At 62.2% G+C, this 55,633-nt stretch carries 59 protein-coding genes (2 of these 59 cut by a window edge); 36 read left to right on the forward strand and 23 right to left on the reverse strand.

The features are described from left to right. The 26 genes from CLV89_RS09275 to CLV89_RS09400 form a co-directional block, all read left to right on the forward strand. On the forward strand, positions 1-1,463 hold the 3' portion of the coding sequence (locus tag CLV89_RS09275) for a carboxyl transferase domain-containing protein (RefSeq protein WP_106163371.1). It extends 142 nt beyond the left edge of the window; 1,463 of the gene's 1,605 nt are visible here — the last part of the coding sequence; its start codon lies beyond the left edge, outside the window; its stop codon occupies positions 1,461-1,463. Positions 1,464-1,472: 9 nt separating this feature from the next. Continuing rightward, entirely contained in the window at positions 1,473-3,434 is a 1,962-nt protein-coding gene (locus CLV89_RS09280) for an acetyl/propionyl/methylcrotonyl-CoA carboxylase subunit alpha (protein ID WP_106163372.1), read from the forward strand. Positions 3,435-3,469: 35 nt separating this feature from the next. Then, complete coding sequence (locus CLV89_RS09285) at positions 3,470-4,336, forward strand: hydroxymethylglutaryl-CoA lyase (RefSeq protein WP_106163373.1); 867 nt, start codon at positions 3,470-3,472, stop codon at positions 4,334-4,336. 33 nt (positions 4,337-4,369) lie between these two features. After that, entirely contained in the window at positions 4,370-5,155 is a 786-nt protein-coding gene (locus CLV89_RS09290; protein ID WP_106163374.1) for a crotonase/enoyl-CoA hydratase family protein, read from the forward strand. Positions 5,156-5,395: 240 nt separating this feature from the next. After that, positions 5,396-5,761, forward strand: coding sequence for an NADH-quinone oxidoreductase subunit A (locus tag CLV89_RS09295; protein WP_106163375.1), 366 nt, complete (start codon positions 5,396-5,398; stop codon positions 5,759-5,761). Beyond that, a complete protein-coding gene (locus CLV89_RS09300; protein WP_106163376.1) occupies positions 5,752-6,285 on the forward strand; it encodes a NuoB/complex I 20 kDa subunit family protein in 534 nt (177 codons plus the stop codon). Before CLV89_RS09295 ends, CLV89_RS09300 begins: the two co-directional genes overlap by 10 nt. A gap of 15 nt (positions 6,286-6,300) precedes the next feature. Beyond that, positions 6,301-6,906, forward strand: coding sequence for an NADH-quinone oxidoreductase subunit C (locus tag CLV89_RS09305; RefSeq protein ID WP_106163377.1), 606 nt, complete (start codon positions 6,301-6,303; stop codon positions 6,904-6,906). Beyond that, positions 6,906-8,120 carry an NADH-quinone oxidoreductase subunit D gene (locus CLV89_RS09310; RefSeq protein WP_106163378.1) on the forward strand — a complete coding sequence of 405 codons (1,215 nt, stop codon included), beginning with the start codon at positions 6,906-6,908 and terminating at the stop codon, positions 8,118-8,120. Before CLV89_RS09305 ends, CLV89_RS09310 begins: the two co-directional genes overlap by 1 nt. Positions 8,121-8,202: 82 nt before the next feature. Beyond that, positions 8,203-9,423 carry an NADH-quinone oxidoreductase subunit E gene (locus CLV89_RS09315; RefSeq protein WP_106163379.1) on the forward strand — a complete coding sequence of 407 codons (1,221 nt, stop codon included), beginning with the start codon at positions 8,203-8,205 and terminating at the stop codon, positions 9,421-9,423. A 53-nt stretch (positions 9,424-9,476) separates the two neighbouring features. Further along, the gene (locus CLV89_RS09320) at positions 9,477-9,707 is read left to right on the forward strand and encodes a DUF5337 domain-containing protein (RefSeq protein ID WP_106163380.1); all 231 of its coding nucleotides are present in this window, start codon (positions 9,477-9,479) and stop codon (positions 9,705-9,707) included. Positions 9,708-9,713: 6 nt separating this feature from the next. After that, the gene (gene nuoF / locus CLV89_RS09325; RefSeq protein WP_106163381.1) at positions 9,714-11,012 is read left to right on the forward strand and encodes an NADH-quinone oxidoreductase subunit NuoF; all 1,299 of its coding nucleotides are present in this window, start codon (positions 9,714-9,716) and stop codon (positions 11,010-11,012) included. 15 nt (positions 11,013-11,027) lie between these two features. Then, the gene (locus CLV89_RS09330) at positions 11,028-11,384 is read left to right on the forward strand and encodes a hypothetical protein (RefSeq protein WP_106163382.1); all 357 of its coding nucleotides are present in this window, start codon (positions 11,028-11,030) and stop codon (positions 11,382-11,384) included. Between the two features lie 98 nt (positions 11,385-11,482). Further along, complete coding sequence (locus CLV89_RS09335) at positions 11,483-11,932, forward strand: DUF5333 domain-containing protein (protein WP_207796906.1); 450 nt, start codon at positions 11,483-11,485, stop codon at positions 11,930-11,932. 3 nt (positions 11,933-11,935) lie between these two features. Continuing rightward, entirely contained in the window at positions 11,936-13,954 is a 2,019-nt protein-coding gene (nuoG, locus tag CLV89_RS09340) for an NADH-quinone oxidoreductase subunit NuoG (protein ID WP_106163383.1), read from the forward strand. Then, positions 13,951-14,343 carry a hypothetical protein gene (locus CLV89_RS09345; protein WP_106163384.1) on the forward strand — a complete coding sequence of 131 codons (393 nt, stop codon included), beginning with the start codon at positions 13,951-13,953 and terminating at the stop codon, positions 14,341-14,343. The genes nuoG and CLV89_RS09345 overlap by 4 nt, the downstream gene beginning before the upstream one ends. 6 nt (positions 14,344-14,349) lie before the next feature. Next, complete coding sequence (gene nuoH / locus CLV89_RS09350; protein ID WP_106163385.1) at positions 14,350-15,387, forward strand: NADH-quinone oxidoreductase subunit NuoH; 1,038 nt, start codon at positions 14,350-14,352, stop codon at positions 15,385-15,387. A gap of 1 nt (position 15,388) precedes the next feature. Next, positions 15,389-15,883: an NADH-quinone oxidoreductase subunit NuoI gene (gene nuoI, locus CLV89_RS09355; protein WP_106163386.1), complete on the forward strand. Its 495-nt coding sequence runs from the start codon at positions 15,389-15,391 to the stop codon at positions 15,881-15,883. Further along, positions 15,880-16,290: a carboxymuconolactone decarboxylase family protein gene (locus tag CLV89_RS09360; RefSeq protein WP_106163387.1), complete on the forward strand. Its 411-nt coding sequence runs from the start codon at positions 15,880-15,882 to the stop codon at positions 16,288-16,290. The genes nuoI and CLV89_RS09360 overlap by 4 nt, the downstream gene beginning before the upstream one ends. Continuing rightward, entirely contained in the window at positions 16,287-16,889 is a 603-nt protein-coding gene (locus tag CLV89_RS09365) for an NADH-quinone oxidoreductase subunit J (protein ID WP_106163388.1), read from the forward strand. Before CLV89_RS09360 ends, CLV89_RS09365 begins: the two co-directional genes overlap by 4 nt. Positions 16,890-16,892: 3 nt before the next feature. Next, positions 16,893-17,198: an NADH-quinone oxidoreductase subunit NuoK gene (gene nuoK, locus CLV89_RS09370; protein WP_005624625.1), complete on the forward strand. Its 306-nt coding sequence runs from the start codon at positions 16,893-16,895 to the stop codon at positions 17,196-17,198. 5 nt (positions 17,199-17,203) lie between these two features. Continuing rightward, complete coding sequence (gene nuoL / locus CLV89_RS09375) at positions 17,204-19,312, forward strand: NADH-quinone oxidoreductase subunit L (protein ID WP_106163389.1); 2,109 nt, start codon at positions 17,204-17,206, stop codon at positions 19,310-19,312. Continuing rightward, the gene (locus tag CLV89_RS09380; RefSeq protein WP_106163390.1) at positions 19,312-20,877 is read left to right on the forward strand and encodes an NADH-quinone oxidoreductase subunit M; all 1,566 of its coding nucleotides are present in this window, start codon (positions 19,312-19,314) and stop codon (positions 20,875-20,877) included. Before nuoL ends, CLV89_RS09380 begins: the two co-directional genes overlap by 1 nt. 12 nt (positions 20,878-20,889) lie before the next feature. Continuing rightward, complete coding sequence (gene nuoN / locus CLV89_RS09385) at positions 20,890-22,326, forward strand: NADH-quinone oxidoreductase subunit NuoN (RefSeq protein ID WP_106163391.1); 1,437 nt, start codon at positions 20,890-20,892, stop codon at positions 22,324-22,326. 88 nt (positions 22,327-22,414) lie between these two features. After that, positions 22,415-23,164: a biotin--[acetyl-CoA-carboxylase] ligase gene (locus tag CLV89_RS09390; protein WP_106163392.1), complete on the forward strand. Its 750-nt coding sequence runs from the start codon at positions 22,415-22,417 to the stop codon at positions 23,162-23,164. A gap of 14 nt (positions 23,165-23,178) precedes the next feature. Beyond that, positions 23,179-23,961, forward strand: a complete 783-nt coding sequence (locus CLV89_RS09395; RefSeq protein WP_106163393.1) for a type III pantothenate kinase — start codon at positions 23,179-23,181, stop codon at positions 23,959-23,961. Further along, entirely contained in the window at positions 23,958-25,628 is a 1,671-nt protein-coding gene (locus CLV89_RS09400) for a ribonuclease J (protein ID WP_106163394.1), read from the forward strand. The genes CLV89_RS09395 and CLV89_RS09400 overlap by 4 nt, the downstream gene beginning before the upstream one ends. A 178-nt stretch (positions 25,629-25,806) precedes the next feature. Here CLV89_RS09400 and CLV89_RS22605 read toward each other — a convergent pair whose 3' ends face one another. The 4 genes from CLV89_RS22605 to CLV89_RS09415 all read right to left on the reverse strand — a co-directional run bounded on the left by CLV89_RS22605 (position 25,807) and on the right by CLV89_RS09415 (position 30,491). Continuing rightward, on the reverse strand, positions 25,807-25,980 hold the full coding sequence (locus CLV89_RS22605; RefSeq protein ID WP_165798113.1) for an RSP_7527 family protein: 174 nt from the start codon (positions 25,978-25,980) through the stop codon (positions 25,807-25,809). A gap of 178 nt (positions 25,981-26,158) precedes the next feature. Next, positions 26,159-27,670 (reverse strand): DEAD/DEAH box helicase, encoded by a 1,512-nt coding sequence (locus tag CLV89_RS09405; protein WP_106163395.1) that lies wholly within the window; start codon positions 27,668-27,670, stop codon positions 26,159-26,161. Between the two features lie 193 nt (positions 27,671-27,863). Then, the gene (locus CLV89_RS09410; RefSeq protein ID WP_106163396.1) at positions 27,864-28,817 is read right to left on the reverse strand and encodes a glycosyltransferase family 2 protein; all 954 of its coding nucleotides are present in this window, start codon (positions 28,815-28,817) and stop codon (positions 27,864-27,866) included. 66 nt (positions 28,818-28,883) lie between these two features. Continuing rightward, positions 28,884-30,491, reverse strand: a complete 1,608-nt coding sequence (locus CLV89_RS09415) for a peptide chain release factor 3 (RefSeq protein WP_106163397.1) — start codon at positions 30,489-30,491, stop codon at positions 28,884-28,886. A gap of 187 nt (positions 30,492-30,678) precedes the next feature. Here CLV89_RS09415 and CLV89_RS09420 point away from each other — a divergent pair, with 187 nt between their 5' ends. After that, positions 30,679-30,972, forward strand: coding sequence for an ElaB/YgaM/YqjD family protein (locus CLV89_RS09420; RefSeq protein ID WP_106163398.1), 294 nt, complete (start codon positions 30,679-30,681; stop codon positions 30,970-30,972). Positions 30,973-30,976: 4 nt separating this feature from the next. Then, positions 30,977-31,360, forward strand: coding sequence for a hypothetical protein (locus CLV89_RS09425; protein ID WP_106163399.1), 384 nt, complete (start codon positions 30,977-30,979; stop codon positions 31,358-31,360). A 48-nt stretch (positions 31,361-31,408) separates the two neighbouring features. Here CLV89_RS09425 and CLV89_RS09430 read toward each other — a convergent pair whose 3' ends face one another. After that, positions 31,409-32,419: a Hint domain-containing protein gene (locus CLV89_RS09430; RefSeq protein WP_106163400.1), complete on the reverse strand. Its 1,011-nt coding sequence runs from the start codon at positions 32,417-32,419 to the stop codon at positions 31,409-31,411. 214 nt (positions 32,420-32,633) lie between these two features. Here CLV89_RS09430 and CLV89_RS09435 point away from each other — a divergent pair, with 214 nt between their 5' ends. From CLV89_RS09435 to CLV89_RS09450, 4 genes are all read left to right on the forward strand, one after another. Further along, complete coding sequence (locus tag CLV89_RS09435) at positions 32,634-33,413, forward strand: SDR family oxidoreductase (protein ID WP_106163401.1); 780 nt, start codon at positions 32,634-32,636, stop codon at positions 33,411-33,413. A gap of 4 nt (positions 33,414-33,417) precedes the next feature. Then, on the forward strand, positions 33,418-34,536 hold the full coding sequence (locus CLV89_RS09440; RefSeq protein ID WP_106163402.1) for a hypothetical protein: 1,119 nt from the start codon (positions 33,418-33,420) through the stop codon (positions 34,534-34,536). An 81-nt stretch (positions 34,537-34,617) separates the two neighbouring features. Continuing rightward, positions 34,618-35,733, forward strand: coding sequence for an ABC transporter ATP-binding protein (locus CLV89_RS09445; RefSeq protein WP_106163481.1), 1,116 nt, complete (start codon positions 34,618-34,620; stop codon positions 35,731-35,733). Between the two features lie 42 nt (positions 35,734-35,775). Next, positions 35,776-36,627, forward strand: a complete 852-nt coding sequence (locus tag CLV89_RS09450) for a GNAT family N-acetyltransferase (RefSeq protein WP_106163482.1) — start codon at positions 35,776-35,778, stop codon at positions 36,625-36,627. 45 nt (positions 36,628-36,672) lie between these two features. Here the strand turns inward: CLV89_RS09450 and CLV89_RS09455 are convergent, their stop codons facing one another. From CLV89_RS09455 to CLV89_RS09465, 3 genes are all read right to left on the reverse strand, one after another. Then, positions 36,673-37,362 (reverse strand): helix-turn-helix transcriptional regulator, encoded by a 690-nt coding sequence (locus CLV89_RS09455; protein WP_106163403.1) that lies wholly within the window; start codon positions 37,360-37,362, stop codon positions 36,673-36,675. Positions 37,363-37,441: 79 nt separating this feature from the next. Then, entirely contained in the window at positions 37,442-37,861 is a 420-nt protein-coding gene (locus tag CLV89_RS09460; protein WP_106163404.1) for an ACT domain-containing protein, read from the reverse strand. A 159-nt stretch (positions 37,862-38,020) separates the two neighbouring features. Continuing rightward, entirely contained in the window at positions 38,021-38,332 is a 312-nt protein-coding gene (locus CLV89_RS09465) for a hypothetical protein (protein ID WP_106163405.1), read from the reverse strand. A 245-nt stretch (positions 38,333-38,577) separates the two neighbouring features. Between CLV89_RS09465 and CLV89_RS09470 the strand changes: the two genes are divergently transcribed. The 4 genes from CLV89_RS09470 (at position 38,578) to CLV89_RS09485 (ending at position 41,191) form a co-directional block, all read left to right on the forward strand. Beyond that, positions 38,578-38,796 carry a twin-arginine translocase TatA/TatE family subunit gene (locus CLV89_RS09470; RefSeq protein ID WP_106163406.1) on the forward strand — a complete coding sequence of 73 codons (219 nt, stop codon included), beginning with the start codon at positions 38,578-38,580 and terminating at the stop codon, positions 38,794-38,796. Between the two features lie 6 nt (positions 38,797-38,802). Then, entirely contained in the window at positions 38,803-39,300 is a 498-nt protein-coding gene (tatB, locus tag CLV89_RS09475) for a Sec-independent protein translocase protein TatB (RefSeq protein WP_106163407.1), read from the forward strand. Further along, a complete protein-coding gene (gene tatC / locus CLV89_RS09480) occupies positions 39,297-40,187 on the forward strand; it encodes a twin-arginine translocase subunit TatC (RefSeq protein ID WP_106163408.1) in 891 nt (296 codons plus the stop codon). The genes tatB and tatC overlap by 4 nt, the downstream gene beginning before the upstream one ends. Before the next feature lie 149 nt (positions 40,188-40,336). Further along, positions 40,337-41,191, forward strand: a complete 855-nt coding sequence (locus CLV89_RS09485; protein ID WP_423837295.1) for an ATP-binding protein — start codon at positions 40,337-40,339, stop codon at positions 41,189-41,191. 382 nt (positions 41,192-41,573) lie between these two features. Here CLV89_RS09485 and CLV89_RS09490 read toward each other — a convergent pair whose 3' ends face one another. From CLV89_RS09490 to alr, 15 genes are all read right to left on the reverse strand, one after another. After that, positions 41,574-42,800, reverse strand: coding sequence for a M23 family metallopeptidase (locus CLV89_RS09490; RefSeq protein WP_106163409.1), 1,227 nt, complete (start codon positions 42,798-42,800; stop codon positions 41,574-41,576). Positions 42,801-42,928: 128 nt separating this feature from the next. Beyond that, the gene (locus tag CLV89_RS09495; RefSeq protein WP_106163410.1) at positions 42,929-43,576 is read right to left on the reverse strand and encodes a protein-L-isoaspartate(D-aspartate) O-methyltransferase; all 648 of its coding nucleotides are present in this window, start codon (positions 43,574-43,576) and stop codon (positions 42,929-42,931) included. Beyond that, positions 43,573-44,355 (reverse strand): 5'/3'-nucleotidase SurE, encoded by a 783-nt coding sequence (gene surE, locus CLV89_RS09500; RefSeq protein WP_106163411.1) that lies wholly within the window; start codon positions 44,353-44,355, stop codon positions 43,573-43,575. Before surE ends, CLV89_RS09495 begins: the two co-directional genes overlap by 4 nt. Positions 44,356-44,605: 250 nt before the next feature. Beyond that, a complete protein-coding gene (locus CLV89_RS09505; protein WP_106163412.1) occupies positions 44,606-45,253 on the reverse strand; it encodes an SDR family NAD(P)-dependent oxidoreductase in 648 nt (215 codons plus the stop codon). A gap of 80 nt (positions 45,254-45,333) precedes the next feature. Further along, the gene (locus tag CLV89_RS09510; protein ID WP_106163413.1) at positions 45,334-45,591 is read right to left on the reverse strand and encodes a hypothetical protein; all 258 of its coding nucleotides are present in this window, start codon (positions 45,589-45,591) and stop codon (positions 45,334-45,336) included. 193 nt (positions 45,592-45,784) lie between these two features. Further along, entirely contained in the window at positions 45,785-46,348 is a 564-nt protein-coding gene (locus CLV89_RS09515) for a DUF2199 domain-containing protein (protein WP_106163484.1), read from the reverse strand. Between the two features lie 175 nt (positions 46,349-46,523). Then, complete coding sequence (gene purF / locus CLV89_RS09520; RefSeq protein ID WP_106163414.1) at positions 46,524-48,044, reverse strand: amidophosphoribosyltransferase; 1,521 nt, start codon at positions 48,042-48,044, stop codon at positions 46,524-46,526. A 444-nt stretch (positions 48,045-48,488) separates the two neighbouring features. After that, a complete protein-coding gene (locus CLV89_RS09525; RefSeq protein ID WP_106163415.1) occupies positions 48,489-49,214 on the reverse strand; it encodes a Hint domain-containing protein in 726 nt (241 codons plus the stop codon). Between the two features lie 388 nt (positions 49,215-49,602). Further along, entirely contained in the window at positions 49,603-50,157 is a 555-nt protein-coding gene (locus tag CLV89_RS09530) for a CvpA family protein (protein WP_106163416.1), read from the reverse strand. A gap of 43 nt (positions 50,158-50,200) precedes the next feature. Further along, positions 50,201-51,565, reverse strand: a complete 1,365-nt coding sequence (gene radA, locus CLV89_RS09535; RefSeq protein ID WP_106163417.1) for a DNA repair protein RadA — start codon at positions 51,563-51,565, stop codon at positions 50,201-50,203. A gap of 362 nt (positions 51,566-51,927) precedes the next feature. Continuing rightward, positions 51,928-52,416 (reverse strand): paraquat-inducible protein A, encoded by a 489-nt coding sequence (locus CLV89_RS09545; RefSeq protein ID WP_106163419.1) that lies wholly within the window; start codon positions 52,414-52,416, stop codon positions 51,928-51,930. Beyond that, on the reverse strand, positions 52,413-53,135 hold the full coding sequence (locus CLV89_RS09550; protein ID WP_133166712.1) for a hypothetical protein: 723 nt from the start codon (positions 53,133-53,135) through the stop codon (positions 52,413-52,415). The genes CLV89_RS09545 and CLV89_RS09550 overlap by 4 nt, the downstream gene beginning before the upstream one ends. A 36-nt stretch (positions 53,136-53,171) precedes the next feature. Beyond that, positions 53,172-53,918: an ABC transporter ATP-binding protein gene (locus CLV89_RS09555; protein ID WP_106163421.1), complete on the reverse strand. Its 747-nt coding sequence runs from the start codon at positions 53,916-53,918 to the stop codon at positions 53,172-53,174. Positions 53,919-53,926: 8 nt separating this feature from the next. Next, positions 53,927-54,709: an MlaE family ABC transporter permease gene (locus CLV89_RS09560; RefSeq protein ID WP_106163422.1), complete on the reverse strand. Its 783-nt coding sequence runs from the start codon at positions 54,707-54,709 to the stop codon at positions 53,927-53,929. Further along, positions 54,706-55,633, reverse strand: partial view of an alanine racemase gene (gene alr, locus CLV89_RS09565; RefSeq protein WP_106163423.1) — the 3' portion only. 110 nt of this gene lie beyond the right edge of the window; only the last 928 of its 1,038 coding nucleotides appear in the window; its start codon lies off the right edge, out of view; it ends in the stop codon at positions 54,706-54,708. The genes CLV89_RS09560 and alr overlap by 4 nt, the downstream gene beginning before the upstream one ends.

A 55,633-nucleotide genomic window follows, 5' to 3' on the forward strand; every position in this document is an offset into this window, starting at 1 on the left:
AGTCGCGGGGCAAGATGCTGCCGCGCCGCCGGGTGGCGAACCTGCTTGATCCCGGCTCGCCCTTCCTTGAGGTCGGCGCGACGGCCGCCCATGGCATGTATGATGGCGCAGCCCCGGCGGCAGGCGTCATAGCGGGGATCGGACGCGTCCACGGCCAGGAGGTCATGGTGGTCTGCAATGACGCCACCGTGAAGGGCGGCACCTATTTCCCGATGACGGTGAAAAAACACCTGCGCGCCCAAGAGATTGCCGAGGAAAACAACCTGCCTTGCGTCTATCTTGTGGACAGTGGCGGCGCCAACCTGCCGCAGCAGGATGAGGTCTTTCCCGACCGCGACCACTTTGGGCGCATCTTCTACAATCAGGCGCGGATGTCGGCCAAGGGCATCCCGCAGATCGCTGTGGTCATGGGGTCCTGTACCGCGGGTGGTGCTTACGTTCCGGCGATGTCCGACGTCACCATCATCGTCAAGGAACAGGGCACCATCTTCCTTGCGGGCCCGCCGCTGGTGAAGGCCGCTACGGGCGAGGTCGTCTCTGCCGAGGATCTGGGCGGCGGGGATGTGCACACACGTCTTTCGGGCGTGGCGGATTACCTGGCTGAGGATGACGCCCATGCGCTGGCTTTGGCACGGCGTGCGGTCAGCCATCTGAACCGAACCAAACCCCAAGGCGTGAACTGGCAGAGCCCGGAAGAGCCCGCCTACGACCCCGAGGAAATCCTTGGCGTGGTGCCCGGCGATCTGCGCACCCCCTATGACATCCGCGAGGTGATCGCGCGGCTGGTCGATGGCTCCCGCTTTGACGAGTTCAAACCTCGTTTTGGCGAAACGCTGGTGACCGGCTTTGCCCACCTCAAGGGCTGCCCCATCGGCATCATCGCCAACAATGGCGTGCTGTTTTCCGAGGCGGCGCAAAAGGGCGCGCATTTCGTCGAACTCTGCAGCCAGCGCAAGATCCCGCTGGTCTTCCTGCAAAACATCACTGGTTTCATGGTGGGCCGCAGGTATGAGAACGAAGGCATCGCCCGTCACGGCGCCAAGATGGTGACCGCGGTGGCCAGTACCAATGTGCCCAAGATCACCATGCTGGTGGGCGGCTCCTTTGGCGCGGGCAACTACGGCATGGCAGGGCGGGCCTATTCGCCCCGGTTCCTTTGGACATGGCCCAACTCGCGCATCTCCGTGATGGGCGGCGAGCAGGCGGCGGGCGTTCTGGCGACTGTGAAACGCGATGCCATCGAACGCCAGGGCGGCACATGGTCCGCCGAGGAAGAGGCGCAGTTCAAGCAGCCCACCATCGACATGTTCGCGGAACAGAGCCACCCGCTCTATGCCTCTGCCCGGCTCTGGGACGATGGCATAATCGATCCGCGCAAATCTCGCGATGTGCTGTCGCTCTCGCTCAGCGCCGCCCTGAATGCCCCAATTGAAGACACGCGCTTTGGCGTGTTCCGGATGTGAGGACGAGCAATGTTTGATAAGATTCTGATCGCAAACCGGGGCGAAATTGCCTGCCGTGTTATGGAAACTGCCCGCGCCTTGGGTGTGAAAACCGTGGCAGTTTATTCGGACGCGGACCGCGAAGCGAAGCATGTGGCCATGGCCGACGAGGCCTCCCACATTGGCTATGGACCGGCCCCCGCCGACAGCTATCTGCTGGGCGATGAGATCATCGCCACTGCCGTATCTGACGGCGCGCAGGCGATCCATCCCGGCTATGGGTTCTTGTCGGAAAATCCCGACTTCGTCGACGCGGTCGAGGCGGCGGGCCTTGTGTTCATCGGCCCTTCGGCGGATGCGATCCGCAAGATGGGTCTGAAAGATGCCGCCAAGGCGCTGATGGAGGAGGCAGGTGTGCCCGTCGTGCCGGGCTATCACGGCAAGAACCAGGACCCCGAGCATCTTGCGGGCGCGGCAGAGACCATCGGTTATCCGGTGCTGATCAAGGCGGTCGCAGGCGGTGGCGGCAAGGGCATGCGGTTGGTCGAGACCCCCGCTGATTTTGCCGAGGCGCTGAAGAGCGCGCAGAGCGAGGCAACCACCGCGTTCGGCAACCCGGATGTCTTGATTGAGAAATACATCCAGCAACCGCGCCATATCGAGGTGCAGGTCTTTGGCGACGGCACCAAGGCGGTGCATCTGTTTGAGCGCGACTGTTCGCTTCAGCGTCGCCACCAGAAGGTGATCGAGGAAGCCCCAGCCCCCGGCATGACCGAAGACATGCGCGAAGCCATGGGGCAGGCGGCGGTGCGCGCGGCAGAGGCGATCGGCTACAAGGGTGCGGGCACGGTGGAATTCATCGTCGATGGTTCAGACGGGCTGCGCACCGATAGGTTCTGGTTCATGGAGATGAACACCCGCTTGCAGGTGGAGCACCCTGTGACCGAGGCCATCACCGGCGTTGATCTGGTGGAATGGCAGCTGCGCGTGGCAGCAGGGGAGGCTTTGCCAAAGCAACAGCACGAGCTGAGCATCACCGGCCACGCCTTTGAGGCACGCCTTTATGCCGAGGACGTGCCAAAGGGATTTCTGCCCGCGACCGGCGCGCTCACGCATCTGAAATTCCCCGACAACTGCCGCGCCGACAGCGGCGTGCGTGCGGGCGACACCATCAGCCCCTGGTATGATCCGATGATTGCCAAGGTGATCGTATCTGGGCCGACCCGCGCGGTAGCGCTCTCGCGCCTGTCGCAGGCGCTGGAGCAAACGCAGGTGGCGGGCACGGTGACCAACCTGGCCTTTCTGGGCGCGCTGGCCGCGCATGAAGGCTTCGCCGCTGGCGAGGTGGACACGGGCCTGATCGCACGGGATCTGGATCAATTGGTAAGGGCGCCAGAGGTCAAGTTCGAACACAAGGCCGCCGCAGGGATGCAGGCGCTTGGTCTGATTGATCCCAATTGGGACGCGGGATTTGCTCTCTGGTACGATTACTCCGACCTGCGCCGCTCGGTTTCCCTCAGCTATCAGGGCGAGGTCTTTGAGGCGCTGGTCATAGTGGACGGGCCGGACGATCAGATTTGGGAGTTCCCGGGCCGCCCCGAGGTTCAGATCTGCGCCTGCAAAATCGCGGGCCACTGGGTCCTCAGTAGCGACCGCCTGCCGTCCATGGCGCAGTCGGGAAACACCATCACTGTGTTCGATGGCTACGGGCATCAGTTCGAGGTCATTGATCCCCTGGACCGCGCTTCGGTTGCCGGAGGCGACATGAACGTGATCGAAGCCCCCATGCCGGGCCTTGTGAAGGCGGTTCTTGTCGAAACAGGTCAGACGGTGAAAGAAGGCGACCGTCTCGCCGTCCTCGAAGCGATGAAGATGGAGCACTCTCTGCTCGCCGCTCGCGACGGTATTGTTGCGGAAGTTCTTGCGAAATCAGGCGATCAGGTGGAGGCTGGAGCAGCGCTGGTCCGACTGGAGGAGGCAGACGACGCCTGAGCCGGACCAGGCCCCAAACCGGAGGACTAAATGCCATGAAAGACCGCGTCGAAATCTTCGAGGTGGGCCCGCGCGACGGGCTGCAGAACGAAACCCGCGACATCTCTGTCGCGGACAAGGTGGCGCTGGTCGACTGCCTCAGCCGTGCCGGGTTTTCCCGCATCGAGGTGGCGAGCTTCGTCTCTCCGAAATGGGTGCCGCAGATGGCCGGCAGCGCCGAGGTGCTGGCCGGGATTACCAAGGCAAAGGGCGTGCGCTACGCTGCGTTGACCCCGAATATGCGCGGCTACGAGGATGCGCTGGCCGCCCGGGTTGATGAGATCGCGATCTTTGCCTCTGCCTCGGAAGGCTTCTCCAAGGCCAATATCAATGCCTCCATCGCCGAGAGCATCGACCGGTTTGCACCCATTCTGGAGGCCGCGCGTCATATCGACCTACCGGTGCGGGGCTATGTCTCCTGCGTGACCGACTGCCCCTATGATGGCGCCACCGCGCCGGAAAAGGTGGCCGAGGTGGCCGACAGGCTGTTTTCCATGGGCTGCTATGAGATCTCGCTGGGCGACACCATTGGCAAGGCCACCCCGGACAGCATCGCTCGGATGCTGATCGCGGTGAAGGACGTGGTGCCGGTGACCCGACTGGCCGGGCACTACCATGATACCGGGGGGCGGGCAGTGGACAATATCGACGCCTCGCTGGCGCTCGGCGTGCGCGTGTTCGACGCCGCCGTCGGTGGTCTGGGCGGCTGCCCCTATGCGCCCGGTGCGGCCGGAAATGTCGCCACCGAACTGGTGCACGACCACCTGACCCGGCTGGGCTATGACACCGGGCTCGACAGTGATGTGCTGCAGGAGGCCGCCGCCATGGCGCGCGCCCTGCGACCCGTTGCCGCCGACGCCTGACACTCACTCCGCAACACATAAGGACCCATAGGCATGTATGACACGCTGGAGCTAAGCTGCGACGACCGCGGCGTGGCGACTTTGACCCTGAACCGTCCCGACAAACACAATGCCATGTCCGGCCAGATGCTGCAGGAATTGCAGGCGGCGGCGCGCGCACTTGCGGCGGACAGGGATGTGCGTGTCGTGGTGCTGACCGGCGCGGGCAAGAGCTTTTGCGCCGGCGGCGACCTTGGATGGATGCAGGCGCAGATGGATGCAGATGCCGAGACCCGCGCCCGCGAGGCCCGGGTGCTGGCGGAAATGCTCAACCTTCTGAACACCTTGCCGCAGCCGCTGATCGGGCGGCTGCAGGGCAACGCGTTTGGCGGCGGGGTGGGCATGGCCTCGGTCTGTGACGTTGCCATCGGAGCGGACCATTTGAAAATGGGGCTGACGGAAACCAAACTTGGCCTGATCCCCGCCACCATCGGCCCCTATGTGATTGCCCGTATGGGCGAGGCCCGCGCGCGGCGGGTGTTCATGTCGGCACGGTTGTTTGAGGCGTCGGAAGCGGTTGAGCTTGGCCTCTTGGCAAAGTCTGTGCCTGCCGACTCACTCGATGCCGCGGTTGAGGCGGAGGTGGTTCCATACCTCAATTGTGCCCCCGGTGCGGTCGCCGAAGCCAAGGCACTGGCCCGCGCCTTGGGTCCAAAGATCGATGAAAGCGTTATTGATTTTACCATTTCCGCCCTAGTGACCCGCTGGGAAAGTCCGGAAGCTCAGGAGGGGATCGGAGCGTTCTTTGAAAAACGCCGCCCCGCCTGGCATGAGAAATAAGGGGTTTCAGCCTCTGGGGCGCAGAAAATTTACGCCTGTTTTCTGCGCCCCGAATAGGAAACTAAAACCATAAGCTTTTGCGAGGTTGTTGCCCGTCTGCGAGACTGGTCAATAAAGCTATTCACATTAACTTCCCCTTGGTTGACGGTGTTCGGGGACGGGAGTAGTAACGGCCCAAGTCAACACGCCAATTGACGGTTCACGTGCAGAAACTGCCGTGTGCGCGGAAAGGAGCCACTCGTGGAAGAGATGTTGCGGGAATACCTCCCCATACTGGTGTTTTTGGCCGTGGCCATTGGTCTTGGTCTCGTGCTTGTTCTTGCCGCCGTTGTTGTTGCGGTGCGCAATCCTGATCCGGAAAAAGTCAGCGCCTACGAATGCGGCTTCAACGCATTTGATGACGCGCGGATGAAATTCGACGTGCGCTTCTACCTCGTGTCGATCTTGTTCATCATCTTCGATCTGGAGATCGCATTCCTGTTTCCCTGGGCCGTTGGGTTCAAGGACATCAGTGACGCCGGGTTCTGGTCGATGATCGTGTTCCTGGGCGTTTTGACCATCGGCTTTGCCTATGAGTGGAAGAAGGGGGCCCTGGAATGGGAGTGATGACTGGAGCGAACACCGCTGGTGTCGACAAGGAAATGGTCACCCAGGCCCTCAATACGGAACTGCAGGACAAGGGCTTCCTGCTGACCTCCGCCGAAGATATCATCAACTGGGCCCGCACCGGGAGCCTGCACTGGATGACCTTTGGTCTGGCCTGCTGCGCGGTCGAAATGATGCATACCTCGATGCCGCGCTATGACGCTGAACGCTTTGGCATTGCGCCGCGCGCCTCGCCGCGCCAGTCGGATGTGATGATCGTTGCAGGCACACTCACCAACAAAATGGCCCCTGCGCTGCGCAAGGTTTACGACCAGATGCCGGAGCCACGCTACGTGATCTCCATGGGCTCCTGCGCCAATGGCGGCGGCTATTACCACTACAGCTATTCCGTCGTGCGCGGCTGTGACCGCATCGTGCCGGTCGATATCTACGTGCCCGGGTGCCCGCCGACCGCCGAGGCGCTGCTTTATGGTCTGATGCAGCTGCAGCGCAAGATCCGCCGCACCGGCACGCTGGTACGCTAAGGGCAGGAGAGACAGATGATCGAAGCACTGCAAGAACTTGGGCACCAGATCGACGCCAAGCGCCCGGACTGTGTCCTGTCGTGGGACATCTCCCATGGCGAGCTGAACATCGACGTGAAGCCCAGCAATATCACCGGTCTTGTCGAGTTCCTGCGTGTCGACAGCGCTTGCAAGTTCTCCACTTTGGTAGATATCACCGCCGTGGACTACCCCGAGCGGACCAAACGGTTCGACGTGGTCTACCACCTGCTGTCGATGTACCAGAACCAACGCATCCGCCTGCGGGTCGCAATGCTTGAAGAGGACATGTTGCCCTCGATCGTCAATGTGCACCCGTCGGCCAATTGGTTCGAGCGCGAAGTCTTTGACATGTTCGGCATCCTGTTCACCGGTCACCCGGACCTGCGCCGCCTGCTGACGGACTACGGTTTTCGCGGCCATCCGCTGCGCAAGGATTTCCCGACAACCGGCTACACCGAGGTCCGCTATGACGAGGCCCAGAAACGGGTGGTCTACGAGCCTGTGAACCTGGTGCAGGAATACCGCCAGTTTGACTTCATGAGCCCATGGGAGGGTGCCGACTACATCCTGCCCGGCGATGAGAAGGAGGGGGCGAAGTGATGGACGGCTCCAAAGGTTTCGACGACGCCCAGACCGGCGAACAGAAGATCCGCAATTTCAACATCAACTTCGGCCCGCAACACCCGGCCGCGCACGGCGTGTTGCGTCTGGTGCTGGAGTTGGACGGCGAGATCGTGGAACGCTGCGATCCCCACATCGGCCTCTTGCACCGCGGCACCGAAAAGCTGATGGAGAGCCGCACCTATCTGCAGAACCTGCCGTATTTCGACCGCCTCGACTATGTGGCGCCGATGAACCAGGAACACGCATGGTGTCTGGCGATCGAAAAGCTCTGCGGCGTCGAGGTGCCGCGTCGTGCTTCGCTGATCCGGGTGCTCTATTCCGAGATCGGCCGTATCCTGAACCACCTGCTGAACGTGACCACGCAGGCCATGGACGTGGGCGCATTGACACCGCCGCTCTGGGGCTTTGAAGAGCGCGAAAAGCTGATGATCTTTTACGAGCGGGCCTGTGGCGCGCGTCTGCACGCGGCCTATTTCCGCCCCGGCGGTGTGCATCAGGACCTGCCGGACGATCTGCTGGATGATATCGACCTTTGGGCGATGGAATTCCCCAAGGTGATGGACGACATCGACGGGCTGCTGACCGAGAACCGGATTTTCAAGCAGCGCAACTGCGACATCGGCGTGGTGACTGAAGAAGAAATCCAGCAATATGGCTTCTCCGGCGTGATGGTGCGCGGCTCCGGCCTCGCCTGGGACCTCCGCCGGGCGCAGCCCTATGAATGCTACGACGAGTTCGACTTCCAGATCCCGGTCGGCAAGAACGGCGATTGCTACGACCGCTACCTGGTCCGCATGGAAGAGATGCGCCAGTCGTTGTCGATCATCCGCCAGGCCATCCAGAAACTGCGCGAAGCCACCGGCGACGTGATGGCGCGCGGCAAGCTGAGCCCGCCCAAGCGGACCGACATGAAGACCTCGATGGAGAGCCTGATCCACCACTTCAAGCTCTATACCGAAGGCTTCCACGTGCCCGCGGGCGAGGTCTATGCCGCCGTCGAGGCACCCAAGGGCGAATTTGGCGTTTATTTGGTGGCGGACGGCACCAACAAACCCTACCGCGCCAAGCTGCGTGCGCCTGGCTTCCTGCATCTGCAGGCGATGGACCACGTCGCCAAGGGCCACCAGCTGGCGGATGTCGCCGCCATCATCGGCACCATGGATGTCGTCTTCGGGGAGATTGACCGGTGAACTGCGCCAGCTTCTTTCATCTTCTCCAAAATATCCCCGCCGGAGGCATCCGCCGGGGCAACTGTGCCCAAAAGGTGATCTGATGCTGCGTCGTCTCCACTCAGAACAACCCGACAGCTTTGCCTTCACGCCCGCCAACCTGGCCTGGGCCGAAGCGCAAATGACCAAATACCCCGAAGGTCGTCAGGCCTCGGCGGTGATCCCGCTGCTGTGGCGTGCTCAGGAACAGGACGGCTGGATCTCGAAGCCGGCGATCGAATATGTCGCCGACATGCTCGGCATGGCTTATATCCGCGTGCTGGAGGTGGCTTCCTTTTACTTCATGTTCCAGCTGCAACCGACGGGATCCGTTGCGCATATCCAGGTCTGCGGCACCACGTCCTGCATGATTTGCGGCGCCGAGGATCTGATCGCGGTCTGCAAGGACAAGATCTCGCCCAAGGCGCATACCATCTCCGAGGATGGCAAGTTCTCCTGGGAAGAGGTGGAGTGCCTTGGGTCCTGCACCAATGCGCCGATGGCGCAGATCGGCAAGGACTACTACGAGGATTTGACCGCCGCGAGTTTCACCAAGCTGCTGGATGATCTTGCCGCAGGCAAAGACGTGGTGCCCGGCCCGCAGAACGGTCGCTACGCTGCAGAGCCGAAATCCGGTCTGACCTCGCTGACCGAATATGAGGCTGGCAAGCCGCAGTATAACGCGTCCGCCGAACTGGCGACCGAGCTTGGCGACGGTGTAAAGCGCATTCAGGGCGACGAGGTGCCGTTGCTGACCCCTTGGGTGGGCAAGGATGGCGTGGTCGCTGGTCGCGCTGCGGCAGAGCCCACTCCGGCAGCGCCCGAGCGTCCAAAGCCCGCGGCAAAGCAGGCCGAGGCAGCCAAGAAAGAGGCTGCTCCGAAGAAAAAGGCTCCGGTCAAGAAATCCGATGCCGCGACCCCGGCACAGCCCGAGGCCGCCGCCGCAAAGGTGACAGAGCCCGAGGCGGATGCGGCTGAGGCGGTCGAGGAAAAAGCGCCCGAGACGCTGACAACTGCCCGCGAGGGCGGGGCGGACGACCTCAAACTCCTCAAAGGAGTGGGGCCGAAGCTTGAACAGACGCTGAATGAGCTGGGCTTTTTCCACTTCGACCAGATAGCCAAATGGACTGAGGCCGAGGTGGTCTGGGTCGATGCGCGGCTTAAATTCAAGGGCCGCATCGAGCGTGATGGCTGGATTGAACAAGCCAAGCAACTGGCAGCCGGTGAAGAGACCGAGTTTGCCAAATCGGCCAAGACCGACGGCCGTTACAAAGACAAATCATAATCGCAGATCGCGGCCATGGGGCCGTGCGCTGTGGTCAAGGATGACTGGACCGGATGACGCAGGACGAACAGGACAAGGCCATTGCAGCCAAGGGGCGGCACATCTCGCTGGTGATCGCCGGCACGATGGTGGCCTGGCTGATCCTGTCGCTTCTCATTGGTCCCGCGATTGGCCTGCCGGGCCGGTTTGCGCTGCTGTTCGATTTCGCCGCTCTGGCCGCGATGATCTATGCGGGCGTCAACATCATTCAACTCTGGCGCATGCGTCAGAACAGTCAAAGGTAGGCACACATGCTGAAGGATCAGGACCGGATCTTTACCAACCTTTACGGGATGCACGAACGCACGTTGGCGGGCGCACAAAAGCGTGGCCACTGGGACGGTACGGCGGGCCTCATTGAAAAAGGGCGCGACTGGATCATCCAGACCATGAAGGATTCCGGCCTGCGCGGGCGCGGCGGTGCGGGCTTCCCCACCGGCCTCAAATGGTCCTTCATGCCGAAGGAAAGCGACGGTCGTCCGGCTTATCTGGTGATCAACGCCGATGAATCCGAACCCGGCACCTGCAAAGACCGCGAAATTATGCGTCACGATCCGCATACGCTGATCGAGGGCGCGCTGATCGCATCCTTCGCGATGAACGCGCACACCTGCTACATCTACCTGCGCGGTGAATATATCCGCGAGCGCGAGGCGCTGCAGGCGGCGATTGACGAATGCTATGACAAGGGGCTTCTGGGCAAAGACGCCGCAGGCTCCGGCTGGGATTTCGACGTCTTCCTGCACCACGGGGCAGGGGCCTATATCTGCGGCGAGGAAACCGCCCTGATCGAGAGCCTTGAGGGCAAGAAGGGCATGCCGCGCATGAAGCCGCCGTTCCCGGCGGGCGCGGGTCTGTATGGCTGCCCGACCACTGTGAACAACGTCGAATCCATCGCCGTGGTGCCAACCATCCTGCGCCGTGGTGCGGAGTGGTTTGCGGGCTTTGGCCGGCAGAACAACGCGGGCACCAAGCTTTTTGCGATCTCCGGTCACGTCAACAACCCCTGTGTTGTTGAGGAAGCGATGAGCATCTCCTTCGAGGAGCTGATCGAAAAACATTGCGGCGGCATCCGGGGCGGTTGGGACAACCTTCTGGCTGTGATCCCCGGCGGTTCCTCGGTGCCTTGCGTGCGCGGCGAGAAGATGAAAGACGCCATCATGGATTTCGACTACCTGCGCGGCGAACTGGGCTCCGGCCTTGGCACCGCGGCGGTGATCGTGATGGACAAGCAGACCGACATCGTGAAGGCCATCTGGCGGCTGTCGAAATTCTACAAACACGAGAGCTGCGGCCAGTGTACCCCTTGCCGTGAGGGCACCGGCTGGATGATGCGCGTCATGGACCGTCTGGTGCGTGGCGAGGCGGAGCTCGAAGAAATCGACATGCTCTGGGATGTCACAAAACAAGTTGAAGGCCACACCATCTGTGCTTTGGGTGATGCAGCTGCCTGGCCCATTCAGGGCCTCATTCGCAACTTCCGCGAAGAAATCGAAGATCGCATCAAGGCGCAGAAGACCGGCCGCCGCGGTGCGTTGGCAGCGGAATAACCTGAAGAGATGACTATGACCTCACGTTTCACTCTGACGTTGATACTGGCCGCGTCGGTCGGGCTTGCGGCCTGTGGCGGCAAAACCGGCGAGGATAAGCGCATGCGCTATGACGGCATCGCGTTCCGCACCAGCGCGAAGGCGATCAACAAAAGAGAGACCCTCGCCAATTTCCGCATTGAGGTGCGTAACGCGCTGCAATCCCAGCGTGGCGCGCTTGCTGCGGCTGATCACGAGGCGAAACGCTACTGCATCGAGAATTACGGCACTTCGCGGTTCGATTGGACCAACATCGCGCTGGACGCTGAGGGCAACTACAAGATCCAGCTCGACAAAAGCGATGCGATTTACACTGGAAGCTGCGAGTCTTGATGCGCAGATCGGCATATCATGGCCGGTTCGGCGGGGCGTTATTGAATAACAGCGCGTCTCACTCCTGTGGTTCTGACAGAACCACAACGGAGTTTGACATGTCTGAAACAATTGCGATTTTGCCTGCGCGCAGGACTGTGATAGCCACCTCTCTTGCGGCGTTGGCGGCCCTGCTGTTGGCCTTTGGTGCCAGCGCGGGCGAGGCGAAACCCTCCTTGCGCGATGTGCAGGAAATCGAGGATCCGCTTTTTGCCGTGGCCGTGGCCAGCGAAGTGTCCGATCAATGTGATCGCCTTGCGCCACGCACGCTCAAGGGGCTCAACCAGCTTTATCAGATCCGCAGCCGCGCCAATGCGCTTGGCTACAGCGATGATGAGATCAAGTCCTACATCAAGTCGGACCAGGAAAAATCCCGAATGCGCGCCAAGGGCGAGCGCCTGCTGAGGCAGGAAGGGGTCAAACTGGACCAGCCAGAAACATTCTGCAGCTACGGGCTGGCGGAAATTGAGAAAAACAGCGCGATCGGCGTGTTACTGAGGGCGAAATAGACCATGTCTGACCTCCGCAAGATCAACATTGACGGAACCGAGATCGAAGTCGAAGGGGCGATGACCCTGATTCAGGCCTGTGAGCAGGCCGGGATCGAGATCCCGCGCTTCTGCTACCACGAGCGTCTCTCGATTGCGGGCAACTGTCGTATGTGCCTTGTGGAGGTCGTCGGCGGCCCGCCCAAGCCCGCCGCCTCTTGTGCGATGCAGGTGCGCGATCTGCGCCCCGGACCCGAGGGCCAGGCGCCGCAGGTGAAGACCAATTCGCCGATGGTGAAAAAGGCGCGCGAAGGGGTGATGGAGTTCCTGCTGATCAACCACCCGCTCGATTGCCCGATCTGCGATCAGGGCGGTGAATGCGATCTGCAGGATCAGGCGATGGCCTATGGCGTCGACTTCTCCCGCTTCCGCGAGCCCAAGCGCGCGGTAGATGATCTCGACCTCGGCCCGCTGGTCGGCACCGCGATGACCCGCTGTATCTCCTGCACCCGCTGCGTGCGCTTCACCTCCGAGGTGGCCGGCATCAACCAGATGGGCCAGACCGGGCGCGGTGAGGATGCGGAGATCACCTCCTATTTGAACGAGACGCTGGATTCGAACCTGCAGGGCAACATCATTGACCTCTGCCCGGTGGGGGCGCTGACCTCGAAACCTTATGCCTTTACCGCGCGTCCGTGGGAACTCACCAAGACCGAGACCATCGATGTGATGGACGCGCTGGGATCAAACATCCGCGTGGACACCAAAGGCCGCGAAGTGATGCGCATCCTGCCGCGCAACCACGATGGCGTGAATGAGGAATGGATCTCCGACAAGACCCGTTTTGTCTGGGACGGCCTGCGTCGCCAACGTCTGGACCGCCCTTACGTGCGTGTCGACGGCAAGCTGAAGCCGGCCACATGGCCCGAAGCACTGGAGGCTGTCGCCACCGCGATGAAGGGCAAGAAGGTCGCAGGTTTGATCGGTGATCTGGTCCCGGTCGAGGCGGCCTATGCGCTGAAAAACCTGATCGAGAGCCTTGAGGGCAAGGTGGAATGCCGCACTGATAATGCGCGTCTGCCCATCGGCAATCGCGCCGCATATGTCGGCACCGCCACCATCGAAGACATTGATAACGCCAAGTTTATCCAGCTTGTCGGCACCGATCCACGCAATGAGGCTCCGGTGCTGAATGCCCGCATCCGCAAGGCATGGCTGAAGGGCGCGCAAGTGGGGCTTGTCGGCCCTGCGGTGGATCTGACCTATGATTATGCGCATGTGGGCACCGATCGTGCCGCGCTCGAGGGGCTCTTGAACAAAGACTACGGTGCGGTGCTGGATGCGCCTTCTGTGGTGATCGTGGGGCAGGGTGCCCTGCGTGAGGCTGATGGTCTGGCCGTTCTGGCCGCCGCGCAGAAACTCGCGGCAGATACCGGCTCCAAGCTGATGATCCTGCACAGCGCAGCAGCACGCGTGGGTGCTATGGACATCGGGGCTGTCACCGAAGGCGGCGTAGCTGCCGCGATTGACGGTGCAGAGGTGATCTACGACCTCGGGGCAGATGAGGTCGAAATCGATGCAGGCGCGTTTGTGATCTATCAGGGCAGCCATGGCGACCGTGGCGCGCACCGCGCCGACGTGATCCTGCCGGGTGCAGCCTATACCGAGGAAAACGGCCTCTTTGTGAACACCGAAGGCCGTCCGCAGCTTGCCATGCGCGCAAGCTTTGCACCGGGCGAGGCCAAGGAAAACTGGGCCATCCTGCGGGCTCTGTCGGCGGAGCTGGATGCAAAACTGCCGTATGACAGCCTCGCGCAACTGCGCAAGGCGCTGATCAAGGACGTCCCGCATCTGGCCAAGGTTGATCGCGTTGTCGACAACGAAGGCGAGGCGCTGCCGGTTGAAAAACTCGGCAAGGCGGATTTCCTGCCCGCGATTCAGGACTTCTACCTGACCAACCCGATTGCGCGCGCGTCGCAGCTGATGGCGGAGCTTTCCGCCCAGGCCAAGGCGCGTCGCGAGACGCAGATTGCGGCAGAGTGATCCGCGCGGCGATCATATCGCTTACGGGGCTTGCCCTCATGGCCTGCACGGATGTGTCGGGCGATGAGGTGAGCCGCGCCGCGCCCGATTATCTCGGCGTGGACACCAGCCTCCTCGATGGGGATCTGGTGCAGTTCCATGTGACCATGGATCAACTCGGCGCGCCTGAGGATTTGAACGACTATGCCGATTGCGCGGCCGCACAATATGCGCTGATCCGCGGATATGGCTTTGCGCGTCATGTGCGCACAAAAACGAAACAAGAGTCTGGTATTTGGAAGGCGGATGCTGTCTACACCATCTCGCCAGCCTTACCGCGCGGTTTGCGCACCCTCGACGCTCAGGTCGTGGTGCAGGACTGCAAGGCAAACGGAATACCTACGGTGTGAGGACCCATGGCTGAATTCTTTAACACCCCTGTCGGCATTGCCGTCATCATACTGGCGCAGACCCTTGCGGTCGTCGCCTTTGTTATGATTTCGCTCCTGTTCCTCGTTTACGGGGATCGCAAGATCTGGGCTGCGGTCCAGATGCGGCGCGGCCCCAATGTGGTGGGGGTCTTTGGCCTGCTGCAGACCGTGGCGGATGCGTTGAAATACGTGGTGAAGGAGGTGGTCATCCCGGCCGGCTCCGACCGGGCCGTCTTTATCATGGCGCCAATCACCTCCTTTGTTCTGGCGATGATCGCCTGGGCGGTGATCCCCTTCAGTGACACTTGGGTGCTGTCGGACATCAATGTCGCCATCCTCTATGTCTTCGCGGTCTCCTCGCTCGAGGTTTACGGCGTCATCATGGGCGGCTGGGCATCGAACTCCAAATACCCGTTCCTTGGCAGTTTGCGGTCGGCGGCACAGATGATTTCCTACGAGGTCTCCATCGGCCTCATCATCATTGGCGTGATCCTGTCGACCGGCAGCATGAACTTTGGCGATATCGTCCGCGCGCAGGACGGCTCGGCCGGTCTGTTCAACTGGTACTGGCTGCCGCATTTCCCGATGGTGTTCCTGTTCTTCATCTCCTGCCTTGCAGAGACCAACCGCCCACCGTTCGACCTGCCCGAAGCAGAATCCGAACTGGTTGCGGGCTATCAGGTGGAATACTCCTCGACGCCGTTCCTCTTGTTCATGGCCGGGGAATATATCGCCATCTTCCTGATGTGCGCGCTCACCTCGCTGCTGTTCTTCGGTGGCTGGCTCTCACCCATTCCGTTCATCCCCGACAGCCCGTTGTGGATGGTCGCGAAGATGGCGTTCTTCTTCTTCCTCTTCGCAATGGTCAAAGCCATCACCCCGCGTTACCGCTACGACCAGCTGATGCGTCTGGGCTGGAAAGTCTTCCTGCCGTTCTCGCTGGTCTGGGTGGTGTTCGTGGCCTTTGCCGCACGTTTCGATTGGTTCTGGGGGGCATTCGCCCGCTGGAGCACAGGAGGCTGATATGACCCAGATGGATTACACCCGCGCCGCCAAATACTTCTTGCTGCAAGACGTGTGGCAGGGGTTCAAGCTGGGGTTGAAGTATTTCTTCGCCCCCAAAGCGACCCTGAACTACCCGCATGAGAAAGGCCCGCTCAGCCCGCGTTTCCGCGGCGAGCACGCGCTGCGTCGCTACCCGAATGGCGAGGAACGCTGCATTGCCTGCAAGCTCTGCGAGGCGATCTGCCCGGCGCAGGCCATCACCATTGATGCCGAACCCCGCGAGGACGGCAGCCGCCGCACCACGCGCTACGACATCGACATGACCAAATGCATCTACTGCGGTTTCTGTCAGGAAGCCTGCCCGGTGGACGCCATCGTTGAGGGGCCGAACTTCGAGTTCGCAACCGAGACCCGCGAGGAGCTGTTCTACAACAAGGACAAGCTTCTGGCCAATGGCGAGCGCTGGGAAGCAGAGATCGCCCGCAACCTTGAACTGGACGCGCCGTACAGATGACCGAGACGCCGAAAAACCCTTTCGAGGCCATGATGGCCCAGGCGCAGGAGATGGCGAAGGCCCTCAATCCCGCACTTGAGAGTTTCTCTCCCAAAGGGTTTGAGGCGCTCTGGCCGACCATGCCCAAAGAGGTCATGGACATGATGTTCGGCAACACCGTCAACAAGGACGGGCTTGATGCCAAGACCCGGCTTTTGCTCACGCTGGCGGGGTTGACCATGCAGGGCGCGCAGGCCGATACGGCCGTGCGTCAGACCGTGCGCCACGCTCTTGCTGCGGGCGCGAAGAAACAAGAGATCGTTGAAACGATCGGACAGATGTCGGTGTTTGCTGGCATTCCGGCCATGACCCGCGCAATGGATTTGGCGCAGGAGGTCATGGACGACAAAGGGGACGATGAGACATGAGCGTGTTTGCCTTTTACCTCTTCGCCATCAGCGCCATCACCGGCGGGCTGTTCACCGTGGTGAGCCGCCAGCCCGTGCATTCGGTGCTGTGGCTGATCCTGGCGTTTATTTCCTCGGCCGGGCTGTTCGTGCTGCTGGGGGCGGAATTTGTCGCCATGCTTCTGGTCATCGTCTACGTGGGCGCGGTCGCCGTATTGTTCCTGTTTGTTGTCATGATGCTCGACGTGGATTTCGCCGAGCTGAAGGCCGAGATGGCCCGCTACATGCCGCTGGCGCTTCTGATCGGGCTGGTGATCCTGATGCAATTCGTGATCGCCTTCGGCTCCTGGGAGAGCGCGCAGGACGTGGCCGCGAACATCAGCCAGCCGATGCCGGACGGGCGCCACAATACCGAGGCGCTTGGCCTCATCATCTACGACCAATATTTCCTTCTGTTCCAGCTGTCGGGTCTGATCCTGCTGGTCGCCATGATCGGCGCCATCGTTCTGACCCTGCGCCATCGCAAGGATGTGAAGCGTCAGGACGTTCTCGCCCAGATGTATCGCGATCCGGCCAAGGCCATGGAACTCAAGGACATCAAACCGGGGCAGGGGCTTTGATCAATGATCGGACTTGAACATTATCTCACCGTGGCGGCGACGCTGTTCGTCATCGGTATCTTCGGGCTCTTCCTGAACCGCAAGAACGTGATCATCCTCTTGATGAGCATCGAACTCATGCTGCTGGCCGTGAACATCAACCTTGTCGCCTTCTCGTCGTTCCTTGGCGATCTGGTGGGGCAGGTGTTCACGCTGTTCGTGCTGACCGTCGCCGCCGCTGAGGCCGCGATCGGCCTTGCGATCCTCGTCTGCTTCTTCCGCAACCGCGGCACCATCGCTGTCGAAGACATCAACGTGATGAAGGGCTAATCCAGATGGAAACCATTCTCCTCTTTGCCCCGCTGGTGGGGGCGGTGATCTGCGGCTTCGGCCACAAGATCATCGGCGAAAAAGCCGCCATGTGGACCGCCACCGGCCTGTTGTTCCTGACGGCGCTGTTGTCGTGGGTCGTCTTCCTGTCGTTTGACGGTGAAACCCGCATTATCGAGATCTTCCGCTGGATCGAAAGCGGCAGCCTGTCGACCTCTTGGGCGATCCGTCTGGACCGGCTGACCGCGATCATGCTGATCGTGATCTCCACCGTGTCGGCGCTCGTGCATCTCTATTCCTTCGGCTACATGGATCACGATCCGCAGTTCAAAGAGGGCGAGAGCTACAAACCGCGCTTCTTTGCCTATCTGTCGTTCTTCACCTTCGCCATGCTGATGCTGGTGACCTCCAACAACCTTGTGCAGATGTTCTTCGGCTGGGAAGGCGTGGGCGTTGCGTCCTACCTTCTGATCGGTTTCTACTACCGCAAGCCCTCTGCCGGTGCGGCAGCGATGAAGGCCTTCATAGTCAACCGTGTGGGGGACTTCGGCTTTTCGCTGGGGATCTTCGCACTGTTCTTCCTGACCGACAGCATCAACCTCGGCACCATCTTCGCGGCGACGCCGGATCTGGCGGAAACCACCGTGTCCTTCCTCTGGAGCGACTGGAACGCGGCCAACCTGATTGCCTTCCTGCTGTTTGTCGGCGCCATGGGCAAATCGGCGCAACTGATCCTGCACACCTGGCTGCCGGACGCGATGGAAGGCCCGACCCCGGTGTCGGCACTCATTCACGCCGCGACCATGGTGACCGCAGGTGTCTTCCTCGTGTGCCGCATGTCGCCGCTGATGGAAGTTGCCCCCGAAGCGACCGCCTTTATCACCGTGCTGGGTGCCACCACCGCATTCTTCGCCGCGACCGTGGGTCTGGTTCAGACCGACATCAAGCGCGTGATCGCCTATTCGACCTGTTCGCAGCTCGGCTACATGTTCGTGGCCGCAGGCGTCGGTATGTACTCGGCGGCGATGTTCCACCTGTTCACCCACGCCTTCTTCAAGGCGATGCTGTTTCTTGGCGCGGGCTCGGTCATTCATGCCATGCACCACGAGCAGGACATGATGAACTACGGCGGTTTGCGTAAAAAGATCCCTTATACATTTGCCGCGATGATGATCGGCACGCTGGCCATCACCGGCGTTGGCATTCCGCTGACCCACATCGGGTTTGCAGGTTTCCTGTCCAAGGATGCCATCATCGAGAGCGCCTATGCGGGCGGCTCCATGTATGGCTTCTGGCTGCTGGTGATCGCCGCTGCGATGACCTCCTTCTACAGCTGGCGCCTGATCTTCCTGACCTTCTACGGCAAGCCGCGCGGCGACAAGCACACCCATGACCACGCGCACGAAAGCCCGATGGTCATGCTGATCCCGCTGGGCGTGCTGGCTCTGGGCGCAGTGTTTTCGGGCATGCTGTGGTACAACTCCTTCTTCGGTCACGCCGACAAGGTTGGCAAATTCTACGGCATTCCGGTGGCAGAAGCCTCTGCCGAGGGTCACGCCGCCGAAGGCGAGGCTGCCACGCATGGCGCTGATGCAACCGAAGGTCACGGCGAAGAGGCCGCAGCCGCTGGCGAGCATCATTATGTGTTTGCAGGCGAGCCGGGCGAAGGCGCGCTTTATATGGCGCCGGACAACCATGTGCTCGATGACGCCCATGCTGCACCCAAATGGGTGAAGGTCTCGCCCTTCATCGCCATGCTGGGCGGTCTGCTGCTGGCGATCCTGTTCTATATCGTGAACCCGGAACTGCCCAAGCGCCTCGCGCAGCAGCAGCGTCCGCTCTACCTGTTCCTCAAGAACAAGTGGTACTTTGACGAGCTCTACAATGTCGTCTTCGTCAAACCCGCACTGGCGATCGGCAAGTTCTTCTGGAAGAAGGGCGACGGCAAGACCATTGATGGCTTCCTCAACGGGATCGCCATGGGGATCGTGCCCTTCTTTACCCGTCTCGCTGGCCGGGCGCAGTCCGGTTACATCTTTACTTATGCCTTCTATATGGTGCTGGGTATTGCCGCCCTTGTCACCTGGATGTCGATCGGCGGAGGATCGCACTGATGGATAATATTCTCTCCATCGTAACCTTCATTCCCGCGCTGGCGGCTGCCGTCATGGGGCTGCTGATGCGCGGGGACGACGAAGCCGCGCGGCGGAACGCGAAATATGTCGCGCTGATCGCCACCTCGATGACCTTCTTCGTGAGCTTGTTCATCTACCTCGGCTTTGATGCCTCCAACACCGGCTTCCAGTTTGTGGAAGAGCGGGAGTGGATCTTTGGCTTGCAGTACAAGATGGGCGTCGATGGCATTTCGGTGCTTTTCGTTCTGCTGACGACCTTTGTGATGCCGCTGACCATTCTGGCGAGCTGGAATGTCTCCACCCGGGTCAAGGAATACATGATCGCCTTCCTGGTGCTGGAAACGCTGATGCTCGGCGTGTTTATGGCGCTGGACCTGGTGCTGTTCTACATGTTCTTTGAGGCCGGGCTCATCCCGATGTTCCTGATCATCGGCATCTGGGGGGGCAAGGACCGCATCTACGCGTCGTTCAAGTTCTTCCTCTATACTTTCTTCGGCTCGGTGCTGATGCTGGTGGCAATGGTGGCGATGTATTTCGACGCAGGCACCACTGATATCGTGAAACTTCTGGCGCATGAGTTCTCCTACAGCAGCTTTGATGTGATGGGCGTTCAGGTTCTGGGCGGCATGCAGACATTGCTGTTCCTGGCCTTCTTCGCCTCCTTCGCGGTGAAGATGCCGATGTGGCCGGTGCACACATGGTTGCCGGATGCGCACGTGCAGGCGCCAACCGCAGGCTCCGTGGTGCTGGCGGCAATCCTGTTGAAGATGGGCGGCTACGGCTTCCTGCGCTTCTCGCTGCCGATGTTCCCGGTGGGCTCCGAGGTGATGACCGATGTCGTCCTGTGGATGTCCGCCATCGCCATCGTCTACACCTCGCTGGTTGCGATGGTGCAGGAGGATATGAAGAAGCTGATCGCCTATTCCTCTGTGGCGCATATGGGCTTTGTGACCATGGGCATCTTTACTGCCAACCAGCAGGGGGTCGATGGTGCGATCTTCCAGATGCTCAGCCACGGGTTCATCTCGGCTGCGCTCTTCCTCTGTGTAGGTGTGATCTATGACCGCATGCACACCCGCGACATCGACGCCTATGGCGGTCTGGTGATCCGCATGCCGGCCTTCGCGCTGGTGTTCATGTTCTTCACCATGGGCAACGTTGGCCTGCCGGGCACATCCGGTTTCATCGGCGAGTTCCTGACCCTCGTGGGCGCCTTCCAGGAGAACACCTGGGTGGCCTTTGTCGCCACCACCGGCGTGATCTTCTCGGCCTGCTATGCGCTCTGGCTTTATCGCCGGGTGGTCTTTGGCGATCTGATCAAGGAGAGCCTGAAAGCCATTAAGGATATGTCCGCCCGTGAGAAATGGATCTTTGCGCCGCTCATCGCCATGACCCTGCTGCTCGGCGTCTATCCTGCCGTTGTTACCGACGTGATCGGTCCTTCGACCGAAGCGCTCGTTCAATCCGTCAATACGGCCGTCGCCGACGCGGGGGTCCTGTCGGACACCGCCGAAGTCGATGTCGCCGCCACAAATTCCCACTAAGGAGCTGATGAGATGCAAGCTGATCTCTCCGTGATCCTGCCCGAGATCATCCTCGCCGTCTTCTCGATGGCGGCGTTGCTCGTGGCTGTCTACACCGTCAAGGACAAGCTGGCGCCGATGCTCGTGTGGGTAACCGCCGCGCTGATGGTGGTGCTGGGGATCTGGATCGGAACCTCCGGCTCTGGCGCGACCGAGGCCTTCGGCGGCATGTTCGTCGATGATGCCTTCTCGCGCTTTGCCAAGGTGGCGATCCTGTTCTCTGCCGCCGCCGTGATGGTGATGGGGCAGGATTACATGTCTAAACGCGGCATGCTGCGGTTTGAATATCCGATCCTGATCGCGCTCTCGGCCATCGGCATGATGGTCATGGTCTCCGCAGGTGACCTGATGGCGCTTTATATGGGGTTGGAGTTGCAATCTCTGGCGCTGTATGTGGTTGCCGCCTTGCGCCGGGACAGCGTGAAGTCCACCGAGGCGGGTCTGAAGTATTTCGTGCTTGGCGCGCTGTCCTCCGGTCTGCTGCTCTACGGCGCGTCGCTGGTCTATGGGTTTGCTGGCACCACGTTGTTCTCCGGCATTATCGAGGTCGCCCAGCATGGCGAGGTCACGGTTGGCCTGTTGTTCGGCATTGTCTTCCTGATCTCCGGCATGGCGTTCAAGGTCTCTGCGGTGCCCTTCCACATGTGGACGCCGGACGTTTATGAAGGCGCGCCGACGCCGGTGACAGCCTTCTTTGCTTCGGCTCCGAAGGTTGCAGCGATGGCGCTGTTTGCCCGTGTGCTGCACGATGCCTTTGGATATGCGGTCGAAGACTGGAGCCAAATCATCGCGCTGCTGTCGGTGCTGTCGATGTTCCTCGGCGCGGTTGCGGCGATCGGCCAGACTGACCTGAAACGCCTGATGGCCTATTCCTCGATTGCGCATATGGGATATGCGCTGATCGGCTTGGCAGCGGGCACCGCGCTCGGCATTCAGGCGCTGCTGATCTACATGTCGATCTATGTGGCGATGAACATTGGCACGTTTGCCTTCATCATGATGCTGCATCGCGATGGAAAAGCGGTCACTGATATCAGCGCGTTGAACCAATACGCCAAGCGTGAACCCGGCCGTGCGCTGGGGATGCTGGTGCTGCTGTTCTCGTTGGCCGGTGTGCCGCCGATGTTGGGCTTCTTTGGCAAGTTCTTCGTGCTGCGCGCCGCGGTTGAGGCCAACATGACCTGGCTTGCAATCGCGGGTGTGATCGCGTCGGTGATCGGGGCCTACTACTATTTGCGCATCGTGTTCCTGATGTATTTCGGCGCCGACGCCGATGATGTGGAGACCTCGCGCTCGCCGGTGTTGCTGGCCTTTTTCACCGCCGGTGCGGCACTGATGCTGATCGGTGTGATCACCACCTTCGGTGTCGAAGGGGCGGCGGCTGCGGCGGCCGCGATGCTGGTCCGCTGAAGACGACAGGCAATAATTCGTCAAAAGGCCCGGTCCGGTGCGACCGGGCCTTTTGCCTTTTGCTGATGCCAGTGCTAAAGGGGCGCGCATGACAGATTGGCCAATCGGATACGGGCGCCGCGTGCTGGCGGATGTTGACAGCACCCTGGATGAGGCCGCTCGCCTTGCGCCGGAGCTCACCGGCCCGGAATGGATCCTCGCGCTGCGCCAGACGAAGGGGCGCGGACGGCGGGGGCGTGCCTGGACCGACCCCGAGGGAAATTTCGCCGGCACATTGGTCTATCGTCCCGCGGGCAGCCCGGATCAGATCGCCCTGCGCAGCTTTGTCGCCGCGCTGGCGCTTTATGATGCGGTGGAGACGGTCACTGGCCGCACCGCTGGTCTGGCGCTCAAATGGCCCAATGACGTGCTGCTGAATGGTGGCAAGCTGGCCGGCATCCTGTTGGAAAGCTCCGGCGCCGGGGCAGGGGTGGACTATCTCTCTGTCGGGATTGGCGTGAACCTGGCGCAGACCCCGATGAAGGAATGGCTGGAACCCGGCGCGGTCTGGCCGGTGTCGCTGCAATCCGAAACCGGCGTTCGGGTTGACCCGGAGACCTTCCTGTCGGCTTTGGCCCTTGCCTTTGCCCGCCATGAGGAGCAGTTCACTACCTACGGCTTTGCTCCGATCCGCGAGCTGTGGCTGTCACGCGCTGCCAAGCTGGGCGAGGTTATCACCGCACGCACTGCGCGCGAGGAGACATCGGGCACGTTCGAGACCATAGACGACGCGGGCAACCTCGTTCTCACCACCGCCAAGGGGAAGGTCACCATCCCCGCTGCGGATATCTTTTTCTGACGGAGGCGGGGCACATGCTTCTCGCGGTTGACTGCGGCAACACCAACACGGTCTTTGCACTTTGGGATGGCGATCAGATGATCGGCCATTGGCGCACCTCGACCGAATGGCAGCGCACGGCGGATCAGTATTACGTCTGGCTTTCCACGCTGATGTCCCTGCAGGGGGTGAAGGCCAAGATCACCGATGTGATCATTTCCTCCACCGTGCCGCGCGTGGTGTTCAACCTGCGTGTCCTAGCGGATCGGTATTTCAACACCCGCCCGCTGGTGGTGGGCAAGCCCGAATGCGCACTGCCGGTCGGCACGCGCGTGGATGCGGGCACGACCGTGGGACCGGATCGATTGGTGAACACGGTGGCGGGGTACAAGAAATACGGTGGCGACCTGATTGTCGTCGACTTCGGCACCGCCACGACCTTTGATGTCGTGGCTCGCGACGGTGCTTATGTGGGCGGTGTGATCGCCCCGGGTGTCAACCTCAGCCTTGAGGCGCTGCACCACGCGGCGGCGGCGCTGCCGCATGTGGACATTTCCAAGCCGCAGAAGGTGATCGGCACCAATACCGTGACCTGCATGCAGTCGGGCGTGTTCTGGGGCTATGTCGGACTGGTGCGCGAGATCTGCACCCAGATCCGCGCCGAGGCCGCCGTTCCGATGAAAGTCATATCTACCGGCGGGCTGGCGCCGCTCTTCCAGCAGACAGCAGATCTATTTGACGCATATGAGGATGACCTGACCATGCAAGGTCTGAGGCTCATCCACGAACACAACAAGGATATCGGTACTCACGTATGAGCAGTGAACGTTTGATCTATCTGCCCCTTGGCGGGGCGGGTGAAATTGGCATGAACGCCTATGTCTACGGCTATGGCGCACCGGGCAAGGAACGCCTGATTCTCGTCGATCTGGGCGTGGCCTTTCCCGACATGGACACCACGCCGGGCGTGGATCTGATCATGCCCGACATCACCTGGCTGGCCGAACGCGCCGACCAGTTGGAGGGCGTCTTCATCACCCACGCTCACGAGGACCACATCGGGGCGGTGGCACATCTTTATAGCCGTCTGAACAACGTGCCGGTTTACGCCCGCGCCTTTACGGCCAATATCGCGCGTCGCAAGATGGAAGAGCAGGGCCACGACCCTGAGAAGGTGGTGACGATCTCGCCCTGGCCGGATGTGGTCAAGCTTGGTCCCTTCTCCATCAGCGCGGTGCCGATCTCCCACTCGATCCCGGAATCCGGTGGTCTGGTCATCGACAGCCCGGCGGGCCGTGTGGTGCATACCGGCGACTTCAAGCTGGACGAGAAGCCGATCGTCGGCGAGGCTTTTGATCCCGACCTCTGGGCCGAGATTTCCAAGGATGGGGTGCAGGCGCTGATCTGCGATTCCACCAATGTGTTCACCCAGCATGCGGGTCGGTCAGAGAGCGATCTGGGCGACAACATCACCCAGCTGGTTGCCGGGGCCTCCGGCATGGTGGCGGCGACCACCTTTGCCTCTAACGTGGCGCGGGTGAAGACTCTGGCGGAGGCTGGCGTCCGCGCGGGCCGCTCCATCGTGCTGTTGGGCCGGGCCATGAACCGGATGATCGAGGCCTCGATCCAGACCGGCGTTCTGACCGATTTCCCCGCCGTGGTGCAGCCGGAAGAAGCCGGGGACATCCCGCGCGAAAACCTGATGCTGATCATCACCGGGTCTCAGGGGGAGCGCCGTGCGGCGTCCGCGCAGCTGGCGCGCGGCAAGTATCGCGGCCTGGAGCTGAAAGAGGGCGATCTGTTCCTGTTCTCCTCCAAGACCATTCCCGGTAACGAGAAGGGTGTGATCTGGGTTATGAACCAGTTCTCCGAGCGCGGTGTGGATGTGGTGGATGATTCCTCCGGTCTTTATCACGTGTCGGGTCACGCCAACCGGCCGGATCTGGAGCGCATGCATGACATCGTGAAGCCCAAGATCCTGATCCCGATGCACGGCGAGCACCGCCACCTGCGTCAGCACGCCCGTCTGGGCGAGGAGAAGGGCATCGCCTCGACCATCGCCGTCAACGGCATGATGGTGGATCTGACCGGCGATGCGCCCAAGGTGGCGGAATATATTGACACCGGTCGCACCTATCTGGATGGCTCGGTCAAGATCGGCGCCATGGATGGCATCGTGCGGGATCGTATCCGTATGGCGCTGAATGGCCTTGTGGTGGTGACCGCGATCCTCGACGAGGATGACGAGCCGCTCGGGGAACCTTGGGTGGATCTGAAGGGTCTGGCCGAGACCGGTCAGTCCAATGCCGCGCTGGCGGAGGTCATGGAAGAGGACCTGAACCAGTTCCTGATGCGTGCCGGCAAGAAGACCCTGAAGGATGACGACAAGCTGGAACAGGAGCTGAAGCGCGTGGCGCGTCAGACCGCCCAGTCGGAAATCGGCAAGAAGCCTGAGGTCACGGTGGTCGTCAGCCGCATGCGCTGATCTGGGAGGAGGGGGCGCTGCCCCCTCGTGCCCCTGCGGGGCACTTCACCCCCGAGATATTTTTGAAAAGATGAAGGAGGTATAGGCCTCTGGAACAGAAAACGCCCGGACCGATCAGGTCCGGGCGTTTTTCGTCAGTCGGGCGCGGTCGTGCACGCCACGTCTGGTCGAGTTGAACTCACGCTGCGCGGGGGCGGCTGAAGATCAGGGCAGGGGCCTTGATCGAGCGGACCAATGCGGAGCCGATTGCGGAAAACATCGCCGCAAAAGCTTCTGCACGCATACGGCGGGCGCGGAGTTCAATTTCTTTCAAGTCGTCGCTCAGGAGCGGGGCAGTTGATCGCAGGTCCATAACATCACCTTGGGTATTCATTTGATGCCCGGTATTTAGTCCATCATCGGCCTGTGCACATCGCATAGCTTGGCAATCCCGCTATGCCGCTGCTGCAACGCGGCATCGGGGTGATCGGCATAGAAAAACCGCCCGTGCCAAGGGCAGGGCGGTTTTCAGATCAAGGTGTTTGGTCGGATCAGCCGGCGCGACGCTCGTCAAAGCTCAGCGCAATGAAGCTGGGCATATGGTCGCCCATGCCCACGACTTTCTCGTCGCGGCGATCATCCCGACGCCCACGGGAGGATCGGGATTTATTGGTCTTGCTCCCGGTGCCCGCATCCTGCTGTGGCCGATCGTGCGACCTTGCAGGTTTTTCCTGGACCGCTTGCACAGGCGCCTGCTGTGGTTGTTCGACCTCTGCAACAGGGTTGGCTTCGGCGGGGCTGGTGCTGGTGTCGGGCTTTTGGGCAGCAGGCTTGCTGCGGCTGCGGCGGGTCGGTTTTGGCTTCGCCGTGTCCGTGGAGTCCTCTGCCGGGGCAGCGGCTTTACGCGCTGCTGGCTTCACTGGGTTCTCCAGGCGGGTGATCTGCTTTTGCACCAGGCCTTCGACCGCATCCAGTGCCTTCTCGTCGCGCGGAGTGCAGATGGTGATCGCCTTGCCGTCACGTCCGGCGCGGCCGGTGCGACCGATGCGGTGAACGTAGTCCTCGGCGTGGCCGGGCACGTCAAAGTTGATCACATGGCTCACAGAGGGCACATCCAGACCACGCGCGGCCACATCAGAGGCGATGAGGAACTTCAGCGCGCCTTCGCGGAACCCGTCGAGGGTGCGTGTGCGCTGGCTCTGGTCCAGATCGCCGTGGATCGGCGCTGCGTCATAGCCGTATTTTTTCAGCGACTTGGCCACCATATCGACGTCGGTCTTGCGGTTACAGAAGATGATGGCGTTCTTGATGCCTTCGCCTTCCTGATCGATCAGCTCGCGCAGGACCCGGCGTTTCTCGGTCGCTTCGCGGTCCTTGCGGGACGCTTTGAACATCACCACGGCCTGTTCGATGGTCTCCGAGGTGGTCGCTTGCCGTGCGATTTCCACCCGCTCGGGGCCAGACAGGAAGGTGTTGGTGATGCGCTCGATCTCCGGCGCCATGGTGGCGGAGAAGAACAGTGTCTGGCGGGTGAAGGGGGTCAGCGAGAAGATGCGTTCGATGTCCGGGATGAAACCCATGTCGAGCATCCGGTCGGCCTCGTCCACCACCATGATTTCGATTCCGGTCAGCAACAGCTTGCCGCGTTCGAAATGGTCCAGCAGGCGGCCCGGAGTGGCGATCAGCACGTCGACGCCACGGTCGATCGCCGCGTCCTGCTCCTTGAAGGACACGCCGCCAATCAGCAGCGCCTTCGTCAGTTTCACGTGTTTGGCGTAGGTGTCGAAGTTCTCGGCAACCTGGGCGGCCAGCTCCCGTGTGGGGCACAGCACCAGCGACCGTGGCATCCGCGCCCGCGCGCGCCCACGCGCCAGACGGGTGATCATCGGCAGGGTGAAGGAGGCCGTCTTGCCGGTGCCGGTCTGAGCGATCCCGAGGACATCGCGCCCTTCCAGTGCGGCTGGAATGGCACCCGACTGAATCGGGGTCGGATTTTCGTATCCTGCTTCCTCAATCGCTTTGAGGACCTTTGGATTCAGGTTCAGATCGGTGAATTTTGTCATATGCGTCCGTTTTTGCGGACACTGACCTGGCCCGCGCGTGTGTCTCTATGCCGGTATCAGTCGGACCCTTGCCCATGCAGGAGTCCCCGGATGCAGGGCACATAGCAAAATTGCGAGATACGGTCAAATGATCGCGATACCGCGGCGCAGATCTGTGAATGGCCCGAGGGATTTGCAGTATTTCGGGAACATTTCAGCTAAATCGTGTGAAATGTTTCCGGCGGAGCTGTGTCAACGGCAGGTCACGCCGCCGCAACAGCCCTTCTGCGTCCAATTTGGCGCGCAAATCCGGACTGTCGGCGCAGATCTCGTCGAAGAAAGCGCGCAGGCCGGCCGCTCCCCGATCTGATTCGATCTGCGACAGAAGCTGATGCAGGGTGACGCCAGCCGCGGCGCGGGCGCCGGAGGGGCGCAGCTCCGACCTGTAGGAGCCCTTTTGCAGCCGATAGCGATAGTGTTGGAGCCAGTGGGTCCAATCCGTGGCATGCAGATGGCAGAGATCGACGTCCGCCAGCTCTGTCGGGGCGGGGTTTTCCTGCGCGTCCACATAGACATTGTGGATGCGTAGGTCGACGTCGTCGAGGCCGGTCCGGACAAACAGCTTTCCCTGCACATGGCTGATGAATCCCCCCCTCAGGTAGAGCCCGAATTGCGGATAGAGCCGCGCTGCCACCGTGTCCTGCTCGGGGGATTGGGGGATGCGCGCCTTGAAGACGTCCCGGCCCCCCGCCAATGATTCCAGTGGCCGCACACGGGCGCAGAGCACGTCCGGCGGCAGCGCCCCAAGTTGTGATTGGATTGGGGTTTGCGACCAGAGAAACTCGTCCACATCAATATGGATCAGCCAGTCCAAGTCGCCCGCTTGCCGGCGATAGGCGCGGGTGGCGTTGAGGCTCTGGCGGACCTGATGTTTCTGCGGCACCCGGCCTCGGCGTTTTTGCCAATGGGCGGCATCCGTCTCGATTACCCGGATCTTGGGGTGGGCCTTCAGATGCGGCAGCACTTCGGGGCAGGGGGCATCCAGGTAGAGAAACAGCCGATGTGCGCCCTGTTCCAGATGCCAGGCGCAAAAGTCCAGTATCGCGGGGGCCTCAGCCTTGAGCGTGGCGACGAGGCCCCATTTTGCGGTCACGGATGGATCCTGCATGTGCCTGCGCCTGTGTTATTGCCTTTTCCAACCAAAACGGGCGCCCGGTGAGGGGCGCCCGAGGTCTCAAACCATCATTTCCTTGGTTGAGGAGAGTTTCAAGTCGGGATAGTCCCGCTCCACCCGGTCGATGTCCCATTGCAGCCGCGTCATGTAGACGACGTCGCCGTCATTGTCGTGGGCGATGTGCTGCTTGTTGGCAGTGGCGAATTTCTCCACCGCCGCCTTGTCGCCATGCACCCAGCGGGCCGAGGTGAACTGGCTGGCCTCGAAACGCACCGGCAGGCCGTATTCCATCTCAATTCGGCTGGCGAGCACTTCGAATTGCAGCTGGCCAACAACGCCGACGATGAAGCCGGACCCGATCGAGGGTTTGAACACTTTGGCAGCGCCTTCCTCCGCAAACTGCATCAGCGCCTTTTCCAGGTGCTTGGCCTTCATCGGATCGCCCGCGCGGACGCCCTGCAAAAGCTCCGGCGCGAAGGAGGGGATGCCGGTCACCCGCAGGGCCTCTCCCTCGGTCAGCGTGTCGCCGATGCGCAGCTGGCCGTGGTTCGGGATGCCGATGATGTCGCCGCCCCAGGCCTCTTCTGCCAGTTCGCGGTCGGAGGCGAGGAACAGCACCGGGTTGGAGATCGCCATCGGCTTCTTGCTGCGCACATGGGTCAGCTTCATGCCGCGTTTGAAATGCCCCGAGGCGAGGCGCACGAAGGCCACCCGGTCGCGGTGCTTGGGGTCCATGTTGGCCTGCACCTTGAAGACAAAGCCCGCGACCTTCTTTTCCTCCGGCGCGATCTTGCGCGGCTCGGCGGACTGGATCTGCGGCTCGGGCCCATAGGCGCCGATGCCGTCCATCAGTTCGCGCACTCCAAAGGAGTTGATCGCGGAGCCGAACCAGATCGGGGTCATATGCCCTTCGAGCACCGCCTGCGGGTCCAGCGCCGGCATCAGCTCACGCGCCATTTCGACCTCTTCCAGCAGTTTTTCCAGAAGATGTGCGGGCACATGCTCGGCCAGTTTCGGGTCGTCCAGACCGTTGATGGAGATGCTCTCGCCGACCTTGTTGCGGTCAGCGCGGTCCATCAGCTCCAGACGGTCGCGCAGAAGATCATAGCAGCCGACGAAATCGCGCCCGACGCCGATCGGCCAGCTGGCCGGGGTGACGTCAATGGCGAGGTTTTCCTGAATCTCGTCGATGATTTCAAAGGTGTCGCGGCTCTCGCGGTCCATCTTGTTACAGAAGGTCAGGATCGGCAGGTCGCGCAGGCGGCAGACCTCGAACAGCTTCTGTGTCTGGCTTTCCACACCCTTGGCGCCGTCGATCACCATCACCGCCGCATCCACCGCTGTGAGCGTGCGATAGGTGTCCTCGGAGAAATCCGAGTGGCCGGGGGTGTCGACAAGATTGTAGCGGAAGTTGCCGTAATCAAACGACATCGCCGAGGCCGAGACGGAGATGCCGCGGTCCTTTTCCATCTGCATGAAGTCGGACCGCGTGCGCCGGGCCTCGCCCTTGGCGCGCACCTGACCGGCCATCTGGATGGCGCCACCATAAAGGAGAAACTTCTCGGTCAGCGTGGTCTTGCCCGCATCCGGGTGCGAAATGATCGCAAAGGTGCGGCGCCGCGCGATTTCCGGCGGCAGGTCTGGGCGGTTTTGAGCGGTGTCCAACATGGGGCTGGCCTTAGCCACAAAGCTGGAGCGAGGCAAGGAAAAGCGGTGTTCGGCCGTCCTGAAAGCGCGCGGTGATTAAGCCACTGACCCGGAGGATTATGCGCAGCCTGCGTAATTTGTCGGAACAAATCCAGTGTGCGCACGTTGTCTGCTCGAACACGGAATAAAACGAGAAAGGAGCATCCTCATGCCCAAGGACCAGACCGCCCCCTCGACCGATGATATTGCAGCTCAGATGGAAGTCCTGCGTTCGGACGTCTCCGCACTTACGCGTTCAGTGTCCGATCTTGCCAAGGATCGCGCAGGCAAGGCCCGCGATGCGGCGCAGGATACAGTCCGTGAGCAGACGCAAGCGATGTCTGACGGTGCTGCCCAGATGACGCGTCAGGCCGAAGACGCCGTGCGTGCCCAGCCGCTTGCGGCCACCGCCGTCGCCGCGGGGCTTGGGTTTGCGCTGGGTTACCTGAGCAACCGTCGCTGATCTGATGTTGAGGCTTCTTAGAACCAAGGCCCGGCGCGGTGCGCGCCGGGTTCTGTTTGCAACCTTGTGTGCGATCAGCGCGGCCGTGGGCGCGGGCTTTGCCTCCGCCGCTCTCTACTCTGCGCTCCTAGACTCCGGCCAGACGCATGCCATCGCCGGGCTGATCCTCGCCTGCCTGTGGTTCGGCTTTTCGGGCGTCTTTCTTCTGCTCAAAGCCGCTGTCGGTGACGAGGCGCACTATCCGCCTGAAACAGCGCAATCCGGGTCTCCGCACGTGGCGCACCCGAACGGACATACTGCCACCGCACCAACCGTGGCGGATGCGTTTATGGCTGGCATGAGTGAAGGGGCAGGGTTTGCCCGTTCTCAGACGCGCGGCACCGGCTGAAATTGTCGGGCTGCGCGCGCCCGCTTCTGCCTCAGCCCTGTACCTGACTCAACGCTGCGAGGCGCGTCTCAGCAAGGCCACGGCATCCGGCCGGGTTAGCATTTCGCGTTTGACGTCCAGACCGTAGTTCGCGCGCGATGCGTGAGGCCTGGACAGCCGAACGTGTCGCTGCCGCACATCCTCCGGCAGCACCGGCTTTGTCACGGCGTCCACAAACAGGGATTCCGCTGCGATTCCCTCGGCATAGATGATATAGTGGCGATCAAAGAGGATCTGGAAATAGTCGACATATCCGCCATCCTGCACTACGACCGTCTCGCCATTGACCAGATCCCGCGCGCGCAGCAAGAGTTCCGCGCGGCCTGTCCCAAGTTGATCTGACCGTTGATAGACCATCAGACGGTGATCCGGGCTGACGATCAGGTCGCGCGCATTGTTCAGCGCGCCCTTGCGGATCAGGATCGGAGCCATTTCGCCCACAGCCCGAACCGTTGTGCGTCCAATCCAGGTGATGGTCTGCGCGCCGCTGTCTCGTGTCAGGATTTGGTCTCCGGGGGTCAGCTCTTCGATCAGGCGCTGTTCTCCGGTGCTCATGCTGATCCGGGTGCCACGAGTGAAGGCGACGCAGGTCATTTGCGCCAGACGTTGCCGCACATTGTGTCGGCTTGCATTGACGAGACGATAACCCGTGCAGGGCATGAGCGGGGCCTGCGGTACCAGATAAATCTGCGAAATCAGCCCTTCGTTGTCGACCTCGACCAGAATGAGCGCATCTGTTGCAGCACCACGATCCGGCATCAGTGTCACGACACAATCGAGGAACAATGCCGCATCGGGCGTGCCAAGCGCAGAGTGCTCATGTACTGAAAAGCCGCCATCCACATGCGCTGCGAGCTCAAGTCGATCTGTCGTGGCGCCGGCCCCCAGCTCATAGATGTCATCCATGACCAGTTCATCAAGCACGCTGATCGGATCACCGGCGTTTGCTCCGATGTCCACGCAGAACTGCTCGGCTTGATAGGCCGGTAGGGACTGTATCGAGATGGCGTCGCGGTTCACGTCGAACCCCCTCTTTAGGTTTGCTCCGTTACGCGGATTGCACTTTGGTGCGGCCTCACTCTGCGCTTGTTTGAGTGAACACTAGGTTCACACTTGGGCGAGAGGCGGGCAGCTATGAGAAAAAAACGCGTTCCTGACGCCGTTGTCGTCTGGCAATGGGGCGCTCCGACTGGCAGTGTCCCGGCAATTCGCTGCAATACTGGAGAAGACTGTCATGGATCTCGGCATTCACGGAAAGCGCGCATTGGTATGCGCATCGAGCAAAGGGTTAGGTCTGGGCTGTGCAGAAGCATTGGCCGAGGCAGGTGTCGATCTGGTGATGAACGCGCGCGGCACGGAGGCGCTGGAGGCATCGGCCCAGCACATCCGTGACCGCTACGGCGTCAAGGTGGAGACCCAGGCAGGCGACGTGAGCAATGCTGATGATCGCGCCGAGTTGATCGACCGTGCCGCTGGTGTCGATATCCTGGTGACCAATGCGGGCGGCCCGCCGCCGGGTGTCTGGAGCGATTGGGAGCGTGACGACTTCATCCGCGCTCTTGATGCCAATATGCTCAGCCCCATCGCGCTGATGAAGGCGCTGATGCCGACGATGATCGAAGCGGGCTGGGGCCGTGTGGTCAATATCACCTCGCAATCGGTCAAGGCGCCGATCCCGGCTCTGGGCCTGTCGAATGCGGCGCGCACCGGCCTCACCGGCTATGTGGCGGGCACGTCGCGCCAGGTTGCCGCGAAAGGCGTGACCATCAACAACCTGCTGCCCGGTATCCACGCCACCGACCGCGCGGTATCTCTCGACACCGGCGTGGCCGAGGCCAAGGGCATCTCCATGGAGGAGGCGCAGGCGCAGCGCGCGGCCAGCATTCCCACGGGCCGCTATGGCACCCGGCAGGAGTTCGGTGCCGCCTGCGCCTTCCTCTGCTCGCAGCATGCAGGTTTCATTGTTGGCCAGAACATCCTGTTGGATGGCGGCGCCACCAACATGACGATCTGATCGCATGGCCGAGGCGTTTTCGCTGAAGGATCAGCTGTTTAATCTGGAAAAGACCCGCTATCTGGCGGGGCTTTTTTCCGCCGCCGACCCGGCGTTCGATGCGGCCGGTTTCGAGAGTGCCGTGATGGCCCGGTTGCTGGATCTGGAACTCAAGGAGCGGATCAACTGGCTCGCCGCGCAGCTCTCGGCCCATGTGCCGGGCGGGCTGACGCAGGTGGCGCCGGTGATTGTGGCGGCGTTGCCACCGCCGCTGGACCCGAACCTGCGAGATGATGATTTTGGTGACTTCATCTTTGCCCCGATCGGCGAATGGGTGGCGGCCCTGACCGAGGAGGAGGCGGATTTGCCCCTGGCGCTCGACCTGCTGGAGGCGATCACGCAGCGATTCTCGATGGAATATGCCATTCGCCCGCTGTTGAAACGCTGGCCGGAACCAGTGCTGGCCCGCGTCACCAAATGGGCCGCGCACGACAGCTATCACGTCCGCCGTCTCGCCAGTGAGGGCACCCGGCCGCGTCTGCCCTGGGGGCTGGCGGTGAACCTGCCGCTGGCGGCGCCGCTGCCGATCCTTGATCGGCTGCACGGCGACCCGACACGTTTTGTCACACGTTCCGTGGCCAATCACCTCAACGACATCGCCAAAAAGGACCCGCAGATCGTCATCGACCGGCTGACCGATTGGCAAGGGCAGGGGATGCAGGCGCAGAAAGAGCTGGACTGGATCACCTCGCACGCGCTGCGCGGGTTGGTGAAGGCGGGCGATCCACGGGCCTTGCGACTGTTGGGCTATGACCCGGATCTGGAGCTAACCGCGCGGTTGCAACTGCCCGCCAGCGTGCGCATCGGTGACAAGCTCACGCTGGGGGCTGACCTGCAGGGCGCGCAAGGGGCACGGGTGCTTGTGGACTATGCGCTGACCTTTCAGCGCGCCGGTGGCAAGACCTCAACCAAGGTCTTCAAGTGGAAGACCGGCAGACTTGGCGCGGGCGGCCTCAGCCTGCAGAAATCACATCCGCTGAAGGCGCAGGCCTCCACCTTCACCCTGCTTCCCGGCGCGCATCAGGTGACGCTGATGGTCAATGGGGTGCCGCGCGCCGAGGGCGAGGTGGAGCTCCTTGCCTGAGGCAAGCCGCCTTGATATCAGCGCCCGACGCCCGATGTTGTCACGGGACACAGGAATAAAGGCCCCGCAATGCCCCAGCAGATGACCCAATCCGCGCTGCCGCCCGCTCAGGCCGACGGCCATGAGGTGACGCCCCGGCTGGAGATCCGCAACATCCGCCGCTTCTTCGAGGGGCGCGCGGTGGTGGATGACGTCTCGCTGCGGGTGCTTCCGGGGCAGGTGACCTGTCTGCTCGGCCCTTCCGGCTGCGGCAAATCCACCACCCTGCGCATGGTCGCCGGGGTGGAGATGCAGGACGAGGGCGAGATCTATGTCGATGGTAAGCTGATCTGCGACACAGTGTTCCGGGTGCCGCCGGAGCGGCGCGAGATCGGCCTGATGTTTCAGGACTTTGCCCTGTTTCCGCACCTCAGCGTCGGTGACAACGTGGCCTTTGGCCTGAAAGGACCCAAGGAGCAGAAACGTGCACGGGCGCGCGAGCTTCTGGACCGGGTGGCGCTGGCGCAATACATCGACGATTATCCGCATCAGCTCTCGGGCGGTGAGCAACAGCGGGTGGCCTTGGCACGCGCCTTGGCACCCAGCCCCAAGATCATGCTGATGGATGAGCCGTTCTCCGGCCTCGACAACCGCCTGCGCGATGGCATCCGTGACGAGACGCTGAGCCTGTTGAAAGAAGAGGACACCGCTGTCCTGCTGGTCACCCATGAACCCGAAGAAGCCATGCGCATGGCGGATGAGATCGCGTTGATGCGCGACGGGCGCATCGTGCAGCAGGGCGCCCCCTACAACGTCTACACCCGCCCGGTGGACAAGGCGGCGGTGGCGTTCTTCTCCGACGTCAACATTCTACCAGCGCAGGTCAACGGTGCGCTGGCGGAAACCGCCTTTGGCCAGTTTCTCGCCCCCGGCGTGCCGGATGGGACGGATGTTGAAATCGTCTTTCGCCCACAGCACATCCGCATTGATTTCGACCGCAATGGCCGCGGTCCGGAAGCCACCAACAAGGAGGGCGTACCCGCCCGTGGCGTAGTCCAGCGCGCGCGCTTTCTCGGCAACGAGAGCCTGGTGGAGTTCCGCATGGACTTTGACGGCTCGGTGCTGAAGGCGACGGTGCCCAATGTCTTCTTGCCGGCGGAGGGACGCGCGATGTGGCTGACCGTGCCGCGTGATCGGTGTTTCGTCTTTCCACGGTGATCTTCCTCCGTCATGGTGACCTCGAAAATGACGGAGGTCGCGATGCTAGAGAACTATGAGATCCGCCCCCTGACACGGGATGAAATCGACACCGCTGTGGCCTGGGCCGCGGGCGAAGGCTGGAACCCCGGACTGCAGGACGCAGGCTGTTTCGCGGCGCAGGACCCGCAGGGCTTTTGGGGCGGCTTCCTTGCCGGCGAGATGATCGCCTGCATTTCTGTCGTGACCTATGGCGATGCCTTTGCGTTTCTTGGCTTCTACATCGTTGCGCCGGAGTATCGCGGTCAGGGCTATGGCCGTGCGCTGTGGACAAAGGCGCTGGAACATGCGGGCAATCGCACGGTGGGGCTTGATGGGGTGGTGGACCAGCAGGAGAACTACCGCCGCTCCGGCTTTGCCTTTGCGTGGCGCAACATCCGCTTTGGCGGCGTGCCGCGCGGACGGCTGAAAGTGTCGGACGCCTATACGCTGACCTGGCTTGATACGCCCTCGGCAGAGGTCACTGCGCTGGATGCGCGTGTCTTCCCGGCGCGACGGCCTGAGTTCTGGAAGGCGTGGTTCACCGCGCCGGGTCATGTCAGCATTGCGGTGCATTCCGACGGAGAAATGCAGGGGTTCGGCACTCTGCGGCGCTGCCGGAGTGGTGCCAAGATCGGCCCGCTGGTGGCCACCTCCCGCGCGGCAGCCCTGTCTGTGCTGGCGGGCCTGTTGAAGGACTGGCCCGAAGACGAAGAGGTCTTTCTGGACGTGCCGGAGCCCAATAGCTCGGCAATGGCGCTGGCCCGCGATCTGGGGCTGGAGCCGGTGTTCGAGACCGCGCGGATGTATCGGGGCAAGGCCCCGGAAGTGGCGCAAGACATGATCTACGGCGTGACCAGTTTCGAACTTGGGTAGGGTCTCGCCAGCATAAACGATCCGGGGAGAGGCCAACGGCGCGGGTTATGCGCCCTCCGGTCCCGTCTCGTAGGGGGAGTAGTCCTGCAGCCGCTTGCCTGGCTCATCCACGAACAATTCGGGCAATGCCTCGGCGGCCTCGATCAGATCAACCCGGAACACCCGGAAATCGCCACGCGTCTCGCACCAGGCGGTGAGGGTCCAGACCCGGCCCCAGTATTCCATATGCAGGGGGCGGATCACCCGCTCGGTCAGGGTGCCGTCGATGCGGCGATAGCGCAGCGCCAGTTTCTGGCGCGCCTTGATCGCGGCGCGCAGGGTCGGCATCTGGGCAAAGCCCCGCGCCACATCGGCAAAAGGATAGACCGCAAATTTCCACGCATCGGCCTCGGCCACGGTCTCGACGGGCAGCACTGCATCGACCTTGGCGGCGAGGCTCTCGGCGGCGGCCTTTAGCTCCGCATCGGCGGCTTCGGCAACGATCGCCATGCCGAGGTTCAGCGCCTCCAGCTCTGCCGGGGTCAGGGTCAGCGGGGGCAGGGTGATCGCCTCGCGCACCATGTAGCCGACGCCGCGCTCGCCCTCCACCGGCACGCCCGAGGCCACCAGCGTATCCATGTCGCGATAGATGGTGCGGGTGGAGACCTCGAGCCGCGCGGCCATGTCCTGCGCGCGGTGCAGCTTGCCATCGCGCAGGATCTGGATCAGTTCGAACAGGCGGTCTGTGCGGCGCATGGGTGGTCAGGCTCTCCGATGAGTTCCCCTGCATCGCCCGCAGCCCCGCCTGCGGTCAAGAGGTGACGGATGTCGGCTTCTAGGGTTCAAACACATGACCGGCGGCCGAAAGCTGTGCGCGTGCCTGATGTTCCTGTGCCGATGGCAGCAACAGATGTTCCCCGTCGAAGGTGCAGCAGACAAAGACGCCGATGCCATTGTCCGACAGCGGTGTGACCAGATCGCGAACAATCCCGACCGCGTCAAAGGCAAAGGGGCCGACGCTGCGCAAGCAACTCCAGCCCCGTTCGGCGGTGATATTATCGGGCACGCGGTCCTCCAGACAGATCAGCGTCAGCTCGTCCTCAGCCCGTGCCATGGCCGTAAAGCCCGGCCCGTCAAACCAGTCCGGCAGGGGCGCATCCGGTGCCAGCTGCGCCACCGCATAGCGCCCGGGCAACATGCGCAGGCGTATCTGGTTGGTCCGGCTCTGATCCTTTTGATCTCTATGGCCTGTCATCCGTGGTTCTCCTGTGATGGGGCACGCCGCCTGTGCTGCGGCGTGCCCCTCTGTCGCTAGCAGAGCCCGCGCTCGTTCCTATGGAGTGAATGTGTCGCAGGCCAATGGAACGGGCTATGAGATCACGCCATGGGAGGTGGCAAAGCCTCAGGCAGGGTGTCAGGCCGCCGCCATCATCCACAAGCGGGTTTCGTGCCGCAGCGCCACTGTCGCCGGGTCGATCATCCGCATCATGTCGGCGGTGCAGTCTGCTTGTGGGAACTTGGCTGCGGCCTCTCTGGCGGCGGTCATGTCGGACCAGATCACATAGTCCATCCAGCTGCCGTCCTCGCCTTTTGAGAGGCTGCGCGCCACAAACCCCGGCAGTCCGCGCACAAAATTCTCGGTCATTTGGCTTGCGGCCACATAGTCGGCATCGCTGACACCGGGGTTCAGCTTGAAAGTTACCACTTCGATCACGGCATTGCTCATCTGTCGTCTTCCTTGTCTTGACGGTTGCAATGCGCCTGTCCTAAAGCAGGGCAACTGACATAAACCTGTCAGTTGGGTGATCGGCCACGCGAAATAATACGATCAGGTCGGGTTTGGCGGTGCGGATTGCCTATGCCGCGCTTTGCACCGCAGCGCGCAGGGCCTATCACTCGGGACAGGACAACGTATTCTGGCGTCGCCCGCGAACCTCCGCGCGGCGCCCCGCTAAACGAAAGGCACTCCCCATGCTCAACAATATCGGCCTTCCCGGCATCCTCCTCATCGCCGTCGTGGTTCTGGTTCTCTTTGGTCGCGGCAAGATTTCCTCCTTGATGGGTGAAGTCGGCAAGGGCATCACCTCCTTCAAGAAAGGCATCAGCGAAGGCTCCAAGGAGCTGGAAGACGACGCCGCCGAAGATGCCAAGGATGTCACCCCGGCAGACGCCGAAAAAGACAAGGTATAATCCTCTATGTTCGATCTTGGCTGGACCGAGCTTCTGATCATCGGCGTTGTGGCCCTGATCGTGGTCGGGCCCAAGGATCTGCCCATGTTGTTCCGCAACGTGGGCCGGTTTGTGGGCAAGGCGCGCGGCATGGCCCGTGAATTCAGCCGCGCGATGGAAGACGCGGCCGAGGAAAGCGGCGTCAGTGACATCAAGAAGAGCTTCAAGACCGCGACCAACCCGATGGGCTCGGCGATGGACAGTGTCAAACAGGCCACCCGTGACCTGACCGACAGCATCGACCCGACGAAATTCGACGCCGACAGCGAGACCGGCAAACTGGCCGCCGAGCGGGCCGAGAGCGCCAAGAAGATCCAGGCCGCAACCGCGCGGGCCGCAGCAGAACGCAAGGCCAAAGAGGCCGCAGAGGCCATGGCCAAGGCGGAAGAGGCTGAAGCCGCGCTGACACCTGCCGCCGATACCGCCGCCGCGCCCTCGGCGTCTGACAGTGAGACCAAGGCATGAGCCAGACAGACGATCTTGACGATTCCGCAGCGCCGCTGATCGAGCATCTGGCGGAGCTGCGCACCCGGTTGATCCGGGCGGTGATGGCCTTTGCAGTGGGCATCATACTCGCGTTCATCGTGGCAGAGCCGATCCTGCAGTTCCTGGTGCAGCCCATCGAGGCCACCCTGCGCGAGCTGGGCGACCCCTCGCCGACGCTACAATATACCTCGCCGCAGGAGTATCTGTTCACGCTGTTCCGCATCTCCATGGTGTTCGGCTTTGCGCTGTCCTTCCCGGTGATCGGCTATCAGCTGTGGCGGTTTGTGGCGCCGGGGCTCTACAAGAACGAAAAGGGCGCCTTTCTGCCGTTCCTGATCGCCTCGCCCTTCATGTTCCTGCTGGGCGCGAGCTTTGCGCAATTTGTGGTGACACCGCTGGCGATGCAGTTCTTCCTCGGGTTTGCCGATGTCAGCTCTATCTTTGCCGGGCTGCTGTCGCAGGCCACCGGCGGCGATGTGCCCGGTGATGTGGCCGTGGTGCCTGAGACCTCCGAAGGGGTGAAGATCACCTTCTTCGGCAAGGTCAACGAGAGCCTTGATATCACGTTGAAATTCATCATGGCCTTTGGCCTGTGCTTCCAGCTGCCGGTGCTGTTGACCCTGATGGGCAAGGCCGGGCTGGTCAGCGCCGAAGGTCTCGGCGCGATGCGCAAATACGCGGTGGTGGCGATTCTGGTGCTGGCCGCCTTGGTGACCCCGCCGGATGTGATCACCCAGATCATCCTGTTTACCGTTGTGTATGGGCTCTATGAGGTGTCGATCTTCCTGGTGCGTCGGGTGGAACGCAAACGCGAGGCGCAATTGCGCGCCGAGGGCTTCTACGATGATGAGGTCGACGGCGAGTGATCCTCGCCGCTCTCCTCCGACCCTGAGATAAAAAAGGCGCGCCCCACGGGGCGCGCTTTTGCGTTGCTGAGGCTGCAGGTCGCGCCCCTTGCCGCTTGGCTCGGAACATGGTTTGTCATCGCTCAACTCGCGAAGGAAGGACCACAGAGATGGCACAGGATTTGGATCAGGACGCATTGAGCCGCATTGCAGACGCGTTGGAGCGCATGGCGCCGGCGCCACTGGCCACCCCGGATTTCGCCGCCGCGTCCGGCTTTGTCTGGCATGTGGGCCCGGACCGGCTGGAGCCGGTACCGCAGATCAACCGGGTGGAGCTGGACCTCTTGGTGGGGATCGAGCGTTCGCGCGACACGTTGCTTGAGAACACCCGCCGCTTCGCCGCCGGGCACGCGGCCAACAATGCGCTGCTGTGGGGCGCGCGCGGCATGGGGAAATCCTCGCTGGTGAAGGCGATCCACGGCACGCTGGCGTCCGAGTTTGGCGATCTCAAGCTGGTGGAGCTGCAACGCGAGGATCTGCCCTCGGTGGCGCGGCTGCTGAACCATCTGCGCGATGCGCCGCATCGGTTCATCCTTTACTGTGACGACCTGTCGTTCAGCCATGATGACCAGCATTACAAGAGCCTGAAGGCGGTGCTGGATGGCGGCATCGAGGGCCGGCCGGAGAATGTAGTGTTCTACGCCACCTCCAACCGCCGCCACCTGATGCCGCGCGACATGATCGAGAACGAGCGGTCATCGGCGATCAACCCGTCCGAGGCGGTGGAGGAGAAGGTCTCGCTGTCGGATCGCTTTGGTCTGTGGCTGGGCTTCCACCCCTGCAACCAGGACTCCTATCTGGCGATGATCGACGGCTATTGCGCCGCCTATGGCGTGGACGTGGACCCCGAGACCCTGCGCGCCGAGGCGATCGAATGGCAGGCCACTCGCGGTGCCCGCTCGGGCCGGGTGGCATGGCAGTTCTTCACCGATCTGGCCGGACGGCACGGCGTCACCCTGCGTTGATTGTGAGCTGACCGTGCGGTCAGGCGCACGCCGCAGCCCGGCAGGGCTGCGGCGCTTGGCCCAACGGGTTTGGTCGTCGCGGCAGCGGCGGCGGAACCGGGCGGGAGCGCTACGGGAGTGTGGTCTGGCCATCAGCGATCGGCTGCTGGGCTACTGATGGCAAGGAGCGGGTCGCGACATACACAGGCCCCGCGTTGCGGCCAGTCTCAGAGCGCTTGGCCCATCGGTGAGACATGCCCAACGCGAGACGCCCGCGTTCGTCGTATAGGTTGGAGAGGCGGGGGCGCTCCCGCCCGTCGCCCACGCGCTTGCGCGCGCGGCTCCCGTTGGGCCGGGCGCCGGACCTTGCGGTCCGGCGCGGCTGCTGTCGTCAGCGGCGGATTTACTGCAGGTAGGGCAGAGGATCGACGCTTTCGAAACCGTCACGCACCTCGAAGTGGACATAGGCCTCTTCTGCGCTGCCACGGAGCTGGGCGATGGATTGACCGCGATTGACGCGGTCGCCCTTCTTGACCTTGATGCTGTCAACATTGGCGTAAACCGACAGGAGGTTGCGGTCGTGGCGGATCACGATGATCGGGACCTTGTTTGAATCCTCCGTGATGGCGGCAACGGTGCCCGCCTCCGCCGCTTTTACAGCGCTGCCCGGCGCGGCTGAAATGTCGATGCCGTCGTTTTTGCCCTTCGAATAGGCGCGGACGATCTTGCCCGTCACCGGGTACGCCATGGCAGCCTGAGAGGCGCGCGTCGGCTGTTCGACCTTGACCGTCGGCTTGGGATCCGTGCGGGCCTCGGCGGCAGGTTTCACCTTTTCATCGGGCAGCGGTTGGGTGGCGCTGGGCGGCGTCGGCGTGCTGCTGCCCTGTCCGGGGGCGGTGACGGAGGTTTCGGTCTCTACGGCCGCGGGCACCGGCGCGTTTGGATCTTTCAGAGGGATCAGCAGGTACTGCCCTTCGCGGATCGCGAAATCGCTACCAAGGCCATTCCATTCCGCCAGAGACTTCACCGGGATCTGGTAGAGGCGGGCGATGGTATAGGCGGTCTCCCCACGCGTGACCTTGTGGCGTACGGGCTCGGGGCCACCCTGGACGCGCGTCGGCGCCGGTTTGGCCGGTGTGGTCTGCAGCGTGGTGGTGGTGACGGAGCCCGGATTGGGCGAACTTTCCGGCGCATTGTCGATGGCACTGCCAGCCAGCGAGGCAATATCGACTCCGCCAGGGGAGCGGTTGCCACCGCGTGCCGAAGTTTCGGGCGCACGGCGCGGCATCACCAGAACCTCACCGCGGCGCAGCTGATCGGCTGTCTCAACGCCATTGAACCGTGCCACTTCCACTGCGGGAAGGCCAACACGTCTCGCCAGATCGGCAACCGTGTCGCCATTGCGCGCCACGGCAACCTGATAGGAGGGGTAGGTGATCAGGCCGCGGGTGTCCGGCGCCGGGCGGGTCTCGGTCGCGGTCTGTGCGGCCTTGGTGGTGTTGAACGCGCCGATCTGACCACGCAGGTCATAATCCAGCGGCGCCGTACAGGCGGCGGCCACCAATGTCAGCGGCAGCAGCGCTGCCGGACGCAGGGATCTGGGGCGGAAGACCTTGCTGGGGCGGGTCATGTCTCTTGCTCTCCTCGAATGGTGTCCCCGTTCTGGCGGAGACTTGGACGGCAGCGTTCTGTTTTCATGCCCGGGCCTGTCCGGAAGACCGCTACAGCGCAACGGGGCTGCTGAGGGAATAGGACAGCTCAGGTGTCTTTTCCAAGCCCTTCCAGCAGAGGAACAAAGCGGACCGGGCGCAATTCATCATATTCCAGCCCATTTTCCATCTTACGCACACGAATGAGCGTTTGCACGGCATCAGATTGCCCAACCGGCACGACCATGATGCCGCCGACCTTCAATTGCGCCAGAAGTGGACCGGGCGGGTCTTCGGCAGCGGCCGTCACGATGATTCGATCAAAGGGTGCCTGATCCGGCATGCCATGGCTGCCATCGCCGACCATCGAGGTGATATTGGCAAGCCCGAGCCGCTGGAACACCTGCCGCGCCTCCTGCACCAGCCGGCCATGGCGATCCACGGTATAGACCCGGCGCGCAAGCTTGGCGAGCACGGCGGCCTGATAGCCTGACCCGGTACCGACTTCGAGCACGGTGTCGCGGGCGTTGACCTGCAGGGCCTGGGTCATCAGCCCCACCACGGAGGGCTGAGAAATAGTCTGACCACAGGCGATCGGCAGTGGCACGTCCTCATAGGCCCGTTCGGAAAAGAAGCCGCGCAGGAACAATCCGCGATCTATCGCTTCCATCGCTTCGAGCACCGTCGACTCCGTCACCCCGCGTGAGCGCAGGGCGAATAGAAACTGCATCTTGGTTTCAGCGTCCAGGCCACTCATTCGATCGCCTTCAGGGCCTCCAGCGTGTCATGCGCCGTAAGATCCGCCCGCATCGGTGTGACAGAGATGAAGCCCGCAAGGTTTGCCGCCGCATCGGTGCCGGGTGCGGTTGTGACCTGCTGGTCACCGCCCTTGACCCAGATGAAGCGCTTGCCGTTGGGCGAGAACTGCTCTTGCGCCGAGAACCGCTTGCCCTCGCGGCAGCCCTGCGTGGTGACGCGCGTGCCTTTGACATCGGAGGCGGCAACCGGGGGGAAGTTGATGTTGTAGAACAGGCCGTAGGGCTGATCGTTTGCAGGCTGCGCGGCCAGCAGCTTGCGGACCACCTCGGCACCATGCTGACGCGCGGCTTCAAACGGATTGTCCAGATCGCGGTTCTCACTGCCGAAATACTGCGACAGCGCCATCGCGGGCACGCCTTGCAACGCGCCTTCCATGGCTCCGCCGAGGGTGCCGGAATAAAGCGCGTTTTCGGCGGAGTTGTTACCGCGGTTCACGCCCGACAGCACCAGATCGGGGCGATGGTCCTTCATGACCACATGCAGGGCCGCCAATACGCAGTCCGCCGGCGATCCTTCGGCGGCGAAACGGCGCGGGCCCAGTTCCGACAGGATGGAGGGATGCGTGTAGCTGATGCAATGGCCAACGCCGGATTGCTCGAAGGCGGGCGCGACGGTCCAGACCTCGCCGTCAGATCCGGCAAGATCGGCGGCGATCGCTTCCAGCACGGCCAGTCCGGGTGCGCTGATGCCGTCGTCGTTGGTGACCAGAATGCGCATTGTGACCCCTTGCGTATATTTTGTATTTTCTGCGGCGTTTTTGTCCGTTTTGGGCTGCTTGCACAGCCCTTCGGGCTGGCCCCTGAATAGGCGGCAGGGGGCGGCAGGGCAAGGTTTTTGCCCGGATTCTCAGCTGGGGAGAGGGGACTGTGTGACCAAATCGCCCGTTTTGTCGCGATCAGGGCATGGGGCCGGGGCGCGGCCTCATGCCCTGAGTGCTCTGAGCCGGAAAATCCGACCCCCGGTGATCTCAGTCCGCGAGGATCTGCGGCAGCAGCTCCGCTGCAGCCTCCGTTGGCGAGGTCAGCGCATCACGATCTTCACCGGGGAAGAACCGGGCGCGCAGGGCGGTTGGCATCGGCGGCGGTGTCAGCAGGCGCACGGAGGGGCCGGTGCGCGCCGTCTCCGCCTGCCAGCTGCGGGCAAGCGCGATCTGAGCCGCCTTGGTCGCGCCATATGCGCCAAAGAACTTTTCGCCCGCGCGTGCATCGTCAAAGAACACGGCGCGACCGGATTGACCCAGAAGCGGGGCAATATAGGGGATCAGCACCGACGGGGCGCTGGCATTGATGTCGACCGATTTCTTCCAGTCCTTGGCCGCGACGTGATGCGCAGGGCTGAGAGGGGCGGCATGAATGGCGCTGTGGAGCCAGAGATCCAGCTTGCCCCAGCGATCAAAGATGCCACGACAGAGGGTCGCCATCGCCTCGGGTACGGTGATGTCCATCGGCGCAAGGGTGGCAGAGCCGCCAGACGCCTTGATGCGGTCGTCCAGCTCTTCGAGCGCGCCCGTGGTCCGGGCGACGGCAATGATGTGATGAGTGGGCGCAAGCGCCTCGGCCAGAGCGGCGCCAAGGCCCCGCGAGGCCCCGGTGATAAGGGCGAGTTTTTCGGTCATGGGCGCCTACATGCTGCGCGGTTGCGCCGGGGTCAAGCCCCGCGACATCTGCGGGGGGATCGCTGCGACGAGATGCGCACTCAGTTGGTGAAGATCGGCAACCGTCCGACTTCGCCGCCGCGTTCGATCAACAGCCCCTCGACATCAATGCCGACGATACGCCCGATCGGCAGCCGTTCACCGGTCTTGACCGTTTTGATGCGACCTGAGGCCAGGCGCACCATGCCCTGCATGTCGTTTGGTGTCCCGAACAGGCCGATCAGAGAGAGGTTACGGTCGGGCAGCGCGTTCTTCTCGGTGGCGAGGGCTTCTGCGGTTGCAGTTTGAGAGTTGGCCATGTCGGCTCCAGCACCCGTGCCCGGACCGGCGAACCGGTGACCGAACAGGCGGGAATGTCATATGTGAGTGGTGTGTCGCGTGAGTGTGCGGCGCTGGTATCAGCACGCGTGGACCGGCGGAAGCGGGGGCAGGGGCGCCCCGGCGGTGCGCAGCCGACGCCAGGCGGCTCAATGCGCAGAACAACGCCTGTTCTCAGGCGTCATACACCAGAGAGGCAAGATCGTGCCCATAGGCGTGCAGGAAGACCAGCAGTTCTTCGAGATCGAGACCCAGCTCCTGCATCCGGGCGAGATCATGATTGACCTCGGACACCTGCAGCTCCGGATATTGCCCCTCGGGGCGCATGTGCAGCATGCAGGCCAGCGGGCCGCCGCTCTCGGGCGGGATCTGGTTCGACAGCCACGCGGGTTGGCTGCCCATGCTCTCACCCTCGCGCAGCTCAAACAGGTCAAGATATTCGTCAAAGACGTCTTCGCTGACACCGGCCCAGGTGCCGAGGATGAACTCCTCACCGCGCGAATCCGCAAGCGGAATGGCCAGCACCGCACGCAGGAACCGCAGGCTTCCGAAGCGGCAGAAATCCTCGGTCAGCACATCGCCTTCTGAGACAAAGATGGCGGTGTTGTCCTGCACCTGCAGATCCGCCGGCACGATGTCGGGCCGGTCGCAGGAGAGGCTGAGGAGCTGAGCAAAGGTCCCGCCGCAGCAGCGGCACTGACGCGAAGAACTCAGCATACGGGCAAGATGCGCGTCCAAGAAGGCGCCCCTTTCGAAAATCAAATAGAGAAAGGCGCTGACCTGTGCGGGTCAGCGCCATTGGCGGTGTTTGCGCCGCTCCATTACGCCTGTTGAGCGCAAAGTGCAATCGCTGAGCATGGTGCGCCACTCAGGTCGCAGCCCCTGTTTGGGCTATGACCCGCGATCTGCCCGATCAGCTGGCCAGCGTGGCGCCGTTCCAGGATTTGCCCGCATCGGGCATGTCCTTGATTTTCTTGCTGACGCGGCTGCTGCCCTCAAGCGTGTTCAGGTAGTCCTCGCTGACCGATCCGGTGACATACTGACCGTCAAAGCAGGAGCAATCGAACTGCTCGATCTCTGAATTGCCTTCCTTGGCGGCCCAGACCAGATCCTCAAGTTTCTGGTAGAACAGGGCGTCGGCGCCCAGTTCCTCGCGAATCTCCTCGAGGTTCAGCCCATTGGCAATCAGCTCGTGTTTCGTCGGCATGTCGATGCCATAGACATTGGGGTGTTTCACCGGCGGCGAGGCGGAAGCGATGTAGACCTTCTTGGCGCCAGCCTCGCGGCACATCTGTACGATCTTCTTGATCGTGTTGCCGCGTACGATCGAGTCATCGATCAGCAGGATATTGCGATCCTTCATCTCCAGCGGAATGGCGTTCAGCTTGCGCCGGACCGATTTTTGCCGCTCTTCCTGACCGGGCATGATGAAGGTCCGGCCGACGTAGCGGTTTTTCACCAGCGCCTCGCGGTAACGGATGCCGAGCGAGTTGGAGACCTCCAGCGCAACGGGGCGGGCACTGTCGGGCACCGGAATGACGGCGTCGATATCGAGACCGGAGTCGGCGATCTGCTTTGCCAGCGCTTCGCCCATGCGGATCTGTGTCTTGTAGACCGAAATCCCGTCCAGCATGGAATCGGGGCGGGCCAGATAGACATATTCGAAAATACAGGGCGTCAGCTTGCCTTCGACCGCCTGGAACTCATGCTTGTTGCCCTCCAGATCCACCAGAATCGCTTCGCCGGGTTTCAGGTCACGGAGTTTCTTGAACCCGTTGATGCCAAAAGCCACGTCTTCGGAGGCAAAGGCATAATCATCCCCGTCGCCTTCTGCGTCGCGTTGGGCCACCGACAGAGGGCGGATGCCGTGCGGGTCGCGGAAGGCGAGCATGCCAACACCGGCAATCAGGCAGATCACGGAATAGGCGCCCTGCACGCGCTCCATCGTCATCTTCACCCCGGCAAAGATGTTGCGGATCGGATCGGCGTTGCCGTTGACCTTGATCGCGTCTGCCACCTTGTCGGCGAGCACGTTCAGCAGGATCTCGGAATCCGAGGTGGTGCGCAGGTGGCGGCTGTATTTGCCGGTGACCTTGGCGCGCTGTTGCTCGGTATTGGTGATATTGCCGTTGTGCACCAGATAGATGCCATAAGGCGCGTTCACAAAGAACGGCTGCGCTTCGGCTGCAGAGAGCGACCCGGCAGTGGGGTAGCGCACATGGCCCATGCCAACACGACCCTGCAGGGTTTCGGCATCCTTTGCGCCGAACACATCCTTGACCAGACCGTTGGCTTTGCGTTCGCGGAAGAACCCGTCGCCGTAGGTGACGATGCCTGACGCATCCTGGCCACGGTGCTGAAGCATCAGCAACCCGTCATAGAGTTCCGCAAACACTTGTTCGGTTCTGCTTGCGATGCCCAAGATACCGCACATGGCGAGGCTCCAATATAATCGTTCGTTTTGCTTACAGCCCGGAGGCTGTGGCGACAGAGGCCGCGACGGGAACGTCACAGGCCAGGACCGCGGTGCGATGCGCCGGGTCATGATGTAGAAGGTTTCTCGTGAACGGGAAGGCGGAGCCAGTGGGGCGCAGCGCGGCGGTAACGCGGGCTGCACTGCGGCTGTTGGGTGCCAGAAGGGCAGATCCTGCAACACGCGAGGGGCGGCGCAGGTCAGCTGAGTACCGGGTCAACACAGCGGGTTTGGCTCCGAATCCTGTCGAACAGTGACGGCCCTCACATAGGCTGTCTCGCGGGCAATGTCATCAAAGGATCACAAAGTCGCGCAGATCCGGGCAGGATTTCCGACCTGAGGCGGCCCGTGGCGCGCTGGCGCGCAATCAGAACGTGAAGGGAGGTGTCCGTGGCGGCTGTTCGATCACGCGGCGTAGCGGCCAAACAGCAGGTCGATGGGGTCAAAGGCGGGCAGCGGCGCCGCATCAAGACCGAGGAATGCGGCATCATCGCCGTCCTCGTCCGAGGTCACTTCGACCGCGATCTCGCATGCGCTGTGATCTTCGCGACCCGCAGCCACGATCTGGCGCGCCTCGGTGAACGACAGCAGGCTGTAGAACCCGTCGTCTTCTGGCTCTCCGGCGTTCAGCACCAGGCCACCTTCGGTCCACAGCAGTTCTTCTTCGGCGCATCCGATGTGGATCCGGGCGAGGCGCTGGGGCAGGGCGGTGCTGATGCCATTGTGGCCGATCAGGGCCACCAGCTTCACGGTCACAACCGGAAGGTCAAAGAGATCGAGAGCAATATCGCCCGAGACCGCCACAACCGCATCGGAGGGCAGCTCAAGGGCTGCGTCATTGCCAAGCGCGCCGACTGGTACATGCACCATCGCAGTGAGGCGCGGCACGGAATGACGAATGGTCACCACCTCGCGCTGGCCGCCGTCAAAGGTTTGCACCATGTCACCTGGTCGCAGGGCACGGGCTTGTTTAAAGCCGCATTCGGTCTCGATCAGGGTGCCGGGCAGCACACCGCCCTGTTGTGGACGGGAGCGGGCGGCGGCCTGATCCTCTGCGTCGTGCAAACGCAGGTCCAGAAGCAGGTCAACCGGCTGATAGTCTGTAAACGCGGTGGTGTGATCCAGCAGCATGTCCAAATGTCCCTTCTGAGAGCGGCGAGGCTTTTTGCCTTCGTTGATCTCAATTGGCCCCCGAATTGGGACAAGAATGGGGCAGGCTTGGGACAGTTTCGGTACCGAAGCGGGTTTGAGGTGCGAAAAACACAGTCATTCCCAAAGGTTAACGGCCTTACTGGTGCAAATTAAGGAGTTGTTAAGGATATTCGCAAGTTTTTCACACAGCCACGGCGGGACGCAGAATCGATTCTTCAAGGGGGAGCAATCGGGCAGTTTCTGCAAAATTCTGTGAATATCCGGGCTCGGGCCCGGGATCGCTCTGCGGATACGCGCTGGCATCGCGCCGCACGAAAAAGGGCGCCCGATGAGGGCGCCCCGTTTTAATCTCGTATGTGTGGGACCGTCAGCCTTCGCAGGACGAGATCAGGTCTTCGTATTTCTGAGTAACCCAGCCAAGCGCTTGCTCGGGGTTCTGTTCCTCGACCTTGCCGATCACCTGGTTGAACACTGCGGCAGAGCGGCTCTCGTCGACCATGGTAAAGCTCTGACCGGTCATCACCACATTATAGACGAAGAAGGCGATCACCACGAGGAGGATGCCGCGCAGGACGCCAAAGAAGAACCCGGCCCCCTGATCAAGCCCCCCCAGTGCCGAGCGCTGGATCAGACCCGCCAGCAGTGGCGTGAAGAAAGAGACGATGATCAATGCGATCGCGAAGACCGCAAAGAACGCCGCGATCAGCGACAATTCGCAACTGTCGGCGATGAACTCACCCACCACCGGGATCTCCGCCATGAGCGGTTCTGCCTGGGGGGCGAACATATAAGCCAGCACACCTGCCGCAACCCATCCGATGATGGCCATGACTTCGCGTACAAAGCCGCGCGCATAGGCGAGTAGTGCCGAAACTACGATGACCAGCGCTACCGCGCCGTCGATAATGGTGAAACCTTCCATGTCCCTCGCCTGTTTGCCCGCGAAAAATACCTTGAGTGGCCTTTTAGCCTGCTCCGAAATATTCGCCAACAAATCCTGTGAGGTCAGAGGCCGGGCGCAGGGTCAGGCCGGGGACGGATACGGATTTGCCGCCACTCGGAGCGATCGACGCCGTGAAACCAAGTTTTTGCGCTTCTTTCAACCGGTTTTCCGTCTGAGGGGCCGGTCTGAGGGCACCGGACAGAGATATTTCGCCAAAAATCACCGTATCGGAGGGAAGTGCCGTGTCCTCACGCGCGCTCAACAGTGCGGCGGCCACTGCAAGGTCGGCTGCGGGTTCGGTGATTTTCATGCCACCGGCGACGTTGAGATAGACGTCGAGCCCGGCAAAGGGAATGCCGCAGCGCGCCTCCAGCACCGCCAGGATCATCGCAAGACGTGAGCTGTCCCAGCCCACCACGGCGCGACGCGGTTGTGAATGGGGTGAGGGCGCCACCAGCGCCTGCATCTCCACCAGTACCGGGCGGGTGCCCTCGATGCCGGCAAAGACCACCGACCCGGGCGAGGGTTGACCGCGTTCCGACAGAAACAGCGCCGAGGGGTTGAGCACCTGCGCCAGCCCGGCGCCGGTCATCTCGAACACGCCGATTTCATCGGCGGGACCAAAGCGGTTTTTCACTGCCCGCAGGATGCGGAACTGATGGCCGCGCTCGCCCTCGAAGTAGAGCACCGTGTCGACCATATGCTCCACCACGCGGGGGCCGGCGATCTGGCCCTCCTTGGTGACGTGACCAACCATGACGATGGACACCCCATTTGCCTTGGCGAATGTGGTCAGCTCATGCGCGGCGGCACGCACCTGGCTGACGGAGCCCGGCGCGCTGTCGACATTGTCGGCCCACATGGTCTGGATGGAGTCGATGATTGCCAGCTGCGGCTTTTCCGCCTCCAGCGTGGTCAGGATATCGCGCAGATTGGTTTCCGCCGCCAGTTTCACCGGCGCGTCGGCCAGCCCCAACCGTTGCGCCCGCATGCGCACCTGGGCGGAGGCTTCCTCGCCCGAGACATAGATGGTTTTCAGCCCCGCATGGGCAAACTGCGCCGCCGCCTGCAGCAGCAGCGTTGACTTGCCGATGCCGGGATCACCGCCGACGAGGATCGCCGAGGCCTCCACCAGCCCGCCACCCAGCACCCGGTCCAGTTCTGCGACGCCACAATGGGTGCGCGGCGGCGGGGTTTCCTGGGTGGCCAGATTAGTAAGCGGCACCCGCTTGCCCCGCATCGCTCCGAGAGATTTCTTGGCAGGCCCTGCGGAGGTCAGCCCCTTATCCTCGGAGATCGAGTTCCATTCGCCACAGCCCTCGCAGCGACCGGACCATTTCGAATAAGAGGCCCCACACGCGGAGCAGGAGAAAGATGTCTTTGCCATGGGGGGAGATGTGGCAGATGTTTCCGATTTGTTCAAGTGGGTGTTGGATGCGTTTTCTGACCGGACATATCCCGAGCGCGGTCTGGGGAGGGCCGGGGGCGAGGCCCCTCCGTCGCATCCGCAAGGGGGCGCTCCCGCCAGTCGGGCGATCATCCAGAGATGATCTGCTCCTGTTGGGCCCGGCGCAGCTGCGCTGCGCGGTGACACCAGCAGCGTGTCGGTTGGCGATGGGCAAGGAAAGGATCTGCTGAGAAGCGGTTCAGGGGCAGGTCTGCCCTGAACGCGCCATCGCCAGTGTAAGGGTACGTCGCAAGCGCCTCAATGATCTGCGACCGCGCGTGCGCGCGGCGGCCCATGGGCCGTCATTGACCCGCTGGCGACGCGCGGCGGATCTGGCGTTCGGTCAAGATCGACAGGGTAATCGAGGCGAGAATACAGGCGGTGAAAAGATAGAGCCCCCAGGCGGTTTCGATCGTGGCGTAGCCGATGCCCTTTGCCAGAGTGATATAGAGCGCAATCAGGAAGACATCCGCCATGGCGAGTTTTCCGAGGACGGAGAGCGCCGGCAGACTGCGCGCATCCAGCAGGCGGAACTGGACCAGCGCCAGGCCGATGGTTTTGAGGTAGGGCGCGAAGAGTGCAAATGCGGTGACAGTGAGCGCCAGAGCGACATCGCTGCCCCAGAGGCTCTGCAGGCCGGTGATGACGGAGATTTCGCTGAGGCCGAAGATCGGCAAGATTCCTGCCCGCATCAGAGGGGCAAACCAGGCGATCGGATAGAGGATCAGCAAAGAAAGGGTGGCGAGGCGGAGCAGAAGAGGTGCTTTTTCTCGCGCGCTGCTCGCCGTCATGGAAGCCGACACTTCAATCCCTCCGTATCAAAGTTGCTTTTTTCGTCAGATCGCGATGCGAGAATACGCTCGGCGACGATGATGGCGGTTTCTGTCTTTGTGCAGGGGCGTTTTTCGGGTTCTGCCACCATGTTGTTGTAGATCCAAAGACCCATGATACCTACTCCAATTGTTAGACCCACGCCGACCAAATATGCGCGGGGGCGGGTGCCAGCCCCTGTGTGAGACGTGCTTATCGGAGGCGCGTCGTCTGGGGGATCAGTTCGCTCTTTTGGCTTGGGGGCCGATGGGTCGTTGCGCAAACATGAGCCGATCGCTGCCGCGACTAGAATGCTTGCGAAAGTGAACAAAACCGATTTGGTGCTATAGGCGTTGCTCAGCACGTCCTGAGCGCCCTCTACGAAAACAAGCGCAATGCCCGTCAGAAGATAAACCGTGCCTGCAATGGCAAGAGCGAAGAATGCAAATGAAACTCCGCGTGCGTGACGCGCGAGACCCGCGAGCCCGATAAGTCCCCAGACCAATTGGCTGAATGCGGCAAACAGGGCCAAGTAGACCCAGACGATCACTTCAACAATGGGGGAGAAAATCGGTGCAAGCACCGGTGTCAGAATTTCTGCGACCAGACTGGCGAAGGCGGCAAATAGGCTCAGAATGCCTTCGACAATCGGGGCCAATACGGCAGCGAGCATATCGCTGAGCAATACGTTTAAATTCATAAAAATCACTCTTTAAAAAACAGGGAAAATACCCCTCTAGCGCACCGCTTCGATCGGCCCCTCCGCACTGCCGGAGATGAATTGCTCCACGTAAGGGTCGCCCGACTGATCCATCTCCGCAACCGGGCCGGTCCAGCGGATCTTGCCGCCGTGCAGCATGGCGACATTGTCGGCAATGGCGCGCACAGAGGTCATGTCGTGGGTGATGGTCATGGCGGTGGCGCCCATCTCCACGACGATCTCACGGATCAGGTCGTTGATGACGCCTGACATGATCGGGTCCAGCCCGGTGGTGGGCTCGTCGAAAAAGATAATCTCTGGCTCGGCGGCAATGGCGCGGGCAAGGCCGACACGTTTTTGCATGCCGCCGGACAGTTCGGCGGGCAGGCGGTCGGCGACATCGGCCTTGAGACCGACACGGCGCAGTTTCTCGATGGCGATCTCGCGGGCCTCGTCCTTGGGGCGCGCGAGGCTACCACGCAGCAGCCGAAAGGCGACATTTTGCCAAACCGGGAGTGAGTCAAACAGCGCGCCGCCTTGAAACAACATGCCGAAGCGAGACAGGAAGGCATCACGATCACCCTGGCCAACGGGCTTACCATCCACCCGGATCTCGCCCGTGTCCGGCTCGATCAGGCCAAGGATGCATTTCAGCGCCACTGATTTGCCGGTGCCGGAGCCACCGATGATCACCGTTGAGGACCCCTTTGCCACATCGAGGTCAACACCACGCAGCACCGCGTTCGAGCCAAAGGCCTTGGCGACCTGGCGCATTTCAATCATCGGTTGGGTCATAGCGAGAAAAACACCCCGGTCAGCACAAAGTTGGCGGCGAGGATCAGCACGGCGGCGGCCTCGACCGAGCTTTTGGTGGCCTGTCCCACGCCCTGCGCGCCGCGGCCCGACTGCATGCCGTAGTAGCAGCCCATGAGGGCGGCGATGGTGCCGAAGGCCGCGCCCTTGACCAAGCTCGAGACGATATCGCGCAGTTCGAGGAAATCGACGGTGTTCTTGAGGTAGGCGGCGGCGTTGAAGTCAAGCGTCTCGGTGGCCACCACATAGCCGCCCATGATGCCGATGATATCGCCGACACCCACCAGCACCGGCACGGTGATCAGGGCTGCCAGCACACGCGGGGCGACGAGGTATTTCATCGGGTTGGTAGAGAGCGTTACCAGCGCGTCGATCTGCTCGGTCACCTTCATGGTGGCGATTTCGGCGGCAATCGACGAGGTCACCCGCGCCGCGATCATCAGGCCCACCAGCACCGGGCCGAGTTCGCGCACCATGCCGATGGCGACGATCTGCGGCACCACGGCTTCGGCGTTGAAACGTGCGCCACCTGCGTAGATCTGCAGCGCCAGCGCGCCGCCGGTGAAGATCGCGGTCAGCGCCACCACGGGCAGGGACAGCCACCCGACCTGCAGCAAAGCCAGCAGGAACTCGCGCGGATAAAACGGCGGGCGCATCATGTGGCTGAAAGTCGAGGCGGCAAAGCGGGTGATCCGCCCGAGGGCGGCGAGGCGGCCCAGCGACGTGCGGCCGATCATCCCAAGGGCAGAGGCGGGGGTCATGCGCTGTAGGTCCTCGCATAGCGGTTGCCAAGCGAGGTCAGCACCTCGTAGCCGATGGTATCGGCGGCATTGGCCAGCACATCTACCGTTTGCGCCTCATTCATCAGGCTCAGGTAAGGCGGCACCTCGTTGAGCTCGGTGACGTCGACGGTGATCAGATCCATCGAGATACGGCCCACCACGGGACAGGGGGTGGAACCCGCATAGGCCATGATGCCCTGTCGCTGAAAGGCGCGGTGCAGACCGTCGGCGTATCCGGCGGCCAGCGTGGCGATGCGGGTGTCGCGCTGTGCGATCCAGGTGTTGCCGTAGCCGACGCTTTCGCCGGGGGCGAGGTCGCGGGTCTGGATCACCGGCACTTCCAGCTCGACCACCGGCAGCGCGTCACTATAGGGCGCACCGCCATAAAGGCCGATGCCTGGGCGGCAGAGGTCAAAGTGATAATCGCGGCCCAAGAGCAGCCCGCCGGTGGCGGCGAGAGAACGGGGCAGGTTCAGCCCCTCGGTCATCTCGATGAAGTTCTTGAGCTGATAGGGGTTCATGCCGTGGCCGGGCTCGTCCGAACAGGCCAGATGCGACATCAAGAGGACCGGGTTTTGATCCAGCGCGATATCGCGCACCGCCATCCATTCAGCGGCCTCCATACCCAGCCGGTTCATGCCGCTGTCGAGCTGCACGCCAAAGGGATGGCCCGGAAGCGCCTCGAAATGGCGCAGCATCTGGTCCAGCGAGTTGAGCATCGGCGTCAGCTGAAAGTCCCGCAGCAGCTTGGCGTCGCCCTCCATATGGCCGGAAAACACCGAGATCCCCGGACCGGGGCCTATCGCGCGGCGCAGGGCGATGCCTTCCTCCGCGATGGCGACAAAGAAGTTGCGGGCCCCAGCCTGTGCCAGCGCCTTGCCGACGCGGCCTGCTTCGAGACCA

It is taken from the genome of Tritonibacter scottomollicae (genome assembly GCF_003003215.1).
GTDB classification, from domain to species: domain Bacteria; phylum Pseudomonadota; class Alphaproteobacteria; order Rhodobacterales; family Rhodobacteraceae; genus Epibacterium; species Epibacterium scottomollicae.

What these genes read in the sequence shown, in the direction of transcription:
- CLV89_RS09280 (WP_106163372.1), top strand. Translation starts at nt 1,473, where the DNA reads ATGTTTGATAAGATTCTGATCGCAAACCGGGGCGAAATTGCCTGCCGT.
- CLV89_RS09285 (WP_106163373.1), top strand. Translation starts at nt 3,470, where the DNA reads ATGAAAGACCGCGTCGAAATCTTCGAGGTGGGCCCGCGCGACGGGCTG.
- CLV89_RS09290 (WP_106163374.1), top strand. Translation starts at nt 4,370, where the DNA reads ATGTATGACACGCTGGAGCTAAGCTGCGACGACCGCGGCGTGGCGACT.
- CLV89_RS09300 (WP_106163376.1), top strand. Translation starts at nt 5,752, where the DNA reads ATGGGAGTGATGACTGGAGCGAACACCGCTGGTGTCGACAAGGAAATG.
- CLV89_RS09305 (WP_106163377.1), top strand. Translation starts at nt 6,301, where the DNA reads ATGATCGAAGCACTGCAAGAACTTGGGCACCAGATCGACGCCAAGCGC.
- CLV89_RS09310 (WP_106163378.1), top strand. Translation starts at nt 6,906, where the DNA reads ATGGACGGCTCCAAAGGTTTCGACGACGCCCAGACCGGCGAACAGAAG.
- CLV89_RS09315 (WP_106163379.1), top strand. Translation starts at nt 8,203, where the DNA reads ATGCTGCGTCGTCTCCACTCAGAACAACCCGACAGCTTTGCCTTCACG.
- CLV89_RS09320 (WP_106163380.1), top strand. Translation starts at nt 9,477, where the DNA reads ATGACGCAGGACGAACAGGACAAGGCCATTGCAGCCAAGGGGCGGCAC.
- nuoF (WP_106163381.1), top strand. Translation starts at nt 9,714, where the DNA reads ATGCTGAAGGATCAGGACCGGATCTTTACCAACCTTTACGGGATGCAC.
- CLV89_RS09330 (WP_106163382.1), top strand. Translation starts at nt 11,028, where the DNA reads ATGACCTCACGTTTCACTCTGACGTTGATACTGGCCGCGTCGGTCGGG.
- CLV89_RS09335 (WP_207796906.1), top strand. Translation starts at nt 11,483, where the DNA reads ATGTCTGAAACAATTGCGATTTTGCCTGCGCGCAGGACTGTGATAGCC.
- nuoG (WP_106163383.1), top strand. Translation starts at nt 11,936, where the DNA reads ATGTCTGACCTCCGCAAGATCAACATTGACGGAACCGAGATCGAAGTC.
- nuoH (WP_106163385.1), top strand. Translation starts at nt 14,350, where the DNA reads ATGGCTGAATTCTTTAACACCCCTGTCGGCATTGCCGTCATCATACTG.
- nuoI (WP_106163386.1), top strand. Translation starts at nt 15,389, where the DNA reads ATGACCCAGATGGATTACACCCGCGCCGCCAAATACTTCTTGCTGCAA.
- CLV89_RS09360 (WP_106163387.1), top strand. Translation starts at nt 15,880, where the DNA reads ATGACCGAGACGCCGAAAAACCCTTTCGAGGCCATGATGGCCCAGGCG.
- CLV89_RS09365 (WP_106163388.1), top strand. Translation starts at nt 16,287, where the DNA reads ATGAGCGTGTTTGCCTTTTACCTCTTCGCCATCAGCGCCATCACCGGC.
- nuoK (WP_005624625.1), top strand. Translation starts at nt 16,893, where the DNA reads ATGATCGGACTTGAACATTATCTCACCGTGGCGGCGACGCTGTTCGTC.
- nuoL (WP_106163389.1), top strand. Translation starts at nt 17,204, where the DNA reads ATGGAAACCATTCTCCTCTTTGCCCCGCTGGTGGGGGCGGTGATCTGC.
- CLV89_RS09380 (WP_106163390.1), top strand. Translation starts at nt 19,312, where the DNA reads ATGGATAATATTCTCTCCATCGTAACCTTCATTCCCGCGCTGGCGGCT.
- nuoN (WP_106163391.1), top strand. Translation starts at nt 20,890, where the DNA reads ATGCAAGCTGATCTCTCCGTGATCCTGCCCGAGATCATCCTCGCCGTC.
- CLV89_RS09390 (WP_106163392.1), top strand. Translation starts at nt 22,415, where the DNA reads ATGACAGATTGGCCAATCGGATACGGGCGCCGCGTGCTGGCGGATGTT.
- CLV89_RS09395 (WP_106163393.1), top strand. Translation starts at nt 23,179, where the DNA reads ATGCTTCTCGCGGTTGACTGCGGCAACACCAACACGGTCTTTGCACTT.
- CLV89_RS09400 (WP_106163394.1), top strand. Translation starts at nt 23,958, where the DNA reads ATGAGCAGTGAACGTTTGATCTATCTGCCCCTTGGCGGGGCGGGTGAA.
- CLV89_RS22605 (WP_165798113.1), bottom strand. Translation starts at nt 25,980, where the DNA reads ATGGACCTGCGATCAACTGCCCCGCTCCTGAGCGACGACTTGAAAGAA.
- CLV89_RS09405 (WP_106163395.1), bottom strand. Translation starts at nt 27,670, where the DNA reads ATGACAAAATTCACCGATCTGAACCTGAATCCAAAGGTCCTCAAAGCG.
- CLV89_RS09410 (WP_106163396.1), bottom strand. Translation starts at nt 28,817, where the DNA reads ATGCAGGATCCATCCGTGACCGCAAAATGGGGCCTCGTCGCCACGCTC.
- CLV89_RS09415 (WP_106163397.1), bottom strand. Translation starts at nt 30,491, where the DNA reads ATGTTGGACACCGCTCAAAACCGCCCAGACCTGCCGCCGGAAATCGCG.
- CLV89_RS09420 (WP_106163398.1), top strand. Translation starts at nt 30,679, where the DNA reads ATGCCCAAGGACCAGACCGCCCCCTCGACCGATGATATTGCAGCTCAG.
- CLV89_RS09425 (WP_106163399.1), top strand. Translation starts at nt 30,977, where the DNA reads ATGTTGAGGCTTCTTAGAACCAAGGCCCGGCGCGGTGCGCGCCGGGTT.
- CLV89_RS09435 (WP_106163401.1), top strand. Translation starts at nt 32,634, where the DNA reads ATGGATCTCGGCATTCACGGAAAGCGCGCATTGGTATGCGCATCGAGC.
- CLV89_RS09440 (WP_106163402.1), top strand. Translation starts at nt 33,418, where the DNA reads ATGGCCGAGGCGTTTTCGCTGAAGGATCAGCTGTTTAATCTGGAAAAG.
- CLV89_RS09445 (WP_106163481.1), top strand. Translation starts at nt 34,618, where the DNA reads ATGACCCAATCCGCGCTGCCGCCCGCTCAGGCCGACGGCCATGAGGTG.
- CLV89_RS09450 (WP_106163482.1), top strand. Translation starts at nt 35,776, where the DNA reads ATGCTAGAGAACTATGAGATCCGCCCCCTGACACGGGATGAAATCGAC.
- CLV89_RS09455 (WP_106163403.1), bottom strand. Translation starts at nt 37,362, where the DNA reads ATGCGCCGCACAGACCGCCTGTTCGAACTGATCCAGATCCTGCGCGAT.
- CLV89_RS09460 (WP_106163404.1), bottom strand. Translation starts at nt 37,861, where the DNA reads ATGACAGGCCATAGAGATCAAAAGGATCAGAGCCGGACCAACCAGATA.
- CLV89_RS09465 (WP_106163405.1), bottom strand. Translation starts at nt 38,332, where the DNA reads ATGAGCAATGCCGTGATCGAAGTGGTAACTTTCAAGCTGAACCCCGGT.
- CLV89_RS09470 (WP_106163406.1), top strand. Translation starts at nt 38,578, where the DNA reads ATGCTCAACAATATCGGCCTTCCCGGCATCCTCCTCATCGCCGTCGTG.
- tatB (WP_106163407.1), top strand. Translation starts at nt 38,803, where the DNA reads ATGTTCGATCTTGGCTGGACCGAGCTTCTGATCATCGGCGTTGTGGCC.
- tatC (WP_106163408.1), top strand. Translation starts at nt 39,297, where the DNA reads ATGAGCCAGACAGACGATCTTGACGATTCCGCAGCGCCGCTGATCGAG.
- CLV89_RS09485 (WP_423837295.1), top strand. Translation starts at nt 40,337, where the DNA reads ATGGCACAGGATTTGGATCAGGACGCATTGAGCCGCATTGCAGACGCG.
- CLV89_RS09490 (WP_106163409.1), bottom strand. Translation starts at nt 42,800, where the DNA reads ATGACCCGCCCCAGCAAGGTCTTCCGCCCCAGATCCCTGCGTCCGGCA.
- CLV89_RS09495 (WP_106163410.1), bottom strand. Translation starts at nt 43,576, where the DNA reads ATGAGTGGCCTGGACGCTGAAACCAAGATGCAGTTTCTATTCGCCCTG.
- surE (WP_106163411.1), bottom strand. Translation starts at nt 44,355, where the DNA reads ATGCGCATTCTGGTCACCAACGACGACGGCATCAGCGCACCCGGACTG.
- CLV89_RS09505 (WP_106163412.1), bottom strand. Translation starts at nt 45,253, where the DNA reads ATGACCGAAAAACTCGCCCTTATCACCGGGGCCTCGCGGGGCCTTGGC.
- CLV89_RS09510 (WP_106163413.1), bottom strand. Translation starts at nt 45,591, where the DNA reads ATGGCCAACTCTCAAACTGCAACCGCAGAAGCCCTCGCCACCGAGAAG.
- purF (WP_106163414.1), bottom strand. Translation starts at nt 48,044, where the DNA reads ATGTGCGGTATCTTGGGCATCGCAAGCAGAACCGAACAAGTGTTTGCG.
- CLV89_RS09525 (WP_106163415.1), bottom strand. Translation starts at nt 49,214, where the DNA reads ATGCTGCTGGATCACACCACCGCGTTTACAGACTATCAGCCGGTTGAC.
- CLV89_RS09530 (WP_106163416.1), bottom strand. Translation starts at nt 50,157, where the DNA reads ATGGAAGGTTTCACCATTATCGACGGCGCGGTAGCGCTGGTCATCGTA.
- radA (WP_106163417.1), bottom strand. Translation starts at nt 51,565, where the DNA reads ATGGCAAAGACATCTTTCTCCTGCTCCGCGTGTGGGGCCTCTTATTCG.
- CLV89_RS09545 (WP_106163419.1), bottom strand. Translation starts at nt 52,416, where the DNA reads ATGACGGCGAGCAGCGCGCGAGAAAAAGCACCTCTTCTGCTCCGCCTC.
- CLV89_RS09550 (WP_133166712.1), bottom strand. Translation starts at nt 53,135, where the DNA reads ATGAATTTAAACGTATTGCTCAGCGATATGCTCGCTGCCGTATTGGCC.
- CLV89_RS09555 (WP_106163421.1), bottom strand. Translation starts at nt 53,918, where the DNA reads ATGATTGAAATGCGCCAGGTCGCCAAGGCCTTTGGCTCGAACGCGGTG.
- CLV89_RS09560 (WP_106163422.1), bottom strand. Translation starts at nt 54,709, where the DNA reads ATGACCCCCGCCTCTGCCCTTGGGATGATCGGCCGCACGTCGCTGGGC.